This window comes from Aeromicrobium flavum, from assembly GCF_007992115.1.
Classification (GTDB): Bacteria; Actinomycetota; Actinomycetes; order Propionibacteriales; family Nocardioidaceae; genus Aeromicrobium; species Aeromicrobium flavum.
Window position 1 is genome coordinate 56,905 of sequence record NZ_BJZQ01000006.1, and the last position, 53,512, is coordinate 110,416.

Consider the following 53,512-nt stretch of genomic DNA (forward strand, 5'->3'; position numbering starts at 1 on the left):
TCCGACAGTCTCAGAAGTCCGGCGCCAGCGCGTCCTTCACGATGACGCGACCGTTGCGGACGGGGGTGCCTTCGTCGCGCCAGTGCTGCTGCGCGTCGACGACGAGGTGGGGCGGGAGCGACCCGTCGGCACGCACCACGCGCCACCACGGCACGCTGTGTCCCTCGAGGGACATGACACGGCCGACCTGACGGGCGCCGCCGCGGCCCAGCCGCTCGGCGATCAGCCCGTAAGTGGCCACGCACCCGGGCGGCAGCTGCTCGACGACCTCGAGCACCGCCTCGGTGAAGTCGTCGTCCATACCCCGACCTTCACCGCTGAGTTGCACGTTCGGCCCACGACACGCCGTCTCAGTTGGGCGGAACGTGCAACTCAGGGCGTCAGTAGTTCGGCTGGCTCGGGTCGATCTGGTTGACCCACGCCACGACGCCGCCACCGACGTGCACGGCGTCGGAGTAGCCCGCACCCTTCAGCACGGCGAGCGCCTCGGCCGAGCGGACGCCCGACTTGCAGTGCAGGACGACCTGCGTGTCCTGCGGGAGCCGGTCGAACGCCTTGCCCGCGAGGATCTCGCCCTTGGGGATCAGGACCGAGCCGGGGATCTGGTTGATCTCGTACTCGTTCGGCTCGCGCACGTCGACGAGCACGAAGTCGCGCCCGCCGTCGTGACGCTCCTTGAGCCATCCGTCGAGCGTGGCGACCGAGATCGTCGAGTCGGCGGCGGCATCCGCGGCCTCGTCGCTGATCGCACCGCAGAACGCCTCGTAGTCGCCCATGAGCTCGGTCGGCAGCACGCCGTTGGGGTCGCGACGGACCTTGAGCGTCGTGTACCGCATCTCGAGCGCGTCGTAGACCATGAGGCGGCCGATGAGCGGATCGCCGATGCCGGTGATCAGCTTGATCGCCTCGGTGACCATGATCGAGCCGATCGAGGCGCACAGGACGCCCAGCACGCCGCCCTCGGCGCACGACGGCACCATGCCAGGCGGCGGCGGCTCGGGGTAGAGGTCGCGGTACTGCGGACCCTCCTGCGCCCAGAAGACCGACACCTGGCCCTCGAAGCGGTAGATCGAGCCCCAGACGTACGGCTTGTTCAGGATGACGGCCGCGTCGTTGACGAGGTAGCGCGTCGCAAAGTTGTCGGTGCCGTCGAGGATCAGGTCGTACTGGCTGAAGATGTCCAGCACGTTGTCGTTGTCCAGGCGCACGTTGTGCGTGATGACGTTGACGTACGGGTTGGCCTCGGCGACCGACTCGGCGGCGCTGATGACCTTCGGCTTGTCGATGTCGGACTGGCCGTGGATGATCTGGCGCTGCAGGTTGGACTCGTCGACGACGTCATCGTCGATGATGCCCAGCGTGCCCACACCGGCCGCGGCCAGGTAGAGCAGGGCGGGGCTGCCGAGGCCGCCGGCGCCGATCACCAGCACCTTGGCGTTCTTGAGCCGCTTCTGACCCGTCATCCCGACGTCGGGGATGATCAGGTGGCGGCTGTACCGACGAACCTCGTCGATGGTCAGTTCGTCTGCGGGCTCGACCAGGGGCGCGACCACGGGCTTCTCCATTCGGTTGCTTGGCTCACCGGTGCTCAACCCGGGACCGTCGTCCATTGTTCCCCGCGCGTCCCAGCATGCGGCGCGCCGTCCGACTCGTGGACACCCCGCGAGACCGCCCCGGAACGACGTCCTGAGGGGCGGCTCTGGAAGCGACCCGTGAGTAACCGACCGCTAGGGTGGCCCTGTGACCCAGACCCCAGAGGCTCGTCCCCGCGCGGGACGGCTCCCCCGTACCGCTCGGAGGGCCCAGCTGCTGGACGTCGCGCTCGACGTCTTCGTCGAGCAGGGGTACCACGCCGCCTCGATGGACGAGATCGCCGAGCGCGCCGGGGTCTCCAAGCCCGTGCTCTACCAGCACTTCCCGGGCAAGCTCGACCTCTACACCGCGCTGGTCTCGACCGCCGTCGACACCGTCATCGAGGGCGTCCGCGACGCGCTGGCGTCCACGCAGGACAACTCCGAGCGCGTCCAGGCCACGATGCGCCTCTGGTACGACTGCGTCGCCGACCAGGAGAAGGCATTCCGCCTCGTGTTCGAGTCGGACCTCACCAGCGATCCCGAGGTCAGCGAGCTGGTCGACCGGGTCACCGCCGAGTCCGCCGCCGCGATCGCCGAGGTCATCGTCGGCGACACCGGCCTCTCGCGCGGGGCCGCCGAGCTGCTGGCCGCCGGCCTCGTCGGCATGGGCCACGTCGGCGCCCGCGCCTGGCTCTCCGGCGCCTCCGGCCTCACGCGCGACGACGCCGTCACCCTCGCCTCGACGCTCGCGTGGCGCGGCATCGGCGGCTTCCCCAAGCCCACCAACGAAGGAGATGAGTGACCGTGGAGGTCAAGATCGGCGTGCAGAACGCCGCCCGTGAACTGTCCGTCGACACCGACGCGGAGCCCGACACCGTGCTCGCGACGCTGAACCAGGCGCTCAAGGACGACTCGCTGTTCACGGTCACCGACAGCAAGGGCCACACCGTGGCCGTCCCCGCCGACAAGGTGGCCTACCTGTACTTCAACGCCGACAGCGGCCGCAAGGTCGGCTTCGGGCTCACCAGCGCCTGACCCGCCCGCCCCGCTGAGTTGCACGTTCCGCCCGCGACACGCCGCCACGAAGTGGCCGAACGTGCAACTCAGCGGTACCGGCGGCCGGGTTCCCAGGTGGACCACCACGCCGGCGCCTCCAAGGTCCACCGACGAGGAGCCACGGACCTCGCGGCTCGCTGACGGGCCCGCTCGATGCGCCCCACCAGGCCCCACCGATCCACATGATCCGCGGCGGTGAAGCGTGCCACGGTGAGGCCGGCGTGCTCGAACTCCTCCTCGCGCTCGTTGTCCTCGCGGTGCTGCCCGATCAGTCGGTGCTGGGCGCCGTCCGACTCCAGGACCAGGCCGGTCGAGGGGTCCAGCAGGTCGGCGATGCCGAGCAGATGATCGAACCGATCGAAGACCGGAACGTTCACCAGCAGCTCGCGCAGGCCCACGTCACGCACCGCGCGAAGCCGTAGCCTCGTCTCCCACGGACTCGCCGATCGCTCGTGCGCCAGCACCAGCGCCTCGGTCGCTCGGACGATTCCCCGGACCTTGTGATGGGACCTGACGACCCGCTCGATCGCCGCGAGGCTCGTCCTGCCTCCCGGGGTGAGCTTGCTGGAGGTCATGTCGGCGACGACGACGGCGTCCTCCAGCCCTCGTGCCATCCTCATCTCGTCGAATCCGGCTCGGGCAATCGTCGCGAACCTCACTCCACCGACCTCGACGAGCTCGTCGTCGTGCACCAATCCCTGGAACGGCTTGATCGTCGGCCGGGGGCGCAGCCGCGATCCCGGCAGGCAGTGGACGAGCGCCCGCGGTCCGTACGTCTTCCCGTCGAAGAACGGGACACCGTGACAGAGCAGGGCCGCCCAACCGCCGAGAGCGCCCTGGTCGCCCATCGCGGCGATGGCGGTGGCCACGGTCGGGAGGTCGGGCTCGTCCAGGAGGTACGCCGGGACGTGGATCCCGCGTGCGGTCGTCACCCAGTCAGCACGGTTCAGCTGACGCTTGCGGTCGAGTCCGATCTCCCGGAGGTGACGGGTGCGCAGGCCGGCGCGGGTGGGATCCATCCCCGCAGTCTCGGCGCGGAAGCGGTGACGAGGCCCGCTCGTCCACAGCCACCCCGCTGAGTTGCACGTTCGGCCACTCCAACACGGCGTGTCGCTGGCCGAACGTGCAACTCAGCGGGTCCTAGGCGTCGAGGCCGAGGCGGGCCATTCGCTGGGCGTGCGCCTCGGTGATCCGGGCGAACATCCGCCCGATCGACGCGAGGTCGAAGCCGCCCGGCCGGTCGGCGGCCCCGACGACCACGGCCGTCAGCACGTCGCGCTCGGCGACGACCATCTGCGCCTGGCTGAGCGCCTCGCCCATCAGCCGCCGGCCCCACAGGGCGAGGCGGCCGCCCACGCGCGGGTCGGCGGCGATCGCCTCGCGGACCTGGTCGACCACGAACTCGCTGTTGCCGGTCTGGCTCATCGTCTCGAGCACCAGCTGGCGGGTGTCGGCGTCGAGGAACGCCGCGATCTCGCGGTAGAAGTCGGCCGCCAGGCCGTCGCCCACGTAGGCCTTCAGCAGCCCCTCGAGCCAGTTCGACGGCTCGGTCTTGCCGTGGAACCGCGCGAACGTCGACCGGAACGACTCCATGACGACGTAGGGGTCCTCCCCCAGCTCGACCAGGCGGTCGCGCAGCTGCACGAAGTGGCTCCACTCGGCCGCCGCCATCGTCAGCAGCGACACCTTCGTGGAGAGGTCGGGAGCGTCCTGCGAATCCTGGTTGAGCTGCTCGACGGCGCTCAGCTCGCCGTAGCTCAGCAGCCCCAGCAACTCGACCACGCCCGCCCGGTAGTCGGGATCGTCCAGGGGTCCGCCGGTGGTCGAGTCGGTGGTCATGGACGGGACTGTAGCGCGGCGATCCCCCGGGGCGAGGCCCGGAGCGATAGACTGAGGGGGTATTCGCCGATCCTGTCCCACAGGATCCCAGCCATTTCCGAGATCCGCTGACAGTAGATCGCACACAGAAACCAGAGCAGACCCCTGACTACCTTCACCGAACTGGGCGTCATGCCCGAGATCGCCGACGCCCTCGCCGACAAGGGCATCCTCGAGGCCTTCCCCATCCAGGAGATGACCCTCTCGGTCGCCCTGATGGGCACCGACCTCATCGGCCAGGCGCGCACCGGCACCGGCAAGACGCTGGCGTTCTCCATCCCGGTCATCCAGCGCACGGTCGCCCCGCACGACCCCGACTACGACCAGCTGGCCGCGCCCGGCAAGCCGCAGGCGCTCATCGTGGCCCCCACGCGTGAGCTGGCGATCCAGGTCGCCGGCGACGTCGCCACCGCCTCCAAGAACCGCGGCACGCGCAACCTGACGATCTACGGCGGCGTGCCCTACGAGCCGCAGCTCGAGGCGCTGGAGTCGGGTGTCGACATCGTCGTCGGCACGCCCGGCCGCATCCTCGACCTCGTCAACCGCGGCGCCCTCGACATCAGCCACGTCAAGTCGCTCGTCCTGGACGAGGCCGACGAGATGCTCGACCTGGGCTTCCTGCCCGACGTCGAGTCGATCCTCGCCCGCACGCCTGAGACGCGCCAGACGATGCTGTTCAGCGCCACCATGCCGTCGTCGATCGTGACGCTGGCGCGCAAGCACATGCACCACCCGATGAACATCCGGGCGGAGTCGGCCGAGTCCGGCCAGATGGTGCCGGCCACGAGCCAGTTCGTCTGGCAGGCGCACGACATGGACAAGCCCGAGGTCGTCGCCCGCATCCTGCAGGCCGACGACGTCGAGCGCGTCGTCATCTTCACCCGCACCAAGCGCCAGGCGCAGCGGGTGGCCGACGACCTGGCCGACCGTGGCTTCCCGGCCTCGCCGCTGCACGGCGACATGGCCCAGAAGGCCCGTGAGAAGGCGCTCGACGGCTTCCGCGAGGGCAAGGTCAGCATCCTGGTCGCCACCGACGTGGCCGCCCGCGGCATCGACGTGGCCAACATCAGCCACGTCATCAACTACACGTGCCCCGAGGACGACAAGACCTACGTGCACCGCATCGGCCGCACGGGCCGCGCCGGCGCGTCGGGCATCGCCGTCACGTTCGTCGACTGGGCCGACCTGCAGCGCTGGAAGCTGATCAACAAGGCGCTCGACCTGCCCTACGACGAGCCGCGCGAGACGTACTCGACGTCCGACCACCTGTTCCAGGACATGGGCATCGACCGCAACGTCAAGGGTCGCCTCAAGCCGCCCGCCCCGAAGGAGCCGCGCTCCGAGGGTGGTCGCGACGGGGGCCGCCGCGACGGCCAGCGTCGTGACGGCCAGGGCGGCGGACGCAACCGCACCCGCTCCGGCGGCTCGACGGGGTCCTCGGCCCCGAGCGAGAAGCAGACCGAGCGCCGCTCGGAGTCCGCGTCGGCCGACCAGCCGCAGGGTGAGGGCCAGGCCCGTCGCCGGCGTCGCCGCCGCACCCGTGGCGGCCAGCCCGCCGAGGGCGCTTCGCAGCCCGCCGCCGACTGAGTCGGCTCACCGATCGAAGGATCCCCGGCGTCGTACCCAGGTACGTCGCCGGGGATCTTTCGTCTCAGGCCGTGACGACCACGGTCGTGCCGTCGGGCGCCCAGTCCCACAGGTACTTCGCGTCCGACTTCTTCTGCCGGACGCACCCCGCTGACAGCGCCGTGCCGAGCTGATCGACCGTCTGCTCGGGCTTGCCGTTGGTGTAGACCGGGATCGAGTGGAACCCGATCGGCGCGCTGAAGCCGGTCGCGAAGCGCACGAAGTACTCCATCGAGCCGGTGTAGTCGAAGCTCGTGGCGTGCCGCTGGCGCGACTGCACGGCGTACGTGCCCGGCTGGAGGTTGTCGAAGCGGCTGCCCGACACGAGGTAGGTGCGATCGACGGTGCCGTCGGCCTCGATGAGCCACACCCGCTGGTCGGACTGGTCGAACACGATCCGCCGGCCCGTTCCGGAGCTCTTCGGCGGTGCGGGTGCGGCGGCCTTCGCCGTGGCAGCCGCCTTCCGCTTCGGCGCGGTCTCGACCGGTGGCGCCGGGGTGGGTGCCGTGGCCGCGGCGGTCACCGTGGGCAGCACGGCCGCGGCGACGGCCGCACCGGTACCGGCCTGCGCGGCCGAGGCGTCGCGCTCGGGCCACACGAACGAGGCCACGGCCACCGAGGCGGTCAGCACGACGGCACCGACCAGGGCGACGACCCGGGCCGGGCGCAGCCGGGGCGCGCTCGCAGGAGGGTTCGGGGGCGGGGAAGCCATGTCCTCCACGGTAGGCGCCGTCCGGCGGCGATGGCCGACTCCTCGGCCCGTGCGCGCGGCGGATCCGGTCTCGCGCGGGTCGTCCGGGCTCATCGGCCTTCGGCCAGCACCCGGGCCACCGCGCGGTACGCCTCGGCGCCCTTGTGCGAGCCGGCCGTGCTGAGGATCGAGCGCCCGATCGCCGGCGCCTCGGCGAAGCGGATCGTCTTGGGGATGGGCGGGTCGACGACCTGGAGGTCGTAGGTCTCGCTGATCGCGGCGAGCACGTTGCGCGCATGGGCCGTGCGGCCGTCGTACATCGTGGCCAGGACGCCGCGGATGACGAGATCGGGGTTGATGAACTGCCGCACGTCATGGATCGTGTCGAGCAGCTGGCCGACCCCGCGGTGCGACAGTGTCTCGGCCTGCAGCGGGATGAGCACCTCGTCGGCGGCCGACAGCGCGCCGATCGTCAGCACCCCCAGCGCGGGCGGGCAGTCGAGCACGATCCAGTCGTAGTCGTCGGCGACCTTGGCCAGGGCGACCCGCAGGCGCTGCTCGCGCCCCGTGCGCGAGACGAGGTTCTCCTCCGCCTCGGCCAGCGCCACGTTGGCGGGCAGCAGGTCGAGTCCCTCGTCGGTGGTGACGATGGCGTCCTGCGCGGCCGCCTTGCCCAACAGCACCTCGGCCACGGTGACGTCGAGCTCCTCGGGATCGATCCCGAGCGAGAACGTCAGGCTGCCCTGCGGGTCGAGGTCGACCAGCAGCACCCGCTGCCCCGCCTCGGCCAGCGCGGCCCCGATCGACGCGACGCTGGTGGTCTTGGCGACGCCACCCTTCTGGTTGGCCAGGGCGAGGGTGGTGGTCACGCCGACATCATGCCACCCGAGGCGCGGGTGATGCCCGCTCACGCGTGGCTGGCATGCTGGATCCATGACCCGAACGGCCCTGATCACCGGCGCGACGGCCGGCATCGGCAACGCCTTCGCCCGGCAGCTGGCGCGCCGCGGAACGAACCTCGTCATCGTCGCCCGCGACACCGCGCGCCTCGAGCAGATCGCGGCCGACCTGTCGTCCAGCCACCATGTCGACGTCGAGGTCATCACCGCCGACCTCGCGACGACCGAGGGCGTGGACCGGGTCGCCGACCGGCTCTCGGAGTCGGGCCGCCCGATCGACCTGCTGGTCAACAACGCCGGCGCTTCGCTGGCCGGGTGGTTCGGCACCACCGCCGTCGAGGACGAGGACCGACAGCTCGACCTGCTCGTCCGCGCCCCCATGCACCTCATGGACGCGGCGATCAAGTCCATGTCGGGCCGCGGCCGCGGCGAGATCATCAACGTCGCCAGCGTCGCCGCGTTCACCCCGCGCGGCGCGTACTCCGCGCACAAGGCGTGGCTCGTGAACATCTCACAGTGGGCCAACTGGCACTACGCCGACGTGGGCATCACCGTGCAGGCCCTCTGCCCGGGCTTCACGCGCACCGAGTTCCACCAGCGCATGGGCGCCGAGATCGCGGACGTGCCCCGCTGGATGTGGCTCAAGGCCGACCCGCTGGTGAAGGCGTCGCTGCGCGACCTCGAGCGCGGCAAGGCCATCTCGGTGCCGTCGGTGCGCTACAAGGTCCTGACCTTCGTCGCGCGGCACGCGCCGGCCCCCCTCGTCGCCAAGATCGCGCAGCGCGGACGGTGAGCGTTCCCAAGACCCTCGAGATCCCCGAGGGTGTCGAGGTCAGCCGCGTCCGGACGGTCCGCGCCGAGCACGCCGTCCACCGGATCCGCGCGGTCGGCGACCGCATCGGCTCGATCCTGCTGGTGCCCGGCTGGACGGGCAGCAAGGAGGACTTCACGCCCGTGCTGCCCCTGCTGGCGGCCCTGGGGTTCGACGTCGTCACCTACGACCAGCGCGGCCAGTACGAGTCGCCGGGCGACGCCGCGGACGACTACTCGCTGGAGGCGCTGGCGGACGACGCCCTGGCCCTCGCGGACGCCGCGCTCGAGGACGAGCGCTTCCACCTGCTGGGCCACTCGTTCGGTGGCCTGGTGTCGCAGACGCTGACGATCGAGCACCCTGAGCGCATCAGGACGCTGAGCCTGCTGTGCACCGGCCCCGGAGCGCTCGGCGACACCCCCACCCGGCCGCTGCAGCGTCTCGTCACGGCCATAGGCAAGGTGCCGCTGCTGCAGATCCACGAGCTGCGCGAGCAGGGCATCAAGCGGCCCGCCCAGGTCACGGCCTTCCTCGCGAAGCGGTTCACCGCCAACGCCCCGGCGTCGCTGAAGGCGATGACCCAGCACCTCCTCGACGCCGAGGACCGGGTGGACGAGGTCGCAGCCACCGGCGTCCCGTGCTGGGTCGCCCGCGGCGAGACCGACGACGCCTGGCCGCACGACGCCCAGGCCGACATGGCCAAACGACTCGGCACCGAGATCGTGATCCTGCCGTCGGCGGCCCACTCCCCCGCCGTCGAGGCCCCCGACGAGCTCGTCGACGACTGGCGCGACTTCCTGCTCGCCCACTGACCCGCCGCCGCCCTCCACCGCGGGTTTGCGCCACTCAGCGACGGCGGCGCAGGGTGGCGGCGACGGCCCGCCGGGCGACGGGCCCGAGGCCGTCGAGCGCGGTCGCCATGCTCGCCACCGCGTCGTACGCCCGGTCGGAGTCCGCCTCGGTGCGCACCGGATCGGTCAGCTCGAAACCGATGAACGCGGCCATCAGCAGGTCGGTGAACGCCTCGGCGTCGATCGCTCCCCCGAACGGCGATCCCTTGGCCAGCAGACGCGACGCCACGCCACCGAGCGGCTCCCGCCACAACAGCAGCGCCTCCCGAGCTGCCCGGCCGATACCCGGATCGCCCTGCGCCATCACCAGCGCCTGGCCGAGCACCGAGACGTGGCCGGCTCCGCGCTCCGATTCCTGGACGTCGCGGGCGAGCTGGACGAGCTCGCCGAACGAGCCGGCCTGCTCGAAGCGCTCGCGGTGGAGCTCGACCCGCTCACGGGTCGCGGTGACGCAGGCTTGGGCGACGAGGTCCGTCACGGAGCCGAAGTGGTAGAACACGAGGCCCTGCGCCAGCCCCGCGCGCTGCGAGACCGAGCGCGCCGACATCGCGTTGATTCCTTCCGTCGTCATCACGGCGATGGCGGCCTCGACGAGGCGGCGCTTGGACTCCTCGGCTGACTTCGGCGGCACGAGGTTCAGTATGGCCGGGTCGCCCGCAGGGCCCGGCGCATCGGCCAGCGCAGGGTCAGCGCCGACACGACCGCGGCACCGAGGGCCCAACCCACCGCGACGAGCACGCCGACGTCGAACGCCCACGCGACGAACAGCGTCTCGAGGAAGCCGATCCCACCCACCATCAGCACGACGACCTCGATTCCCCGGGCGGTGCCGAACCTCTGCTCGAGCGCAGGCCAGGCCGCGACGCTGACGACCACCGGCAGCACGCCCAGGGCCACGCCGGCCACGATCCCGATCGGGGCGCCGGCGACCAGCCAGATGACGACTAGTCCGAGCCACCCGACGGGCTCGGACGACGGATCCGCGGTCGCCGCGCCGACGCCGGAGAGGACCAGCAGGAACCCGAGGGAGCACAGGGCTCCGGCGACCGGGGCGGCGACGATCGCCCGGACGGCGACCTGGCGCCGAGTCATGCTGCCTCCCCGCGATTGACGGCGGCGTGCAGGCGACGCCGCGCGATGCGGCGCGCGCCCTGCAGGTGGAGCCACGCGATCCCCGTGCAGACCGCGACAGCGAGGAACACCCACGGCGTCGCCGCGAGCGGGTCTGCCGAGGAGCCGATCGTCGCGACCGCGAGCTCGGCCAGCACGATCGCCGCCACCACCCCCGTCAGGCGGCGGACGGCACAAGCCTCACCGACCGAGCGCACGAGATCGGGCCAGGCGCCGGCGGCGACGCCGGCCGGGACGATCCCGAGCGCGAGTCCCGCGCCCAGTCCGAACCAGAGCCCGAAACCCAGCCAAGCGACCAGCACGTGCGCTCCGGTCTCGTCGAGGAAGAGGAGGAAGCCGAGGGCACAGACGGCACCCGCGACGGCCGACGCGAGCAGTCCCGCCACCCACACGTCCACCGGCCTCATGGCGGTCCCTTCGTTCTTGAGCAAGTGCTCAAGAACGAGGATAGCACTATCCGACGATGGCTCGCAGGGCGGCGACGTGATCGCGGTAGGCCGTCCGGCCGGCCTTCGTGAACGCCGCCCACGAGCGCACCCGCCCGTCGCGCGTGGCCTTGGAGACCTTGACGTAACCGGCATCCTCCAGCGCCTTGACCTGCTTGCTGAGCACCGACTCGCTCACGTCCAGCCGGTCGCGCAGGAACGCGAACTCGACCTTGTCGACGGTGTCGAGGGTGGCGCAGATTTGCAGGCGGTGCGGCGCGTGGATCAACGGGTTGAACGCACCGACGGTCACGGCTGCTCCTCGATGCTGCGCACCCAGTCGGCGTCCCAGCGGGGCCCGAGGACGGCCCACGTGAGCGCCGTGACGGCACCGGCCCCAGCGGCGACCCAAGGGCCGGCCGACGCCACCGCCAGTCCCACGAGGGAGACGGCGATCATCAGCCACGCCCGCCAGGCCCCGGGCTCCCTCAGGTTCGCCCACGTCACGACGCCGGTGTGCTTCGTGTACCAGGTCATCGCCCCGAACACGACCGCCAGGCCCGCAGCGTAGAGCACCCAGCGGACCGGTCCGTCCAACCCGAGTCCCAGGATCACCAGGCCCATCCCGGTGCCCGCCACCGCGTAGTAGCCCTTCGGGCTGGCGGACCGGCGGGCCGTCTCCCGGCGCGTCGCCGCGATCTGCTCGAGCGCCTCGCGCGCCTCGTCCCGCTCGTCCATGTCGTCTCCTCGGCTCGACTTTCCGTCACGGAAAGTCTAACCGGCGACTTTCCATGACGGCAAGCCATGACGGAAAGTGGACGTCAGGCCAGCAGGCGCTCCAGCTCGGCCGGGTCGGTCAGGTTGGCCCCGAGGTGGAACGCCGGGCCCTTGCCCGTGCCGTGGTGGTCGCTCGAGCCGGTCTTCGCCAGGCCCAGGTCGTCGGCGATCGCGGCCAGGGCGGCCCGGTCGCGGGCGTCGTGGTCGGGGTGGTCGATCTCGAGGCCGGCCAGGCCCGCCTCGGTCAGCTCGGCGAGGAGCTCGGGCGTGATCTTCGTGCCGCTGTCGCGCGCCCACGCGTGGGCGATGACGGGCTTGCCGCCGGCCTGGCACACGAGCCGGACGGCCTCGAACAGGTCGGCCGAGTAGCGCCCCACGTACGCCGGCTTGCCCGGGACGAGCCAGTCGCGGAACGCCTCGTCGCGGTCCTTGATGTACCCCTTCGCGATCATCGCGTCCGCCACGTGAGGACGACCCCAGGCGGCGGCGTCACGCGCGCCCGCCAGCACGTCCTGCTCGGTGAGCGGCATGCCCAGCCCGGCGAGCTTGTCCAACAGCCTCGGCAGCCGGTCGTTCCGGCCGCCCAGCACGCGGCCGAGCTCCTGGACGAGGGGCTCGTGGGTCGGGTCGAACTCGTACCCCAGCAGGTGGACGCTCAGGCCCTCGAACTGCGTCGAGATCTCGATGCCGCGGATCAGCCGCAGGCCCACCTCGTCGGCAGCGGCCTGCGCCTCGTCCCAGCCCTCGGTGGCGTCGTGGTCGGTCAGCGCGATGGCGTCGAGCCCCTCGAGCTTCGCCTTGCGGACGAGGTCGCCGGGGGCGTCGGTGCCGTCGGACCGGGTCGAGTGGGTGTGGAGGTCGATGCGCACCTTCCGAAGCCTAGGCCCTGTCCTCCTCGGCCTCCTGGCGGACGTTCCACCGGATCACCACCGGCTGGCCGCGGTCGTCACCGAGGACGGAGTAGGTCCCGGTGTCGAGCAGGAACACCCGCCCGTCGGCGACGTCGAGGCCCAGCCACCGGGCCGCCAGGACGCGCAGCGAGTGCCCGTGCGCGAACACGAGCGTGCGCCCGCCCGCGTCGCGCGCCCGCTGCGCCACGCGGTCGAGGCGCTGACCGACCTGCGCCGAGGTCTCGCCGCCGGGCGAGGGATGGGACCACACCGTCCAGCCCGGCACCGTCTCGCGGATCGTGGCGGTCGTGATGCCCTCGTACTCGCCGTAGTCCCACTCGACGAGGTCCTCGTCGACCTGCGGGGTGAAGCCCGCGAGCTCGGCCGTGTCGAGGGCCCGCTTCCGGGGGCTGCTCCACACGTGGTCGAACCCGACACCGGACAGCAGCGGTCGCAGCGACCTGGCCTGGGCACGCCCGGTGTCGGTGAGGTCGAGGTCGGTGACGGACGTGTGGCGCCACGACCGGCTCCACTCCGTCTCGCCGTGGCGGACGAGCCACAGCTCGGTGTCGGGCTCGGAGTCGTTCATGGCCTCAGCGTGGCACGAGCGCCCAGTAGTCGAGGTCGAGCAGCACGCCGGGTGCGTACTTGCCGTCCTCGCCCTTGAGCGTCATCGACTCGTCGCGACCCTTCGTGGCCACGAGGCGCAGCCGCAGTGCGCCGACCCCCGGAGCCGCGGTCTCGGCCTTGTCGAGCACCTCGCTCCAGGCGTAGACCGTGTCGCCGCCGAACGCGGGCGACGTGTGGGCGCCGGCGTTGATCGCGGCGATCAGCTGGGCGTTGGCCAGTCCGTTGAACGACAGGGCGCGCGCCATCGAGATGACGTGGCCACCGTAGATCAGCCGGTTGCCGTCGGGGCGTGCGTCGACGTTGAAGTGGACCTTGGCGGTGTTCTGCCACAGCCGCGTGGCCTGCTGGTGCTCGGAGTCGGTGAGGGTCACGCCGTCGACGTGGTCGATCTTCTCGCCGACCTCGTAGTCGTCGAAGCGGTGCGGCTCCCCCGCCGCGGCGACGTCGTAGTCCGTGAAGTCGAGGCCCTCGGGAATCACCAGGTCGCCGGCGGCGACGAAGGGCGCCAGCTCGGGCACGACCGTCTCGGGCGCGGGCGCCTCGGGGTCGCGCTTGTGCACCATGACCCACCGCGCCCAGTCGATGACGACCTCACCGCGCTGGTTCGTGGCGGTGGAGCGCACGTGGACCACGCCCGTCTTCCCGTTGGAGTTCTGCTTCAGCCCGATGACCTCCGACGACGTGGAGATCGTGTCACCTGGCACGATCGGCCGGTGGAAGCGGCACTCGGCGTAGCCCAGGTTCGCGACCGCGTTGAGCGAGACGTCCGGGACGGTCTTGCCGAAGGCGACGTGGAACCCGATGAGCTCCTCGACCGGGTGCGGGTCGAGGCCCACCGAGGCCGCGAACGCCGCCGAGGACGGCACCGCGAACCGCGTGGGGTAGAGCGAGCCGTAGACGGCCCGGTCGCCCTCGGTGATCGTACGGGGTGTCGCGTGCTCGATCACCTGCCCGAGAGTGAAGTCCTCGAAGAAGTTGCCCGGGTTCGTCTTGCTCATGTCGTCCTCACGGTTCGCCGATGGTGCGGGCACCATCATGGCGGATCGTCAGAACGCGAGAGTCGTCGCGATCATGTTGTGGTCCGACGGGGGCGTCCGGCTGTACTTCGCCTTGCGCAGGTTCGCGTCCACGACAGTCTCCCAGCCGCGGCTGAAGAACCCGGACGCGAGGACGTAGTCGATCCGCGTCCCCTGGTGGCGGTAGTACGCCGCCGGCGTCGAGCCGCGCGGGCGCTTGAACTTCTTGTCGCGGTACATGCACGTGTTCTTCGCCGTGCCCGGTCCCTTGTCGCCGGCGTTGGACGAGTGGTACGCGACGTTGATCCGGCGCTGGACGTGCAGGGGCACCCGCACGGTGCGGCCGGACGCGAGCGACTTGGTGACGCCCACCGACTTGCACGAGCCGCGCCACTTGGCGCTCTTCGACCGGTAGACGCGGCGGTCCGTGCCGAGCACGTCGACCAGCCCGGCGCGCGTGAAGTCGTCGACGGCGGTGGTGCTGCGGACCCGGCCGGTGCTGTTCAGGTCACCGGTCAGCACGGCGGGGAGTTTGCCGCCGCGCATCGCGCGAACCTGGGCCATCGTCGAGAGGATCTGCGAGGCCTGCTTGCGGCGGAACGTGTTGGAGACCGACGTGGTGATCGACTGGTTGCGGTAGCGGGCGTCGAGGTGCGTGTTGCCGAAGACGAACTCGCGTCCGCTCGACTTGACGCGGAAGACGGTCCAGTCGAGCGTGCGGGCCGTCCCCGTCGCGCTCGAGAGCTTGCGGACGCCCTGGCGCACCACGGTCAGCACGCGGGAGTCGTAGATGGTGCGGTTGTCCGACGAGGACGCCGACGTCGAGGTCCGGCAGGTGCGCCACGGCGCGCGCTCGCCCTTCCACGTGCCGTTCCACACCGCGGGGTTCGAGCCCGTCGTGGGGCAGCTCTTCCGGTTCGTGTTCGTCAGGCGGTACGGCGCTCCGGGGGTGCGCGCGTTCATCAGGTCGAGCACGTGCTCGTACTGGGCGTGGTTCCGCGAGCCGGCGGGACGACGCTGCATCCACGCCTCGGAGGCCTCCTGCAGGCCGATGACGTCCGGCGCGCAGCGCATGATCATGCCGACGAGGCGGTCCGCGCGCGACTCCCACCGCGGCACGCTGCCCTTGGACGCGTTGTAGCCGACGATGTTGTACGACGCGACGAGCAGCGGCGTCCGGCCGGCCAGGACTCCCCCGGCCGACGTCTCGCGCACCACGTCGCCGTGTGCGGCGCAGCGCGCCGGAGCGGCCGACGCCGGGGCAGCGGTCAGCGGGACGGTCAGCAGGGCGGCCGCGACAGCGAGCGCCAGTGACACGGCAGCGAGACGAGAACGCACGGGGACCTCCACCAGGACGCGACCGAGGTGGTCGCACGATCTCCGATTCTACGTTCACATCAGTCACACGAGCAAAAAATCGTCACATCCGACCCACTGGTGCCTCGCTCGGGGTCCGTCCCCGGCTAGGGTCGGGCGCAGTCTTTTTTCGACACCGAGGGAGTAGCGATGGAGACGCAGGAGCCGATCCCGTTGCCCGGCGGGCGGCAGTTCGCAGCCACGCACAGCGTCTCGCGCACCTTCGGCGGCATGACCTCCGCGCTGCTGCGCCGCAGCAGGGCCTTCGACCGGCTCGCCGACACCCCCGTCGACGTCGTCACCTTCACGTGGCAGCCCGATCAGCCGGAGGTCGAGGAGCACCTGCGTGCCCAGGGCCTGCTCTCCGACCGGGTCCGGCTCCGCAACGCCTGGAACGAGATGGCCGGCCTGGAGGACGTCCCGACCGGCCTGACCCACACCCGCGAGGCCGCGCTCGGCGGCTTCGAGCCGCTCGGCGTCGAGTTCGAGCTGCATCCGGGACTGCGGCGGCGGCTGAACGAGGAGGGCCGCGTCCTGCAGACCGACGTCCTCCGCCCCGACGGCTCGCTCGCGCTCAGCGACCGACGCGACCCACGCACCCGAGGCACCCTGGGAGGCCGCTCCATCGTGCTGTGCGACGCCGACGGCGAGCCCTCCGCAGGCTGGACCGGCGCGTACGGGTTCTACCGCGCCTGGCTCGACCACGTGGTGGCCGGCGAGGAGGCCACCTTCATCGTCGACGGCAAGCGCGTCGTCCCGATCTTCACCGGATGGGACACCCCGCACGCCAACCTCGTGCACCTCGTGCACGCGTCGCACCTGGTCGCCGGCGCGCGCCGTCCCTTCGACAAGGTGATGAGCACCCGTTCGAGCGCCCTCACCACCGTCACCGCGTGGGACGGGTTCGTCGTGCTCTCGAGCCGCCAGCGCGACGACATGGACGCCCTCCTGGACGTCGGCGACCGCGTGGACGTCGTCCCCAACGCCACGCAGCTCCCCGCCGACGACGTGGACGACCTGGCCCGCGACGATCGCGTCCCCACCGAGGGGGTCGCGGTCGGCGGCCTGCACCCGCGCAAGCGTCACCGCGATGCGATCGCCGCCGTCGGGACCCTCCGCGACGCCGGCCGGGTGGTCACCCTCGACATCTTCGGCAAGGGCGAGCTGGAGGAGCCCCTGGCCGAGCAGATCGCCGGTGCGGGCCTCAGCGAGCAGGTGCGCCTGCTCGGCTTCGACCGCGCCGCCGTCGATCGCTTCGCCACGGCGTCGTTCTTCACCCTGACGAGCACCGCCGAGGGATTCCCGCTGGTGATGGCCGAGGGGATGTCGCGCGGCTGCATCCCGGTGGCGTACGACATCCCCTACGGTCCCGCCGACATCGTCGAGGACGGGGTCTCCGGGTTCCTGGTGCCGGACGGCGACGTCGCCGCGCTCGCCGCGGCGATCGAGAAGGTCGTGACGATGCCGAGCGACGAGCGCGCCGCGATGCGCCGGGCGGCGGTCACGTCCTCGCAGCGGTTCGCCGACGTCCCGGTGACGGCCCAGTGGGCCGCCGTCTTCGAGACCGCGCGCTCCCGCCGGCTGGCCCGTGGGCCGAAGATCGACGTGACGGTGCTCGACCACGTGCTCACCCGCGGGGCCGACCGGATCCGCGCCGAGGTGTCGTTCACCGTCTCCGGAGCCCGTCGCGGTGCCGACGTGCGCGCCGCCGTGCAGGTCAGGGGGACGAACCGCTCGGTCCTGCTGCGCGCCGGCGGTCCGGTCCAGCGCCGGCGCCTATCGCGGACCCGGCGCACGACCGTCGAGCTGACCGGTCCGGCCGTCGCGTGGGTCCCCGGCGGCTGGCCCCTGGAGGCGGTGCTCGAGGTCGAGGCCGACGGGCGCATCACGCACGTCCCGCTCGGCGCCGTCACCGCAGACTGATCGCCTACCCGGCGGTGGCGGCGGGCCAGAGCTCCTGGCGCGCCACGTAGGTGCCCGACCACGGCTTGGTGCGGTCGGCCCAGTGCACCAGCTGCGGCTCCTCGTCGAGGTGCTCACGCGTGGGCACGTGAGCCCAGCGCGGCGGCACCGTCGCACGATCCGGGCCCGCGTAGAGGTGCAGCGCCTCACGCGTGCGCAGGCCGAACGCGCGCACGTGCGCCAGCATCTCGTCGGTGAAGCCGTCGGCACGCATCCGGTCGAGGTCCAGCACCAGCACGTCGGTGTCGTAGGCGTCGAAGTCGAACACGTGCCGGGCGTGCATCCGGCGGTAGAAGTCGTGCGCCGCACGCGGGGCGTCGTCGAGTCGCTTGGCGGCGTTGTAGAACACCTGGAAGCCGCTCGAGTGCGGCAACGTCGTGTCGCGGGCCGCCAGCGCGTGATCCCCGAGGTCGAGATCGGCGAGCTCGGCGAGGTCGCCGAGGACGACGGCGTCCAGCGGCAGCAGCACGGCACGACGCACGTCGGCGAGCAGCTCGGGGACCAGCAGCTCGACCGCGGTGCGCTCCGGCGCCGGGACCGACGTCGTGTCGATCCAGCGCACCCGGTGCCCCGCGGGCGCCGTCACGCCCGGATCGGCCAGCGGCGCCAGCACGTGGAAGCACAGCGGCCGCGAGCTCCCGCCGGCGGCGGCCGCCAGGAAGGTGGGCAGCCGCACGAGGTCGCGCTCCGCGGCGACCAGCACCACGTCGACGGACTCGTCCTGCTGCGGCGCGTCGCCGACGGCCAGGGGGGCGACGAGCTCGGCGGCGCTCGGGCCGGGGGCGTCGAGTGCGACGACCGCCTCGTGCCGGGCGCGCGCGACGGCGACCTCGTCGGCGACGGTCTCGCGCCACAGCGCGTACACGTCGTCCTCGGCGGCGCCGGACATGATCGCGGTGAGCACCGGCTGGAGCCGCTCGATCATCCGGACGCGGATCGCGTCGAACTCCTCGGGATCGAGGCCGTACAGCCCGTTGAAGCGGATGTCGGCGTTGAACTTCGGCTGGAAGTCGACCGCGAGGCCCAGCGAGCGGGTCGGCAGGTAGCAGTGCAGTCGCATCGTGACGACGTCGGTGAAGTTGGTCCGGTACCACTCCAGCAGGTCGATCGCCTCGCGCATGTTCTCGATGAACGAGCGGCGCTTGACGACGCTGCGGCTCTGCTTGATGTTCTTCTTGCCCTTCGGCACCGGCCCCCGCAGGTGGTCGACGTACACGGTGGCCGGCTCGGGACGCGCGCTCAGCTCGGGGAACACGGTGCTGACGCTCGTGGTGATGCACCCGGAGAAGAACGCCGGGACGTCCAGCGAGAGCAGCAGGTCGACCGTCGTCCAGTCGCGGCAGCCGACCGGGCCGTACCGGCGCAGGTAGTCCAGCGACTCCTCGGTGAGCAGCGCGCGCTTGTTGCAGTGGAACGACACGAAGATCGGCCGCAGGCTCGGGTTCAGCGGGAAGTCCCAGACGCCCGACGCCATCAGGTCGTGCATGTGCCAGCCGAACTCCAGCAGCCAGGTGCCCTCGGGGAAGGCCTGGAAGGTGGAGGCGTCGCGCTCCATCCGGTACAGCTCGACGTCGTTCGCGGCGGTGTCGAGCCGCAGCTCGGGGCGGACGCGCTGCTGGAGGTCGCCGAGCAGCTCGGGGAGGCCCTCGCCGCCGTGCCAGCGCAGGTTCTGGTGCCGGGCGACGTGGCCGAGGCTCGCGAGGGTCTGGATGTGGTCGCCGATGTTCTGGGACGTCTTCGTGCGGCCCGGCTGCACGTAGTCGATGACGGCGAACGGCACGCGTCCGGTCGGTGCCGGGAGGCTGCGCCCGCGGGTCGCGCCACGCCAGCGATCGATCCAGGCGAGGTGGAGGTCGGCCTCGGCCCAGTCCGGCGATCCGGTGGCGGCGTGGGTCGCGTCGACCTGCGCGTGCAGGCGCGCGGTCAGGTCGGCGTCCCCGGAGGGCCACACGTGCCGCAGGGCGTCGAACCAGGTCTGCGTCCCGAGGTCGAGGTCCTCCTCGAGCCAGCGCTCGACGACGGCACGCGCGCGGTCGCGGTCGCCGGCGAAGAGCGTGCCGACCAGCTCCAGCGGCGCGGCGGCCAGGGCCTCGGCCTCGGTGACCTGCGCGAAGTGATGCTCTGCCAGGGCGGTGAGGTCACGGTGGAACGCCACGGTCGCGGCCGCGAGATGACCCGGTGCCCCGCCGTGCCGGGCGGCCACGGCGTCGGCGAACGCCTGTGCCGGGAAGACACCCTGCGCGTGCACCAGCTCGCGGGCGGCGCGCGTGTAGGCGACGCCCGGCTCGGTGCCGGCGAGCAGCCACTCGGCCAGCGGCGGGTCCGAGCGCCGGGTGACCCCGGCGGTCGGGTCGGCCGGCAGCTCACGAGGAGGCTTGCCCGGACGACGGCCCTGCGAGGCGGCGAGCAGCTGCTCGTACGCCTGCGCCCATCGGCGCGACTCGGCGCGCGCGGCGCGCACCTGGGCGGCCGAGGGTGCGGGCTGGCCCGCGGGGCGGAGACGGCGGGAGACGGCCGAACGAAGGCGCGACAGGCGAGGCACGGGACTCCTGGGAGTGGAGGAACAGGGACCCTTGCGGAGTCTACGGGCACCGACACCCGGTCAACGTCTGGCGGTGGCCGAGCAGATGGTGTTTTGATGTGCCCCATGGTCTCGCTGACGGAGTTCACCCGCACCCTCGTGCCCGGCTCGACGCGCCTGAAGGAAGCCGAGGCCGAGGTGGCCCGGCTGCGCCAGCGGGTGAAGGCCGAGCGGCAGCAGTCGAACGACCTGAAGCGCGAGCTCAAGCGCGCGAAGCGGGGCGTCCAGAAGCTGCGCGCCCAGGTGGCCGCCCTCGAGGACGAGGTGCTCGACACCCGCCTGCCCGAGGACGTCGCCGCCACGGTGCGCGGGGTCCGCGCGGAGCACCTGACGTACCTGCCGATCACCCACCTGTCGACGCTGGCCAGCACGGTCCTCGACATCGAGGCCGACGGCATCCCCGGCGCGCTCGTGGAGGCCGGCACCGCCCGGGGCGGCTCGGCCATCGTGATGGCCGCGGCCAAGGCCCCGACGCGCCCGATGTACGTGTACGACGTGTTCGCCCAGATCCCGCCCCCGTCCGACCGCGACGGCGCCGATGTCCACGAGCGCTACGAGACCATCGCGGCCGGCAAGGCTCGCGGGGTCGGCGGCGAGCTCTACTACGGCTACCGCGACGACCTGTACCGCGAGGTGAGCGAGAGCTTCGCGCGCCACGGCGTCGCGCCCGAGACGTCGAACGTCCAGCTCGTGAAGGGCCTGTTCCAGGACACGATCGACCTCGACGAGCCGATCGCGCTGGCTCACCTGGACGGCGACTGGTACGAGTCGACCATGACGTGCCTGGAGCGGATCGCGCCCCTGATCTCACCCGGCGGCCGGATCGTGCTGGACGACTACTACGCGTGGTCGGGCTGCCGCGGGGCGGTCGACGACTACCTCGCCGAGCACCCGGGCTTCCGGCGCGAGGCGCGCGGGCGCCTCCACCTGGTGCGCGAGGGCTGACCCCGGCGATCAGAACGCGGAGGACGGACCCGGCATCCCGGCGAGCAGCTCCTGCCCGCGGGCCAGGTGCTTGTGCTCGACGAGCAGCTCGTACTTGCTCGGCAGGATCGTCTTGACGCTGGAGAAGTCGCGCTGGCCGCGGCTCATCGCGTAGCCGACCGCGGCGATGATGGCGCCCCACACGACGCCCAGCAGGACGCCGGTGAGCACGGCGGCCAGCCACTGGCCCTCGGCCGCGAACAGGCCCAGCAGCAGGCCGATGAGCAGGCCGAACCAGGCGCCGCCGAGCACGCCGCTGAGGATGACGCGACCCCAGGTGAGCCGGCCGGTCACCCGCTCGAGCTGCTTGAGGTCGGTGCCGACGATGAGCACGTTCTCGACCGGGAACTCATGGTCGGACAGGTGGTCGACGGCCTGCTGCGCCGCGTCGTAGTCGTCGTAGACGCCGAGGGACTGCGGGTACTCCAACGAGAAGATCTGGGCCATGACCCCAGCGTAGTCATGCGGACGGACGACGGCCCCGCCTCCGATTCGGGGGCGGGGCCGTCGCGGCGGTCAACGAGCGGGACTCAGAGCTTGTAGTCCTTGAGCAGGTTGCGGCCGATGATCATCTTCTGGATGTCGGACGTGCCCTCGCCGATGAGCATGAACGCGGCCTCGCGGTAGAGGCGCTCGATCTCGTACTCCTTGGAGTAGCCGTAGCCGCCGTGGATGCGGAACGACGCCTCGACGACCTCGTTGCAGTACTCGCTGGCGAGCATCTTGGCCATGCCGGCCTCGACGTCCATCCGCTTGCCGGAGTCCTTCAGGCGGGCGGCGCGGACGACCATCGTGTGGGCGGCCTCGACCTTGGTGGCCATCTCGGCCAGGCGGAACAGGATCGCCTGGTGCTGGGCGATCGGCTTGCCGAACGTCTCGCGCTGCTGGGCGTAGGCGATGCCGAGCTCGAAGGCGCGGTTGGCGATGCCGACGGCGCGGGCGCCGACGTTGACGCGGCCGACCTCGACGCCGTCCATCATCTGGTAGAAGCCCTTGCCGGGCGTGCCGCCGAGGATCTGGTCGGCACTGATCTTGTGCTTCTCCAGGATCATCTCGGTCGTGTCGATGCCCTTGTAGCCCATCTTCTCGATCTTGCCGGGCACCGTGACGCCCTGGGCCGTCTCGCCGAAGCCGGGCTCCTTCTCGACCAGGAAGGTGGTCATGTTCTTGTAGACGCTGTCGTCGCCCTCGTCGGTCTTGACCAGCACCGCCACGAGCGTCGAGCTGCCGCCGTTCGTCAGCCACATCTTCTGGCCGCTGATCTCGTACGACCCGTCGTCGAGCTTGGTGGCCTTGGTGCTGATCGCCGAGACGTCCGAGCCCAGCGACGGCTCCGACATCGAGAACGCGCCGCGCACCTCGCCGGTGGCCATCTTGGGCAGGTACTTCTGCTTCTGCTCCTCGGTGCCGTGCTGGATCAGCATGTAGGCCACGATGAAGTGCGTGTTGATGACGCCCGAGACGCTCATCCAGCCGCGCGCGATCTCCTCGACCACGAGGGCGTAGGTCAGCAGCGACTCACCGAGTCCGCCGTACTCCTCGGGGATCATCAGACCGAAGATGCCGAGCTCCTTGAGCCCCTCGACGATCTCGGTCGGGTACTCGTCCTTGTGCTCGAGGTCCGTGGCGACCGGGATGATCTCCTTCTCCACGAACTGACGCACGAGCTTGAGGATCTCGACCTGCTCTTCGGTCAAGCCCTCGGTACTGACCAGACGCCCCATGACGGTGCTCCTCGAATCTCGGTGGGAATCGGGGTGAGCCTACAATGTGGGCCCGCGCACACCGGTGCGGGGACCGGACCGTTCAGTCCGCCACGAGCGTCTCGGGCTGACGCGCCCGTCCGCTCGCGGCGGTGACGACGGCCAGGCCGGCCAGGATCAGCACGATGCCGCCGTACGTGGCCCACGGCAGCGACTCCCCCAGGAACGCGGCGGCCAGCAGGGCGGCTCCGGGCACCTCCAGCAGCAGCATCAGCGAGACGACCACGGGCGACATCACCGCCAGCAGGTGGTTGATGACCGAGTGGCCGAGCAGCTGCGCGCACACCATGACGGCGACGATCATCAGCCAGGCCCGTGCCGACCAGCCGCCGAGCGAGACGCCCGTCGCGAGGCACGCGACCAGCAGGATCGCCGAGCAGATGCCGTAGCAGGTGAAGGTGTAGGCGGTCGTCGACAGCGTCTCGCGCACGCGCGCCCCGGCGATGACGTAGATCGCCGCGAACAGGCCGCCCACCAGCGCCAGGCCGTCGCCGATGATCGCCTCGCGCGAGAGGGACAGGTCGACGCCGGAGATCGCGACGACCCCCAGGACCGCCAGGAGTGCTCCCCCGACCACGGCAGGGGCGGCGCGCCGGCCGCGGAGGGCGTCGATCGCGATGACGAAGAGGACCTGCATCGAGACCAGCGCGGTGGCCGCGGCGACGGAGGTCAGCTTGAGCGAGCCGACCCAGCAGGCGAAGTGAGCCGCCAGCGCAGCGCCCGCCACGCCGGCGAGGAGCCACCCGTGCCGGCTCTGGCCCGTGATCGCCGAGCGGTGCCGCGTGAGGGCGAACGGCGCGAGCAGCCCGGTCGCCATGGCGTTGCGCCAGAACGCGATCGCCAGCGCCGGCGCGGCCGTCGCGGCCATCAGCGGGCCCGACAGCGAGACGCCGACCACCGCGATGGCCGCCAGCACGAGATTCACCGCGCCAGTCTCCCCCGCCCCACCCACCTCGCGCGCGCTGGGGAGGCGGTGAGCCTGGTCCCACCGGGGTCGGCCGGCGGTGAGCCCGGTCCCACCCCGCTCGTCTGCGTAGGACCGAGCTCACCGCTCGTGGGGGCCGGGTGGGACCACACGCACCGCTTCGCCGGTCCTCGGCGCTGAGCGGCCGGGGGCCGGTAACCTCGGAGCCGTGACCAGCCAGCCGACCCGGATCTTCGTGTCCCGCCTCGTCGGCCAGGCCGTGTTCGATCCCGTCGGCGACCAGGTCGGCAAGCTGCGCGACATCGTCGTCGCCGTCCGCAGCACCACCCAGCGCCCGCGCGTGCTGGGGCTCGTCATCGAGGTCCTCGGCCGGCGCCGCGTATTCCTGCCGATCACCCGCGTCACCTCGATGGACTCGGGCCAGATCATCACCACCGGCGTGCTGAACCTGCGCCGCTTCCAGCAGCGCTCCACCGAGACCCTGGCCGTGCACGAGCTCTTCGACCGGCAGGTCACGCTCGCCGACGGCACTGCGGCGACGCTGTACGACATCGCGATCGAGCAGGACCCCCGCCGCGACTGGTACGTCTCTACCGTCGCCGTGGCCGAGCACCACAAGCGGTTCGGCCGGCGCGGCACGAGCCACGTCCTGGAGTGGGACGAGGTGCACGGCCTGGCCAGCGAGAGCGCGGCCCAGGGCGCCACCAACCTGCTCGCGATGATGGACGAGATGCGGCCCGCCGACATCGCCAACGCCCTGCGCGACCTGCCGCCGAAGCGCCGCATGGAGATCGTGCGCGAGTTCGGCGACGAGCGCCTCGCCGACGTGCTGGAGGAGATGCCCGAGGCGCTGCAGGTCGAGGTGCTCGGCATCCTCGACCCCACCCGCGGCGCCGACGTCCTGGGCGAGATGGACCCCGACGACGCCGCCGACCTCCTCGGCGAGCTGCCGGCCCAGACGGCCGAGGAGCTGCTCGACCTGATGGAGCCCGAGGACGCCGAGGACGTGCGCCGCCTCCTGTCCTACGAGGAGCGCACGGCCGGCGGCATGATGACCACCGAGCCCATCGTCATCGACCCCGGCGCCACGATCGCCGACGCGCTCGCCCTGATCCGCGAGCCCGAGCTGAGCCCGGCGCTCGCCTCGATGGTCTACGTGTGCCGGCCGCCGCTGGAGACCCCCACCGGGCGCTTCCTCGGCGGCGCCCACTTCCAGGCCCTGCTGCGTGAGCCGCCCTCCACCCTGGTCAGCCAGGTCATCGACAACGACATCGACTGGCCGCGTCCCGACGCCTCCCTGGCCGAGGTCGCGGGCATGCTGGCCGCGTACAACCTCGTCGCGCTCCCGGTCGTCGACGAGAACCAGCACCTGCTCGGCGTCGTGACGATCGACGACGTGCTCGACCACCTGTTGCCGAAGGGGTGGCGTGAGAATGGCTGACCGCGAGCGCCTCGACCAGCCCCGCGACCTGCGCCGCGGCCTGGCCCGCAACCTCGCCGCCCGCCGCGAGGCCGCCGACCCCGAGCGGTTCGGCAAGTTCGCCGAGTCCGCGGCGCGGTTCCTCGGCACGGCCCGCTTCATCGCGTGGATGACGCTGTTCATCCTGGTGTGGATCGCGTGGAACGTGCCGTACGGCCCGGACCGCCCGCGTTGGGACGAGTACCCGTTCATCTTCCTGACGCTGATCCTGTCGCTGCAGGCCTCGTACGCCGCGCCCCTGATCCTGCTGGCCCAGAACCGGCAGGAGGCGCGCGACCGGATCACCGCCGAGCAGGACCGCGAGGCGGCGAGCCGGTCGCACGCCGACATGGAGTTCCTGGCGCGCGAGGTCGCGAGCCTGCGCATCGGCCTCGGCGAGGTCGCCACGCGCGACTTCCTGCGCAGCGAACTGCGCGGCTTCCTGGCCGATCTCGACCGCGCGGACGAGTCCGGCGACCGAGACTGACCTCACGTCCGTCCGGCCCCGGACGCGGCGCGGGACGTTCGCACCGGCCCCGTAGACTCCTGCTCATGGCTGACGTCACCCAGGAACTGATCACCGAGGCGCTCTCGACCGTCAACGACCCTGAGATCAAGCGCCCGATCACCGAGCTGGGGATGGTCGACACCGTCACGATCGGTGAGACCGAGATCGTCGTCCGGCTGCTGCTGACCGTCGCCGGCTGCCCGCTCAAGGACACGCTGACGCGCGACGTCACCAACGCCGTGGCCAAGGTCGCGCCGGCCTTCACCGTCCGCGTCGACATGGGCGTCATGACCGACGAGCAGCGCAAGGCGATGCAGGAGCAGCTCCGCGGCGGCCGCGCCGAGCGCGAGATCCCCTTCGCCCAGCCCGGCTCGCTGACCAAGGTCTACGCGGTCGCCTCCGGCAAGGGCGGCGTCGGCAAGTCGTCGGTCACCGTCAACCTGGCCACCGCGATGGCCAAGCGCGGCCTGAAGGTCGGCGTCCTCGACGCCGACATCTACGGCCACTCGATCCCTGACATGCTCGGCGTGGGCGACCAGCGCCCCACCCAGGTCGAGGACATGATCATGCCCGTCCCCGCGCGGATCGGCGACGTCGAGATCAAGGTCATCAGCATCGGGATGCTGAAGCCCCGTCGCGACCAGGTCGTCGCCTGGCGCGGCCCGATGCTCGACCGCGCGCTCGTGCAGATGCTCGCCGACGTCTACTGGGGCGACCTCGACGCCCTCTTCCTCGACCTGCCGCCGGGCACCGGCGACATGGCGATCAGCATGGGCCAGCACCTGCCCGGCGCGGAGTTCATCGTCGTCACGACGCCGCAGCAGGCCGCCGCCCAGGTGGCCGAGCGTGCCGGCACGATGGCCTCGATGATGCACCAGCGCGTCGTGGGCGTCGTCGAGAACATGTCGTGGCTGCTGCTGCCCTCCGGCGAGAAGATGGAGGTCTTCGGCTCCGGCGGTGCCGCCCAGGTGGCCTCCACGCTGAGCGCCCGGCTGGGCTACGAGATCTCGGTGCTGGGTCAGGTCCCGCTCGAGGAGCGCCTCCGCGAGACCGGCGACTCGGGCGCCCCGATCGTGGCGTCCGATCCCGACGCCGAGAGCGCCAAGGTCCTGCAGCAGATCGCCGACCAGCTGAGCGGCCGCTCGCGCGGCCTCGCGGGCATGCAGCTGGGCCTGGCCCCCGCCGGCCGACTGTAGGATCGCGCCCGTGGGCTTGGGCTGGGCGGAGATGATGGCGATCGCCGTCGTGGCGATCCTGCTGTTCGGGCCCGACCGGCTCCCGGGCCTGGCCCGTCAGGCCGCGCAGTTCGTGCGCACCGTCCGCCAGATGGCCGACACCGCGAAGAGCGAGCTGAGCCGTGAGCTCGGCGACGACTTCAAGGACCTCAACCTGCGCGACCTCGACCCGCGCGCCGCGGTGCGGGACGTCATGTTCTCCGACCCCACCCCGCCCCCGGTGCCGAGCGTGCGCATCCTGCGGCCGGGCGAGGTGCCCCCGTTCGACTCCGAGGCGACCTGAGCCGTCTCCCCGCTCCGATCAAACGCCGAGGGCGCCGAGGACCCGGGTGCGGCCGGCGCGCGGCTCGCGGTGGGCCAGCTCGCGGCGCAGCGCCGCACGGCCGCGGTGCACGCGCGTGCGCACGGTGCCGACCTTGACGCCCAGGACCAGGGCGATCTCGGCGTGCTCGAGCTGCTCGACGTCCGCCAGCACCACGGCCACGCGCAGGTGGCTCGGCAAGGTGGCGAGCGCGGCCTCGATGTCGGAATCGAAGCCGGCGTCGTGGATGAGGTCGCCGGGCAGCGAGCCGCCGTCGGCGAGCCGCTCCTCGTGCGCCGGGGTCAGCGCCGAGGTGGGCTGCCGGCCGGCGCGACGTGCCTTGTCCAGGAAGAGGTTCGTCGTGATCCGGTGGATCCAGCCGGCCAGGTTGCGCGCCTCGTAGCGGTCGAGCGAGGTGAACACGCGCTCGAACACGTCCTGCGTGAGGTCCTCGGCGTCCTGGGGGTTGCCGGTCAGCCGCGTGGCGAGGCGCCGCACCTGGGGCGCGTGCTGGGCGTAGATGTCGACCTGGTCCTGCACAGTCGGCTTCCGGTCGGGCATGCGTCGAGTCTCGACGGCCAACCTGAGAGCAGCCGAAGAACCCGCTGACGGTTGGCGAAGTCCCGTGGGCCCGACCCCGCGAGTCCCGTCATCGCTCGGGGCTCCGCGTCGATAGGCTGGGCCCACCCGCCGAACGAATTGCGAGGGGACGATGACGACCGAAGCCAGCCTGGCCTACGCCGAGCAGTACCAGCCCGAGGACGACCACCTGCGTGCCGCGCGCCAGCACGCCGAGACCGTCGGCGTGGTTCCGGTCCTGCCCGGCGCCCGCGCGGCCCTGACGTTCCTCGCCGGCGCGGCGAACGCGAGGAACATCGCCGAGATCGGCACCGGTACCGGCGTCTCCGGCCTGGCCCTGCTGCGCGGCATGCTGCCCGACGGCGTGCTCACGTCGGTCGACCTCGAGGCCGAGAACCAGCGACTCGCGCGCGACGTGTTCCGCGCCGCCGGCATCCCCCCGACCCGCTTCCGGCTCATCACCGGCTCGGCGCTCGACGTGCTGCCGCGGCTCAACGACGGCGGCTACGACCTGGTGTTCTGCGACGGCGACAAGGTCGAGTACGGCGAGTACTTCGACGAGGCGCTGCGGCTGACGCGCGCCGGCGGCTTCGTGGTGTTCGACAACGCCCTGTGGCACGACCGCGTGGCCGACCCGTCGCGCCGCGACCCCGAGACCGTCGCGATCCGCGAGCTGGTCGAGCGGGTGGGCAACGACGAGGACCTCTCCGCGCTGCTCCTGCCCCTCGGTGACGGCCTGCTGGTGCTGCAGAAGCCGCACTAGGCCCGAGGGCTCAGGCCTCGAAGCGCGGGGCGGACCGGAAGCCCGCCGGGCCGCGGACGACCGCGACGACCTCGAACGGCTCGATCTCGGGGGTGACCCCGATCATCGCCGTGGCGGGGGCGTCGGCCGCCCGCGTCTCGAAGTCGGCCTGGAACGCGGCGCGCGCCTCGTCGCTGACGAAGACGTAGGTTCCTTCGAACCACTCGCCCTCACGCGCGCGCCACGTCTTGAACCGCAGGCCGGGCAGGCCCGCGAACTTCGCATGGGACTCGGCCTCGACGTACTCGTGGAGGCGTTCGAGAGTCCCATCGGGTGCGTCGGCCAGGGGCCAACGCACCGAGAGTCCGTACACCGCCGAGCTCAGACGGCCTTGAGCTGGTCGCCGAGCGTGGCGGCCTCTTCGTTGTTGAGCTCGACCACCAGACGTCCGCCGCCCTCGAGCGGGACGCGCATGACGATGCAGCGTCCCTCCTTGGTGACCTCCATCGGTCCGTCGCCGGTCCGAGGCTTCATGGCGGCCATCTGTACCCCTCTCGTTGGTCGCCCGAGATTTCGGGCCGTCATCCATTATCGCGCATCGCGGCGACGGATTCACGCCAAGGGTCGAGAAGGGTCAGGCGGAGCGCAGTTCGCCCGTGCCGTCCGAGCGATCGGCGGCACCGGCGTCGGCGGCCGGGCTGACGATGCGGGGATCGATCTCGGGGCGCACGCCGAGCATGGCGACGAGCTCCTGCTCGGTGGCGAGGCGCTCCTCGAGCTCGTCGATCTGCGAGCTGCCGGCCTCGAGGTCGGCGCGCAGGCGGGCGATCTCGGCCTCGCTCGCGCGCAGGCGCTCGCTGACGGCGCGACGGAAGGACGCGTCGACGTCGAGGTGCTCGCGCTCGCGCTCGGCGATGAGCCGGGCGTCGCGCACACGGTCGCGCGCGAACTTCTGGCGGAACTCACGGAGCTCCTCGGACATGAGGACGGTCGACGTGATGCCGGCCGAGAGGGCCACGCAAGAGGCCATGATGAGGGCCGGAATCGTCTGCATCGCCACAGCGGCGATGACGACGACGGCGGCCAGAGCAAGCACGATCGCGGCGGATGTCACGCGCAGCGAGCGGGGAAGTGTGCGGCTGGACATGCGGCCCAGATTAGGGGCGCGGTCGCGGCCTGCGCCGACGGCACGCCGAGGCGCGGCGACAAAGTTTCAGGTACGGCCTGAGGCTTGCGCATTTTCCTCGGAGAGCCGACCGCGTCGATCCTCATTACGGTGGTCCCCGTGCCCGTCGCCCCCTTCCCCGTCCGGGTCGCCGTCGCGGCGACCGCCCTGCTCGCCGTCGCCGGCGGCTGCTCCACCCCAGCCGACCCGTTCCAGGCGCCCAGCGGGCAGTACCTCGCGATCGGCGACTCCTACTCCGCCGGCTTCCGACCCTCGCTCGACGGCGAGCCGCCCGCCACCACGAACGACGGATTCGCCTGGCAGGTGGCCGACGCCACGGGCCTGGAGCTCGTCAACGTGAGCTGCTCGGGAATCACCACCACGGACTTCGTCTCGGGAAGGCCGTGCGCCGAGGACCTGCGCGGTGATGACGCCCCCGACCGTACGGACGGCTCCGAGGCGTCGACGGTGCTCGGCCACGTGGACCGGCACCCCGACGAGATCGAGCTCGTGACGGTCGTGCTCGGCACCAACGACCTGCGCCCGTGCACCTCGTTCGGCCCGCGGTGGCGGGAGTGCGTCGCCCGCGTGCTGCCCCGGGTGGAACGAGCGCTCGACCGGCTGCTCTCCGACCTGCGCGAGCGGCTCGGACCCTCGGTGCCGATCGTGGGCCTCACCTATCCGGACGTGTGGGCCGCCGAGCCCGTCCGCGAACCGGATGCGCCCCGGTCGCCGCTCGTCACCGAGGCGTCGGTCGAGCTGTTCCGCGACCACCTGAACCCGATGCTGCGCCGGACGTACGCCGGGCACGGTGCGCGCTTCGCCGACGTCACCGAGGAGTTCGGCGGCTACCTGCCCGTGGAGCGCCGGACGACGGCGGGCGAGGTGCCGGCCCGAGCGGCCCTGATCTGCACGGAGACCTACTACTGCGCCCGTGACGACGGCCACCCGAACCCGCGCGGGCACGAGCGCATCGCCGATCTCGTGCTGGAGACGCTCCGCCCCCGCTGACCGCGCCTCAGCCGGCCGACAGCCAGGCGCGCAGCCGGTCGAGCACGCGGTGCAGGTGCTCGACGGGAACCTGCTCGTCGGCCTTGTGCGCGTACCGCGGGTCGCCGGGCCCGTAGTTCACCGCGGGCACGCCCAGCAGGGTGAACTTCGCGACGTCGGTCCACCCGAACTTGGGTCCGACCTCGCCGCCGACGGCCTCGACGAACGCCGCCGCCGCAGGACGGTCGAGACCGGGCAGGGCACCCGGGGCGGAGTCGGTGACGGTGAGCTCGTGACCGGCGAAGACCTCGCGCAGGTGTGCCAGCGCCGCGTCCTCGTCGCGGTCGGGGGCGAAGCGGTAGTTCACGGTCAGGACGCCCTCGTCGGGGATGACGTTGCCGCTCACTCCCCCGCGGATGCCCACCGCGTTCAGGCCCTCGCGGTAGGTCAGGCCGTCGATGTCGACCGTACGCGGCGCGTACCCGGCCAGCGTCGAGAGCGCGGGCGCGAGGTCGTGGATCGCGTTGTGCCCCATCCACGCGCGGGCCGAGTGGGCCCGCTCGCCGACCGTGCGGATCTCGACGCGCATCGTGCCCTGGCAGCCGGCCTCGACGCCGGCGTTCGAGGGCTCCATGAGGATGGCGAAGTCGCCGGCGAGCCAGTCGGGGTGCTCACGGGCGATCCGGCCGAGGCCGTTGTGGACGGCCGCGATCTCCTCGGCCTCGTAGAACACCCACGTGACGTCGCGGACCGGCTCCGCGAGCTCGGCGGCGAGGCGCAGCGCGATCGCCGCGCCGCCCTTCATGTCGCACGTGCCCAGGCCCCAGAGGGTGTCGCCCTCGAGGCGGGACGGGAGGTTGCCGTTGATCGGGACCGTGTCGAGGTGCCCGGCGATGACGACGCGCTCGTCGCGGCCGAGCTCGGTGCGGGCGATGATCGTGTGCCCGTCCCGGACGACCTCGAGGTGGGCGCACGCGCGCAGCGCCGCCTCGACCGCGTCGGCCAGCTCGGCCTCCTGCAGGCTCTCGGACGGCACGTCCACGAGCGCACGGGTCAGGGTGACGATGTCGGCGGTGAGGTCGAGGGAGGCCATGCGTGGAACCCTAGCCCGATCCCTCCCCACTAGTGCGCATTGCGTGGTACCTTCCGGCGGTGACCTTCACCCGTACGTTCCGGCGGTTCGTCCTGCCGACCGCCTGGCTGCTCATCGGCGCCACCATCGCCGTGAGCCTCGCCGTCCTCGCCTTCGGGGGCGGCGCCACCGGCGCCGAGGGTACCGAATCGCCCACGGCGGTCAGCCTCTCGCCCACGATCACGGTCGAGCGCGCCACGCTCGAGAACTCGCTCGAGATCGACGGCACGATCGTGATCGACCCCGCAGTGCCGGTGAAGGCCTCCGTCGACGGGACGCTGACCCACGTCCACGTCCCCAACGGCGCCAAGGTGTCGAAGGGCGACCCGCTGTTCGAGGTGCGCACGGTCGTGGAACCCGAGGTCGCTGCCGAGGACGAGGACGACGAGCCGGCCCCGCCCGTCGTGCGGTTCGTCGCGGTCACCGCGCCGGCCACCGGCCGGTTGGCGGCCTTCACCGGGAAGGTCGGCGACGAGGTCACCGGCGACGCGGCCATGGCCCGGATCAAGCGCTCCACCTTCACCGCACGCGGCACCGTGCCCGTCGTCGACCGGTACCGCCTGATGGACGCCCCCGACGAGGCCCGGGTCACGATCGACGGCGGACCCGAGCCCTTCACCTGCACCGACCTGCAGATCGCCGACGAGGGAGTCGAGAGTGCCGGTGGTGCCGAGGCCCCGGTCGAGGAGGGCGAGGAGCCCGAGTCCTCGTCCGCCGCCGAGGTGGTGTGCGACGTCCCGGAGGACGTCACCGTGTTCGACGGCCTCGAGCTGAGCATGAGCATCGACGCCGGCTCGGCGCAGGACGCCCTCGTGGTCCCGGTCACCGCCGTGCGCGGTCTGCTGAAGCGGGGCACGGTCTGGGTGGTCGACGACTCCGGGAAGCAGACCGAGCGGCGCGTCCGGCTGGGGGTCAACGACGGCAAGAGCGTCGAGATCCTCAAGGGCCTGGAGGAGGGCGCCCAGATCCTGCAGTACGTACCCGGCTCCCCCACCGACGGCGACGTCGGCGGCGAGTCGGAAGCGGGCTACTGATGGAGGACGCGCCGGTCGAGCTCGTCCGCCTGTCCGGCGTGGGGCGCACCGTCGTCCTCCCCGACGACGAGGACCTGACGATCCTGTCCGGCGTCGACCTGGTGGTGCACGGCGGCGACCACATCGGCATCGTCGGCCGCTCGGGCACCGGCAAGACGACCCTGCTCAACATGCTCGGCCTCCTCGACCGGCCGACGCACGGCACCATGGAGTGGGCCGGGCGCGACGTCCGCCGGCTCTCCGGGCGCGCCACCGCCCACATCCGGGGCCGCGAGATCGGCTTCGTGTTCCAGCAGTTCAACCTGCTGCCCGGGCTCTCCGCGCTCGAGAACGTCATCGCGCCGCTGATGTACGCCTCCGGGCGCGAGTTCTGGTCGCGGCGGCGGATCGCGGCCGAGATGCTCGAGCGCGTGGGTCTGGCCGAGCGACTCGACAGCCGGCCGCAACACCTCTCCGGCGGCGAGCAGCAGCGGGTCGCCATCGCGCGCGCCCTCGTGCGATCGCCGCGGGTGGTGCTGGCCGACGAGCCCACCGGCGCGCTCGACGTCGAGACCGGCGCGCAGGTGATGACGCTGCTCGACGACGTCTCGCGCGACTCGGGCGCCGCGCTGATCACCATCACGCACGATCCCGGCGTCGCGGCGATCGCCCGTCGCCGCTACCGGCTCGAGCACGGCGCCCTGCACCCGCTCGAGGCCGCCGCGTGATCGGGCGGGTGCTGACCGGCTTCGCCGCCGCGGTCATCGAGGCCTGGCACGAACTGCGCATCCACAAGCTGCGGGTGCTGCTGTCCCTCGTGGGCGTCGGCGTCGCCGTGGCGGCGCTCAGCGGCACCGTGGCCGTCGCCGACATCGGCCAGCAGGCCCTGGTCGAGCAGTACGAGCGGGACGGCCGCCCGGCGATGCTCAACGTCTACGCGTACGACCCCCAGGACGACACGGGGTCGGGTGCCTCCGCCGCCATCGTCCGGCCCGCCGTCGCGAAGGTGACGGAGCAGTTCCAGATCAGCCACGCCTCGATGGCGGGCAACACCCAGCTGCGGGCGAGCCGCGCCGACTTCACGAGCGACGTCGACCTCCTCGTGGTCGACCCGCCGTACGCCGTGATGCACCGGGTCGTCACCCGTCAGGGACGCTGGCTCGTGGACTCCGACGCGGCCAACCTCTCCCCCGCGATCGTGGTCGACCCGCGGCTGTTGAAGGACATGGGACTGGCCGAGGCGAGCCTGCCGGCCACGATCGACCTGAAGGGCGCCTCCACCACCGTGAGCGCCACGATCGTCGGGGTCACGGCGACGTCCGATCGCTACATGGAGTTCGGCCGCGCCTACCTGCTGGCCGACGCCTACGAGCACTGGTTCGGCGCGACCCAGCCGATGGCCGACGCCTCCTGGAAGATCTGGGTGCCGACCGACGGATCGGAGGAGCTGACCGAGGCGATACGCCGGTCGATCAACGCCGAGCTGCCCGGATTCGAGACCCAGGTCGACCGCAGCGACTACCTCGCCTGGGGCGGCAACGACGACCTGGACTCGGTGAAGTGGGTCGTCGTCGCCGTCAGCTCGGTCATCCTGCTGCTCGGCGCCCTGAGCCTGCTGAACGTCTCGGTCATCACGATCCAGCAGCGGGTCCGTGAGATCGGCATCCGGCGCAGCTTCGGCGCCACGTCGGGCCGGGTGTTCTTCTCGGTCGTGATGGAGAGCATCGTCGCCACGTTCGTCGCCGGGCTCGTCGGCGTGATGATCGCGATCGCGCTGGTCAACGGCCCGTGGACCGCGAAGTACCTGCTCGAGGGCGTGGCCGACCCGCCGCCCTTCCCGATCTCGGCCGCGGTGCTCGGCATGGGCGTCTCGCTGCTCGTGGGCGCGCTGGCGGGCGTGCTGCCCGCGCTGGTCGCGGTGCGCGTGCGGATCGTCGACGCGATCCGCTTCTGAGTCCTCAGGCCTCGAAGACGCAGAACTCGTTGCCCTCGGGGTCGGCCATGACCGTCCAGCGACGGTCGTCGCCCTTCGGCAGCAGCACGGAGGCACCGCGGGCGACGAGGTCGTCGAGCGTCGCGTCACCGACGAGCGTCACGTCCCAGTGGACGCGGTTCTTGACCGTCTTGGGCTCGGGGACCCCGACGAAGTCGAACGACTCGGTCGGTGCGCCGGGGATGTCGTCGACCCACGTGTACTCGTCGTTCGTGCCGAGGGTGGCGCCGAAGACCTCGGCCCACCAGGTGCCGATCGCGAGGTGGTCGACCGCGTCGACGACGACGTCCTTCAGCCCTTCGGGTCGCCGGTCGCCCTCGAACACGCAGAACTCGTGGCCCTCGGGATCGAGGAACGTCGTCCAGCTGAACTGGCCGGGCTCGGTGAGTCGCGGGAGGTCCGAGAACGGCGCCAGGTCGCGGGCCATGAGGTCGAGGTGGACCCGGTTCTTGACGGCCTTGGGCGGCGCGGGGTTGAGCCAGATCGTGTCGCGGGGCGACGCGCCGCGCAGCACGGCGCCCTCGTCGTCGACCTCCCCCCGGAGGTGCAGCCAGCGACCCCATCGCTCGGCGGCGGCCGCCGGGTCCTCGACGTCGATCACCAGGTCCTTGAACGCCACGAGTGCCATGCGCCCACGGTAGGGCGGGCCCGGCCCGCCGTCACCCCGTCAGGCGCTGAGGACCGACGCGACGGTGGGCGCGATCGCCCGCAGAGCACGGCCCCGGTGGCTGATCGCGTCCTTGTCCTCGCGCGACAGCTCGGCGGTCGAGACGTCGTACCCGTCGGCGGCGAACAGCGGGTCGTACCCGAAGCCACCCTCGCCGCGCTCGGCGCGCAGGACCCGTCCCGGCATCTCGCCGACCTCGACGACCTCGGTGCCGTCGGGCAGCACGAACGCCATCGCGCACCGGAACACGGCGCCGCGGCGCTCGTCCGGCACGTCGGCCAGCTGGGCCAGCAGCAGCCGGTTGTTGGCGGCGTCACCACCTTGGTCCTTCGGCACGCCCGACCACCGTGCCGAGAGCACGCCCGGCATGCCGTTGAGCGCGTCGACGCAGATGCCGGAGTCGTCGGCCAGGGCCGGCAGGCCCGTGACCCGGGCGGCCGAGCGGGCCTTGATCAGGGCGTTGCCCTCGAAAGTCGGCTCGGTCTCGGCGGGCTCGTCGTAGGGCTCGACGTCGGCCAGGCCCAGCACCTCGACCCCGGGCACGAGCGGCTCGAGGATGCGGCGCAGCTCGTCGAGCTTCTTGGCGTTGCCGGACGCCAGGACGACGCGGCTCACCCGGCCAGGGCCTCACGCTGCAGCCGGGTCAGGTCGGCGCAGCCCTTCTCGGCCAGCCCGAGCAGGGCGTCGAGCTCGGCACGGTCGAACGGGGCGCCCTCGGCGGTGCCCTGCACCTCGATGAACGTCCCCGAGCCGGTCATCACGACGTTCATGTCGGTCTCGGCGCGCACGTCCTCGACGTACGGCAGGTCGAGCATCGGGACGCCGTCGATGATGCCGACGCTGACGGCGGCGATCGAGTCGACGAGCGGGTCGCCCTTCACGGCACCCTGTTGCTTGAGGTGGGCGATCGCGTCGACGAGTGCCACGTAGGCGCCGGTGATCGCGGCGGTGCGGGTGCCGCCGTCGGCCTGCAGGACGTCGCAGTCGATGGCGATCGTGTTCTCGCCCAGCTTCGACAGGTCGACCGCGGCGCGCAGCGACCGGCCGATGAGGCGGCTGATCTCGTGCGTGCGGCCGCCGACCTTGCCCTTCACGGACTCGCGGGCGGAGCGGTCGTGGGTGGCCTGCGGCAGCATCGCGTACTCGGCGGTGAGCCAGCCCTGGCCCGAGCCCTTGCGCCACCGCGGCACGCCCTCGGTGGCCGCCACGGCGCACAGCACCCGGGTCTTGCCGAACTCGATCAGGCACGACCCGGCGGCGTGGTCGAGCCAGCCTCGGGTGATGGTGATCGGTCGGAGCTCGTCGGGGGTCCTGCCGTCCTCGCGCGTCATGGCCCCACCGTATCCGCGGGAGGACCCGCGGCCACGGTGGGGCCGATGACGCTGACGGAGAGGCTCAGCGACCGCCGGGCTGGACGGCGCCGTTGACGGTCAGCGTGTACGGCGCGTACTGCTGCACCATCTCGGTCGACTCGTCGTAGGCGACGATCGCGACGACCTGCTTGGCCGGGCGCAGCTTGATCAGCGACCACTTGTCGACCGTGAACGAGCTCTTGCCGTCCCACGCCACCTGGGCGACGTAGGGCTTCTTGCCCGGTCGGAGGCCGACCAGCTTGACGTGCCAGTTCTCGACGGGCGTCGGACGGATCTGCGTCGGCGACTTGAAGTCACCGAGGTCGGAGCCGTCGCTGATCGTCGTGCCGCCGATGGCGACGTTGTCGATCTTGAGGCCGCCCTCGTTCACGCCACCGTCGGAGATGTACCGGAACGACAGCAGGATCTGCTGACCGGCGTACGCCGACAGGTCGAACGTGTGCTGCTCGAAGCCGTCGGTGGCGCCGTTGAGGGACGGGCCCTGCGGTCCCGCGACCGTCTTGTCACCGGCGATCGACGTGTACGTCGCGCCGCCGTCGGTCGAGACCTGGACGTAGCCGTAGTCGTAGCCCTCCTCGGCGCCGTACTTGGCGTCGAGGGTGAGCGTGGCGTTCGTGGCCGGCACGGTCACCGGGGTGACCGCTGAGACGTCGAGGCTGTTGGCGTCGCCCGAGAACAGCACGGCATCGCCGGGCCGGTCGGGATCGTTCGTGACGGTCGACCACTTCAGCGGCTGCTCGGGCAGCGTGGTGGCGCCCTTGAACGTGACCTTGCGCAGCTTCGCCCCCGTGACGGCCTTGCCACCGACCTTCAGCGGCACGTAGTCGGCACCGTTGGGCGCGGCGCCCGGCGTCTCGTACGCGGCCGGGTTGGCCAGGTTCACCGTCGAGCGCAGGCTCGGCGAGGTCACCGCGGCCTTCTTGGCGCCGACCAGCGTCGCCTTCTTCGCATCGCCGAGGATCTTGTCCAGCAGGGTCATCGACTGGAAGTCGTGGAAGACCGTGCGCCAGCTCTTGCCCTCGGCGGCCAGCTGCTTCTTGATCGCCGCAATGCCCTGGGCCTCGCCGTCACGGTGCAGTGCCGAGATGAAGTCCTGGCCGAACTTGTCGTACAGGTACAGCATCAGCTGGTACGCGTGGCCGTAGTCGGCCAGCACGCCCGAGGAGGTCTTGCCCTCGTCCCACAGGTTGAAGGAGTTCTCGGGGCCGCCGCAGTCGCGCGGGGTGGTGTTGTAGTCCGTCCGCACCGTGCCGAAGCCCTGGAAGCAGTACAGGTGGCTGTCGGCCTCGGGCTGGTCGACGGTCTTGGTGCCGTCGACGTAGCCCACGAGCGTCTGCGCGAAGTCCGACAGGCCCTCGTTGACGCCGATGGTCTCGTTCGGGTCGGTGTAGTACTGCAGCAGGTGCTGGTACTCGTGCGCGAACGTGCCCTCGTAGAGGCGGGGGCGCGCCGGGCGGCTCGTGCAGAGGTCGTCGGTCGCCTCGTCGACCGGGTTGGCACCGGTGCGGTGCGCCCAGTCGTACGCGTCGATCGTCATGACGTTGCGGTCCATGTACTCGTTGAACGCCGACGAGAAGAACCCGGCGATGTACGTCGGGGCCGCCGGGAAGTCGTAGAAGTTGTCGTCGCGGACGTTGTCGACCAGCGTCACGATCTTGTCGCCGCCACCGGTGAAGTCACCCTCGATGAGGGCCTTGGAGCCGTCCCGTGCGGGCGCCGTGCTGAAGGCCGCGGCCTCCTTGGGGTAGATGTTCGTGTCGAACTCCTGCACCAGGCCGTTGACCTGGGCGTCGGTGACGACGGTGGCCGCGGCGCCGCGGCAGTCGTCCGCGGGGAACGCGGTGTCGTTGGCCACCCACACCTCGATGTGGTCGCCGACGCCGCGCAGCGTGAACTCCTTGTAGTAGGCGCCGCCCTCGATGTCGTCGAGCGCGAGCCACTCGCGCACGGTGCCGACGGCGGGCGTGACCGCGGCCGGCGCGACGCTGCGGCTCTGGGAGCGCTTCTGGGCCTTGAACTGCTGCGGGGCCTGGACCTTCTTGCCCTCGACCGTGAGGTCCTTCAGCTCGAGGTCGGGATGGAACGGCCGCGGGTCGGCGGCCTTCGTGGTCGACGGCGCGGCCGACGCCGTGGTGCCGGCGATGGCGGGTGCCGTCAGCGCCGAGGCCGCGAGTGCCGCGGCCACGGCGAGTGGCTTCCAAGAGATCGTCACGATCTACCTCTCCTGGCACCCCGTCCCCCCGGACATTCGCCGCCGCACCTGGTGCGCGGGGCGCTGGGCACCGAGAGTCATACAACCGCGCGTGGACCCCGGGGGCAATGGGACGGGTGTTACAACTCGACTACGTCGCCCGCCCGCACGAGCCGGTAGTCGCCGTCGTAGACGGTCGTGAGGTCGGCCTCGACCTCGTCGCGGTCGGTCCACGGCGGGATGTGCGTGAGCAGCAGCCGGCCCACGCGGGCGGCAGCGGCGATGTGCCCGGCCTCGGCCCCCGTGAGGTGCAGGTCGGGCGGGTTGTCGGCCGACTCGACGAACGACGCCTCACACAGGAAGACGTCGGCGCCCTCGGCGAACCGCTCCAGCCGTGGGTCGGGTCCCGTGTCGCCGGAGTACACCAGCGAGCGGCCGTCGGCCTCGACCCGGATGGCGTAGGCCTCGACCGGGTGGGGCGTGCGCATCGCACGCAGCGTGAACGGCCCGACCGTGGCCGCGAACCCGTCGGTGACGTCGCGGAACTCGAACGGCAGCGTCATCCCGTTGGGCGCCGTCGTGCCGTAGGCGTTGGAGAGCTGCCAGTCGCTGCCGGCCGGGGCGTAGACCGGCAGCCGGGGCGGCGGGCCCGCGGGGTGGTACTTGCGCACGACGTAGAGGCCGCTCATGTCGAAGCAGTGGTCGGGGTGCAGGTGCGACAGGCTGATCGCGTCGATGTCGCGCAGGTCGATGTGGTCCTGCAGCGGACCGAGCGAGCCGGAGCCGAGGTCGAGCAGCAGCCGGAACGTGCGTCCCTCGAACGGCGCCTCGACCAGGTAGCAGCTGGCGGCGGAGTCGGGCCCCGGGAACGATCCGGAGCACCCCACGATCGTGAGCCTCACACCGTCACCCACGCGAACTGGTCGACCGACTCGACCTCGGGCCCCAGGAACCGGCGGCCCAGGTCGGCGAACTCGGCCGGGTGGCCGGTGGTGAGGAAGCGGTGGGACGGAGCGGGCAGCGCCGGGTCGCGCTCGAGCTCGTGCGACGCGAGCAGGCGGTACACGTCCTTGGCGGTCTCCTCCGCGCTCGACACGAGCGTCACGGTATCGCCCATGACGTACGACAGCACGCCGGTCAGCAGCGGGTAGTGGGTGCACCCCAGGACCAGCGTGTCGACGCCGGCGTCCTGCAGCGGCGCGAGGTACTCCTCGGCCACCGCGAGCAGCTCGGGGCCACCGGTGATCCCGGCCTCGACGAACTCGACGAAGCGCGGGCACGTGCCGGTGTGCAGCTCGATCCCCGGGTTGGCGGCGAACGCGTCGTCGTAGGCGCCCGAGGTGGCGGTGGCGACGGTGGAGATCACGCCGACCTTGCCGTTGCGGGTGGCGTTCACGGCCCGCCGGGTGGCCGGCAGGATCACCTCGACGACCGGCACGTCATACCGCTCGCGCGCGTCGCGCAGGACGGCGGCGCTGGCCGAGTTGCAGGCGATGACCAGGGCCTTGACCCCGAGGTCGACGAGGTGGTCCAGGCACTCGAGCGCGTACTCGCGGACCGCGGAGATCGGCTTGGGCCCGTACGGCTGGCGCGCCGTGTCGCCCAGGTAGACGATCGGCTCGTGCGGCAGCTGGTCGAGCACCGCTCGGGCGACGGTGAGTCCGCCGAAGCCGGAGTCGAAGATGCCGATGGGTGCGTCGCTCACACCCCAGAGGGTAGACACCTCCGGGGGCCGAGGGGGAATCCACGCGGCGTGAGGTCGGTCATCCCGCGGGGACGGGCAGTCGCCCGGTGGCCATCAGCAGGAGGTCGCCCGCGGGCGCGACGAGGTCCACTCCCCTGCCGCGGGTCCAGTCGGCGTCGGTGGCGACGAGGCGGCGTCCGCGGAAGCGGCGGCCCGGCCAGAACGGGAATCCGCGGCGCCACGTCCACTCCAGGGCCTCGAGGGCCGGGTCCGCGGGCGCGGTGACCTCGCGCCCCAACGGCCGGGCGATGTCCTGCGTGTGCACGAGCACGTCGAGCAGCGGATCGCGCACGAACGTCGAGGGGGCGAGGCGCCGCGCGCCCGTCGTGTCGCGCAGGTCGGCCAGGATCTGCGCGTCGGTGCGCGCGGCAGCCCGCTCGATCGCCGTCACCCGGATCATGCGGTCGAAGTCGCCGCGGGCGCGCACCGCCTCACGCACGGTCCGACGCAGCGAGATGGTCGGCGCGATGGCCAGGTGGGCCGCCACGTCCCGCACGGTCCACGCCTCGCACAGCGAGGGCGTGCGCCACTGCTCCGGCGTGAGCTCGTCCAGGAGCGCGGCCAGCCTGGTCTTGCCGTGGTCGATCTCGGCCCAGATCTCGTCATGGTCCATGACGTTCCCCATTCGTCAGCCTTCCTGACCATTATCGTCAGTTAGACTGACGACATGTCAAGGGCTCAGCCGTCCACCGGTGTCTGGTTCTTCGTGGCCCACCGCGCGATGGAGCAGCGCATCCTCGACGGGCTGCACGCCGCCGGGTTCGACGACGTCACCGTGGCGCAGGCGCGCGTCTTCGCCCGGGTCGACCCCGCAGGGACCCGCCTCACCGACCTCGCCGAGCGCGCCCTCGTCACCAAGCAGACCGCCCAGGTGCTGGTGAACCACCTGGAGGAGGCCGGGTACGTCGAGCGAGTGGCCGACCCCACCGACGCACGGGCGCGGCTGATCCGCCCGGCCGCGCGTGGCCGGCGCGCGCTGCGCCACGCCCGCCGGCTCGAGCAGCACATCGAGACCGAGTGGGAGCGGCACCTGGGCGCCGCGGACATGGCCCACCTGCGTCGCACCATGGCGCGCCTGCGCGAGATCACCGACCCGTTCGCCTGACGCAGAACGCCTCGGACGGGGCAGGATGAGCCCATGAGTGATCTGCCTCACTTCGGGTCCAACTTCCTCTGGGGCGTCTCGACCGCCGCGTACCAGATCGAGGGGGCGGTGGACGAGGACGGCCGCGGCCGCTCGATCTGGGACGAGTTCAGCCACTCCCCCGGTCGCACGAAGGACGGCGACACCGGCGACGTGGCCTGCGACCACTACCACCGGTACCGCGACGACGTGGCACTCCTGGCCGACCTCGGCGTCGACGCGTACCGCTTCTCGATCTCCTGGCCGCGGATCCAGCCCGACGGCGTGACGGTCGAGCCGCGCGGACTCGACTTCTACGACCGCCTCGTCGACGCGCTGCTCGAGCGCGGCATCGAGCCGAGTGCGACCCTCTTCCACTGGGACTCGCCGCAGGCCCTGGAGGCGAGCGGCGGATGGGAGAACCGCGACATCGCCGAGCGGTTCGCCCAGTACGCGCACGTCGTCGGCGAGCGGCTGGCCGACCGCGTCACCCGCTGGTTCACGCTCAACGAGACCGTCGTCTTCACGCTGCTCGGCCACGGCAACGGCATCCACGCCCCCGGCAAGGAGCTCGGCTTCGGGGCGCTGCAGGTGGCCTGGCACCAGCTGCTGGCGCACGGCCGTGCCGTGCAGGCGCTGCGCGCGGCCGGCGCGTCGCAGGTCGGCCCGGCCAACAACCACACGCAGGTGCGGCCCGTCGACGACTCGGACGAGACCCGCGACGCCGCGCACCTGTTCGACCTCGTCTACAACCGGGCGTTCCTCGACCCGATCCTGCTCGGGACGTGGCCGCTGGCCGGGATCGTGGATCCGGTGGCCCACGACGGCGACCTCGGCGTGATCGCCCAGCCGATCGACTTCCTGGGCGTGAACTCCTACAACCCGCAGTACATCGCGGCAGCCGCCCCGGGTGGCGAGGTGCCGTTCGACCAGGTGGTGCCCGACGGGTTCGAGCTCAACGACTTCGGCTGGCCGATCATCCCCGAGGGATTCACGCAGATGCTCGTCGGCCTGAAGGAGACGTACGGCGACGCGCTCCCGCCGATCCTGATCACCGAGAACGGCGGCGCCTTCAACGAGGCACCGGGCCCGGACGGGCGCGTGCGCGACCAGCGCCGCATCGACTACACGGCCGCCCACCTGGCGGCCCTGCGCGGCGCGATGGACGCCGGGGTCGACGTGCGTGGGTACTTCCACTGGTCGCTGATGGACAACTTCGAGTGGGCGGAGGGCTACTCGCAACGGTTCGGGATGACCTACGTCGACTACGCGACCCAGCAGCGGATCCCCAAGGACTCGTTCGCCTGGTACCGCTCGCTCATCGCGGCGCAGCACGGCCGATGACGGCCCCGGTCGAGCCGCTGGCCCCGGTCCGGCTGCCGTGGCTGGCGTCGGTCGCGCTGGTCAACCTCGGGACGTACGTCGCGTTCTTCGGCCCGCTCGCCGTCCTGCTGCCCCAACAGACCGAGGCCGTGGTGGGCGACGGGAAGGAGACGGCGCTCGCCGTGGTGACGGGCGTCGGCGCGGCGATCTCGATGGTCGCCAACCCGCTGTTCGGGGCCCTGTCGGACCGCACGCGCGCCCGGGCTGGCCGTCGCGTCCCGTGGATCACCGCAGGGTCGCTCGTCGGCGCCCTGGGCCTGACGATCCTGTCCGGCGCCTCGGAGTTCTGGCAGGTCGTCGTGGGCTGGTGCCTGGTGCAGGCCTCGGTCAACGCCTCCCTGGCGGCGATCACGGCGACCCTGCCCGATCGGGTGCCCGTGGCTCAACGGGCGTGGGCGGGCGGGTTGGTCGGGCTCGGTCAGACCCTGGGCATCCTCGTCGGCGCCGGCCTCGCCATCGCGTTCGGCGGCACCCGGGGCGGCTACCTGGCCTGTGCGGCCTTCCTGCTGCTGAGTGCGCTGCCGTACCTCGCCCGCAGCGACGACCGCCCGCACGTCGACCGCGTGCCCTTCTCGGCACGGCAGTTCACGCGCTCCTTCTGGGTCTCGCCCACGGAGCACCCCGACTTCGCCTGGGCGTGGCTGACCCGGTTCGTCGTCAACCTCGGCAACGCGATCGCGACGCTCTACCTGCTGTACTTCCTCACCGACGCGGTCGGCCTGGCCGATCCCGACGGCGGCGTGTTCATCGTGATCGCGGTCAACTCGGTGGTCGTGGCGATCTCGGCGGTCGTGGCGGGGCGGTGGTCGGACCGCGTGGGGCGCCGCAAGGTGTTCGTCGTCTGGGCCGGGATCGTCATGGCCCTCGCGGCGCTGCTGCTGGCGTTCTGGCAGACCTGGCCGGGGGTGCTCGTCGCCGCGGTGGTGCTCGGCGTCGGGTTCGGCGCGTTCCTCGCGGTCGACCTGGCGATCGTCACCGAGGTGCTGCCCGACGAGGCCGGCTTCGCCAAGGACCTCGGCGTCATCAACATCGCCAACGCCCTGCCCCAGGTGATCGCCCCGGTCATCGCCGCGCCGATCGTGACGCTGCTCGGCGGCTACACGACGCTGTACGTCACCGCGGCCGTCGTGGGCCTCGTCGGCGCCCTCTCGGTCGTCCGCATCCGCGGCGTCAGCTGACCGCGCGCCCGCCGCCACGCCCCCACTTTTGGAACTGGATCCACGCCGAACGGTCGATTCGAGGTGGATCCAGTTCCAAAAGTGGAGAGGGGCGCGCGGTGGCGCGGTGGTGCGTCAGGCGACGGTGAGCTCGACGTCGATGTTGCCGCGGGTGGCGTTGGAGTAGGGGCACACCTGGTGGGCGGCCTCGACGAGCTTCTGGGCGTCCTCACGCGACACGTTCGGCAGCGTCACCTCGAGCTGGACGGCCAGGCCGAAGGAGCCGTTGCCGTTGTCGCCGATGGAGACGTCGGCGACGACCTCCGACTCGGAGACGTCCGCGCCGGCCTTCTTGCCGACGATGCGCAGCGCGGAGTGGAAGCACGCGGCGTAGCCGGCGGCGAAGAGCTGCTCGGGGTTCGTCGCGCCGCCGGGACCGCCCATCTCGGGAGGCATGCGGACGTCGGTGGACAGGATGCCGTCGGTGGACTCGACGTGGCCGTCACGGCCGTCTCCAGTGGCGACGGCGCTGGCGGTGTAGATCGGGGTGATGGAGGTCATGCCCTGAACTCTATTGCGCACAATCAAATCGGGCAACAGGTAGCCTTGCCCTCGTGGAGGACTCCTACCCGCAGCTCGCGCTCGACCAGCAGATCTGCCTGCCGCTCTACGCGGCCTCGCGCGCCGTCACCCGGCGCTACGCCGATCTCCTCGGCGAGGTGAGCCTGACGTACCCGCAGTACCTGTGCCTGCTCGCCCTCTGGGAGGCCGACGGTCCGCTGGGCGTCGGCGACCTGGGAACGCTGCTGCACCTGGACTCGGGCACGCTCACTCCCCTGCTGAAGCGGATGGAGTCGGCGGGCCTCGTCACCCGCGCCCGCGACACCGTCGACGAGCGCCGGGTCCTGATCTCCCTGACCGATGGCGGATGGCGGCTGCGCGACCGCGTGGCCGACGTCCCCGCCCGTCTCGTCGAAGGAATGGGCATGAGCGAGCGGGACGGTCGCGCCCTGCGCGACCTGCTCGACCGCCTCATCGCCGAGCTGGAGCGCTGAGATTCACGTTCGGCCAGCGACACGCCGTGCTTGAGTGGCCGAACGTGCAACTCAGCGGGTAGGGCGGCTCAGAGCGGCAGCTTGGGCTGCGGCGGGGCATGGGCCGGGTCGACGCCGTCGAACAGGCTCGAGACCGACTCGCCGGCGTGGATGCGGGCGATCGCCTCCGCGAACAGCGGCGCGACCGAGCGCACCTTGAGCTCGGGCCAGTCGGCGGGCGCCGGCACCGTGTCGGTGGTGACGACCTCGCTGATGGCCGGGTGCGAGCGGAGGCGCTCGACGGCCTTGCCCGCGAAGAGGCCGTGCGTGCAGGCCACCGAGGCCTCGGTGACGCCGAACTCCTCCAGCTTGTCCATCAGCTCGATGATCGAGCCGCCCGTGGCGATCTCGTCGTCGAGGACGATCGCGCGCTTGCCCGCCACGTCGCCGACGATCGTGTCGATGACGACCTTGTCGTCGGCCTTGCGCTGCTTGCTGCCGGCCGCGACGGGCAGGCCGAGCAGCCGCGCGAACTGCGAGGCGGTCTTGGCGTTGCCGAAGTCGGGCGAGACCACGATCGCGTTCGTGAGGTCCTGGCCGCGGTAGTGCTCGGCGAGCTCGCCCAGGGCGGTCAGGTGATCGACCGGCATCGAGAAGAAGCCGTGCACCTGCGGGGCGTGCAGGGTCATCGTGACGACCCGGCCCACCCCGGCAGTGGCCATCATGTCGGCGACGAGCTTGCCCCCGATCGAGATGCGGGACGCGTCCTTCTTGTCCGAGCGCGCGTAGGCGTAGTGCGGCATCACGACGGTGACGGAGGCCGCGGACGCGCCGCGCGCGGCGTCCACCATGAGCAGCAGCTCCATGAGGTGGTCCTGCGTCGGCGGTACCAGCGGCTGGACGATGTAGACGTCGCGCTGGCGGCAGTTGGCGAGGAGCTGCACCTGGAGGCAGTCGTTGCTGAAGCGGGTCGTCTCCGACCGGCTCAGCGTGACGCCGAGGTGACTGCAGATCTCCTCGGCCAACGTCCGGTGCGCACTACCCGAGAACACGACGATGTCGCTCACGGCTCGAAGGCTATCCCGACGCCCCACCCACTGAACAGGTCAGGCCCAGAGCTGGCCCTCGAGGCGGTCCTCAGCCTCGTCGATCGTGCCCTCGTACGCGCCCGTGGACAGGTACTTCCAGCCGGCGTCGGCCACCACGAACGCGATGTCGGCGCGCTCGCCCGCCTTGACCGCCTTGGCCGCCTGGGCCAGCGCGGCGTGCAGGATCGCACCGGTCGAGATGCCCGCGAAGACGCCCTCGCGGTCGATCAGCTCGCGCACGCGGCGGACCGCGTCGCGCGGGCCGACGGAGAAGCGCGAGTCGATCAGCGACGCGTCGTAGAGCTCGGGCACGAACCCCTCGTCGATGTTGCGCAGGCCGTAGACGAGCTCGCCGTAGCGCGGCTCGGCGGCGACGATGCGCACGTCGGGCTTGCGCTCGCGGAAGAACCGGCCGATGCCCATCAGGGTGCCCGTGGTGCCCAGACCGCCGACGAAGTGCGTGATCGTGGGCAGGTCCTCGAAGAGCTCGGGCGCGGTGCCGCGGTAGTGCGCCTCGGCGTTGGCGGGGTTGCCGTACTGGTAGAGCATCACCCAGTCCGGGTGCTCGGCGGCGAGGCCCTTGGCCACCCGCACGGCCTCGTTGGAGCCGCCTGCCGCGGGCGAGCTGATGATCTCGGCGCCGAACATCGTCAGCAGCTGGCGCCGCTCGATCGAGGTGTTCTCGGGCATGACGCAGATCAGCCGGTAGCCGCGCTGCCGCGCCACCATCGCCAGCGAGATGCCGGTGTTGCCGCTCGTGGGCTCGAGGATCGTGCACCCCGGCGTCAGCGACCCGTCGGCCTCGGCGGCCAGGATCATCGACAGGGCCGCACGGTCCTTGATCGAGCCGGTGGGGTTGCGGTCCTCGAGCTTGGCCCACAGCCGCACGTCGTCGCTCGGCGAGAGGTTCGGCAGGCCGACCAGCGGGGTGTGACCGACCGAGTCGACGAGCGAGTCGTAGCGCATGCTCAGGCCGCGCCGCCCGCGACGGCGGGCAGGATGACGACCGTGTCGCCATCGGAGAGCGCGGTCTCGAGACCACCGGTGAAGCGGACGTCCTCGTCGTTGACGTAGACGTTGACGAAGCGGCGCAGCTCGCCGCCGTCGAGGAGGCGCTCCTTGAGGCCCTCGTGGTTCGCCTCGAGATCGTCGATCAGGGCGGAGAGGGTGGTGCCGTCGGCGTCGACGGCGCGCTCACCCCCGGTGTAGGGGCGCAGGATCGTGGGGATGCGGACCTCGACGGCCATCAGTTGTCACCTTCGGTTTCGGGGACTGCCGGGTCGGCAGTCGTGCTCTCTTCGGTGTAACGGTCCACGACGCGAACTTCTTCCTCGCTGATCTCGCCGTCGGTGATGCGGTACGAACGGAAGTCGACCGGACCGGACTCGTGGGCGCCGTCGCGCGTGGAGACCAGCACGTAGTGGGCGCCGGGCTCGGAGGCGAGGTTGAGGTCGGTGCGCGACGGGTAGGCCTCGGTGGCGGTGTGCGAGTGGTAGATGACCACGGGCTCCTCGTCGCGGTCGTCCATGTCGCGGTAGAGCCGCAGCAGGTCGCCGGAGTCGAACTCGTAGAACGTGGGCGACATGGCGGCGTTGAGCATCGGGATGAGCCGCTCGGGCCGGTCAGAGCCGATCGGACCCGCGATGACGCCGCAGGCCTCGTCGGGGTGGTCGCGGCGGGCGTGGGCGACGATCGCCTCGACGTGCTCGCGCAGGATGGTCAACACAGTCCCCGAGTCTATCGAGGGGTGCCCGTCACCCCGGCGGGCATCCGAGGGGCGGACCCACCGTCGCGCGTCACACGTCGTCGTTGATCACGTCGATGTCATGCTCGTCGAGGTTGGCGTTGGTGCCGCCGCTGCGCATGCACGAGTTGTCGTTGGAGTCGTTGTCGGAGCTGCGGTGACTGATGCCCGCCGTGTGCCCGAACTCGTGACAGCCGACGTGCAGCCAGGCGGAGGACCCGCTGATGTTCGTCTGGTTGAACTTGACCTCCCAGACGTCGCACTCCAGGCCCAGGGTCGTCTTGTTCACGCAGGTCGCCCGGCCGCGGACGTTGTGCCAGCTGCCCGAGTCGCCGTAGCTGCTGTCGTAGACCTCGACGTCGCCCGAGCCGTTGACCGTGGCGTTCATCTTGGTGCGGTTGAGCTCGGAGATCCCGCGCAGCGCGGCACTGTCGCCGCTGGACGTCAGGCTGTTCCGGTCGACGTGGTGATCGGCGTTGTCCGGGTCGATGAGGTCGTTGTTCGAGGCGCTCGCCACCGACATCGGCCACAGGACCAGCGACAGCAGCAACACCGCGGTCCAGGCGACGGGGGCGAACCAGGCGGGAGCGGGGAGGCGGTGCGGTCCGGTCATGTCGTCGGCCTCTCAGTCGTTCGGCTGCGCGGGGTTCGGAAGGGTCATCGGCTTGGCGACGCCGCGCCGCGCCAGGTCGGCAGCGGCGAGGACCCGCGATCGCAGGTCGGCCACCGAGGGAGCCCGATGGGCGTCGGCGCCGGCCTGGGCGCGGGAGTCCACGAGCTTCCCGCCCACGGTGCCGTCCCAGGGCCCGTCGCCGTGGTGGTCGCCGCTGACCTCGGCACCCTCGTCGGTGAGGAGCGCGCGGCCGGTCGTGCCGACGTAGGTGTAGCCGCCGCTCGGCCCGCTGTCCTTCGCGAGGAAGAAGTAGCCCTCCTGCCCGACCTCCGACCACGGCATGCCCTCGGTCTCGTACCCGATGCCCTCGGACCACCAGCCCTCGACGATCCGGATGGAGGTGCCGACGGCGGGGGCTCCGCGAGCGCCGTTCGCGACCACCTCGTCGACCCGGACCGTCAGCACCCGGTCGGTCTCGTCGGCGACGCTCTGCTCGGGGGTGTACTGGTGGGTCGCGCCGGGCGCGACCTCGGTGACGGTGCCGCGCACGACCACGTTCGCCGTGGCGGCCATCCGGCCGAGGTCGTCGTAGACCACGGCCTCGTCGACGAAGGCGACACCCTCGGCATGATCGGGATAGGGGTCCGACCCCGTGGCCGAGGACGTGTCGCCCCGGGTGAGGAACAGCACCAGCCAGACGACGAACAGCGCCGCGACGACGGCGACCACGAGATAGAGCAAGCGACGGACCGTCATGACCCATTCCCCCCGGTATCGGTGTCACCACTGTGACCCACCCCGGGGTGGCTGACAAGAGCCTGCCAGCGCTCAGGCGACCTGGACCAGCGTCTCCTGCACGAAGCCCAGCCAGTCGAAGACGTCGCCCATCGCGACCGTGGCCTCGTCGTCGGACTCCGCGAGCCGCTCGGCGTCCTCCTCGGTCTCGATGCCCAGCCGGACTGCCAGCGCGATGCGGATGTCGGTCAGCGCGCGCAGCCAGCCCATGACCTGGGTCGCGTCGAGCTCGACCTCGACGTTCTTGGCGCCGACGTCCAGGCCGCCGGCCTCGAGGCACTCGATGAGCACCCGGGCGTTGCCGACCTTCGTCGCGGTCAGCGACTGCTCGGTGAAGCGGCGGAACTCGGCGGCCTCGGTCGGGTCGTCGCGGTAGGCGTCGGGAAGCAGCCGCGCCAGCACCGGGTCCTCCGGCGGCAGCACCGGCCCGGTCATGCCGATCATCTGCGCGAGCGGATCGGGCTCGGACTCACTCGGCGCGTTGCGGTCCTGCAGCAACTCGACCACCTGGCTGGCGAGGTTGACCAACAGCTGCGCCTCGTTGAGTTCGAAGACGGCGGTGACGGTGCCGCGACGACGGCGACGGAACGGCTTCACACGTCACTCCGCTCGAGGGTGGCCCAGAGGCCGTACTCGTGCATCGCCTGGACGTGCCGCTCCTGCTCCTCGCGGCGGCCGCTGGAGACGACGGCGCGGCCCTCCTCGTGCACGGCGAGCATCAGCTGATTGGCCTTCTCCTCGGTGTAGCCGAAGTAGGTCCGGAAGACGAACGCCACGTACGACATCAGGTTGACCGGGTCGTTCCAGACGATGGTCACCCACGGGTCCTCGAGCTGGACGACGAGGTCGGACTCCGGCTTCTCGGTCTCGACGGGGGTGGGGGTGGTCACTCCCCCATTGTGCCTGCCGCGCTCCGGGGCACGCAGGCCGCCGGGGACCTACGCTGAGTCCATGGTGTCGACCGCGCTGCTGACCGATCACTACGAGCTGACGATGCTGCAGGCCACGCTCGCCGACGGCACCGCCGAGCGGCGCAGCGTGTTCGAGGTGTTCGGTCGTCGCCTCAACGCCGGACGGCGGTTCGGGGTCGTCGCCGGCACGGGGCGGGTCCTGGACGCGCTCGCCGACTTCCGCTTCGACCGCGACGAGATCGACTTCCTGCGCGCACGGAAGGTCGTCGACGACTCCACCTGCGACTGGCTGGCCGACTACCGCTTCACGGGCGACATCTGGGGCTACCCCGAGGGCGAGCTGTGGTTCCCCGGCTCGCCGATCCTGCGGGTCGACGCCTCGTTCGGCGAGGGGGTCATCCTCGAGACGCTGATCCTGTCGATCCTCAACCACGACTCGGCGATCGCCTCCGCGGCGACGCGCATGACGATGGCGGCGGGCGACCGTCCCTGCATCGAGATGGGCACCCGCCGCACCCACGAGGAGGCCGCGGTCGCCTCCGCCCGCGCGGCCTACATCTGCGGCTTCGCCGCGACGTCCAACCTGGAGGCCGGCCGGCGCTACGGCATCCCCACCGCAGGCACGGCCGCGCACGCGTTCACGCTCGTCCACGACACCGAGCGCGACGCGTTCACGTCGCAGGTGCGCTCGCTGGGCCATGACACCACGCTGCTCGTCGACACGTACGACACGACGCAGGGCGTCGCCACGGCCATCGAGGTCGGTGGCGCGAGCCTCGGCGGCGTGCGCCTGGACTCCGGCGACCTCGGCGACGTGGCCCGCGTGACGCGTGCCCAGCTCGACGCCGCCGGCAACACCGGCACCCGCATCACCGTCACGAGCGACCTCGACGAGTACGCCATCGCCGCGCTCGCGGTCGCGCCCGTCGACGGCTACGGCGTCGGCACGTCCCTGGTGACGGGCTCGGGATCCCCCACGAGCGGCTTCGTCTACAAGCTCGTCGCCCGCGCCGCCGACGACGGCACGATGATCGGCGTCGCGAAGAAGAGCAAGGACAAGGCCTCGGTCGGCGGTCGCAAGACGGCGCTGCGGCGGCTGAGCGCCTCCGGTGTCGCCGAGGCCGAGGTCATCGGCATCGACATCACGCCGCGCGACGACGGCGACGACCGAGAGCTGATGGTGCCGCTCGTGGAGGGCGGCAAGCGGGTCCACGACGCGACCCTCGACGACGCCCGCGAGCGGTTGCAGGCGTCCCTGGGCGAGCTGCCCGCCGCGGCACGTCGCCTGTCGAAGGGCGACCCCGCCATCCCCACGATCTTCGAGGAGGACTGACATGGCCGCACCGCGCACGCTGGTCGTCGTCGATGTCCAGAACGACTTCTGCGAAGGCGGCTCGCTGGCCGTCAGCGGGGGTGCCGCGGTGGCCGAGGCCGTCGCCGACCTCATCGCCGAGGGCGAGTACGACCTCGTCATCGCCACGCGCGACCACCACATCGACCCGGGCTCGCACTTCAGCGAGGAGCCGGACTACGTCGACTCCTGGCCCCCGCACTGCGTGGTGGGCACGCCCGGGGTCGAGCTGCATCCTCCGCTGACCGACGACCTGTTCGCCGCGATCTTCGACAAGGGCGAGTACGAGGCGGCGTACTCCGGGTTCGAGGGCACCGACCGCGAGGGCCGCGGACTGGCCGACTTCCTGCGCGAGCACGACGTCGAGCAGATCGACGTGTGCGGCATCGCCACCGACCACTGCGTCCGGGCCACCGCCCTCGACGGCGCCGGCGAGGGCTTCAAGGTCACCGTGCTGCAGGACCTGACCGCCGCCGTCACCCCCGAGAACATCAACCGCGTGCAGCAGGAGTGGGCCGCCGCCGGGATCTCGACCTCGGCGCCCCGGCTGGACCCGCCGCGCGACGCCTGATCCCGTCAGCCGGCGAGCAGCTCGAGCGTGCGGACACGACCCGGCGTGGTGCGCGGGTCGGCGCCGCGTCGCGCGGACGCGACCGGGTGCAGCATGACCTCGTCGACGTCGAACTCGGCCGCGAGCTCCTCGAGCTCCTTGCGGGCGGTGTCGGGATCGCCCACGACCATGCGGGCCAGGCCGGAGTCGACGAGCGACTCCATCCCCGGGTCGAGCTCGAGCGCCTCGGCGTCCTCGACGAGGTCGATGGGCGCGAGCGGCTTGCCCGTCATCAGCCGGGCCATGTTCTGCAGGTTGGGCAGCGCCAGCGCGGTGGCCTCGTCGGAGGTCTCCGCCACCACGATGTTCGCGGTCAGGAACGTCGTGGGCCGTTCGCACAGGTCGCTGGGCCGGAACTCGCTGCGGTAGACCGCCAGCGCCTCGGCCGTGCCCTTGCCGCTGAAGTGGTGGGCGAAGACGTACGGCAGGCCCTTGGCCGCGGCCAGGTGCGCCGAGTACATCGACGAGCCGAGCAGCCACATCTGCGGCGCGCTCACCGCGGCGGGGGTCGCCTTCAGCACGTACTGCTGGTTCGGGATCGGCACCCGGACGCCCCGGCCGTCCATCAGCGCGACGACGTCGTCGAGGTACTGCGGGAAGTTGCTGATGTCGGAGTCGTCACGTCCGGCAGCGCCACGCAGCGCCCACGAGGTGACGGGGTCCGAGCCGGGGGCCCGACCGATGCCCAGGTCGATGCGCCCGGGGAAAGCGGCCTCCAGCAGCGCGAACTGCTCGGCGACCGCGAGCGGAGCGTGGTTGGGCAGCATGACGCCGCCCGATCCCAC

General features: G+C 71.6%; 63 protein-coding genes (1 of these 63 cut by a window edge). 22 read left to right on the forward strand and 41 right to left on the reverse strand.

The features are described from left to right. Window positions 1-10: 10 nt before the first annotated feature. Together AFL01nite_RS07940 and moeZ are read right to left on the reverse strand one after the other, a co-directional pair. Window positions 11-301 carry an MGMT family protein gene (locus AFL01nite_RS07940; RefSeq protein ID WP_146827138.1) on the reverse strand — a complete coding sequence of 97 codons (291 nt, stop codon included), beginning with the start codon at window positions 299-301 and terminating at the stop codon, window positions 11-13. Between the two features lie 79 nt (window positions 302-380). Continuing rightward, window positions 381-1,565, reverse strand: a complete 1,185-nt coding sequence (moeZ, locus tag AFL01nite_RS07945; RefSeq protein ID WP_146827139.1) for an adenylyltransferase/sulfurtransferase MoeZ — start codon at window positions 1,563-1,565, stop codon at window positions 381-383. A gap of 175 nt (window positions 1,566-1,740) precedes the next feature. On the opposite strand from moeZ, the gene AFL01nite_RS07950 reads away from it, so the two are divergent. Both AFL01nite_RS07950 and AFL01nite_RS07955 read left to right on the forward strand, forming a co-directional pair. Then, on the forward strand, window positions 1,741-2,376 hold the full coding sequence (locus tag AFL01nite_RS07950) for a TetR/AcrR family transcriptional regulator (protein ID WP_146827140.1): 636 nt from the start codon (window positions 1,741-1,743) through the stop codon (window positions 2,374-2,376). Next, window positions 2,373-2,609 carry a DUF3107 domain-containing protein gene (locus AFL01nite_RS07955; RefSeq protein ID WP_246119643.1) on the forward strand — a complete coding sequence of 79 codons (237 nt, stop codon included), beginning with the start codon at window positions 2,373-2,375 and terminating at the stop codon, window positions 2,607-2,609. The genes AFL01nite_RS07950 and AFL01nite_RS07955 overlap by 4 nt, the downstream gene beginning before the upstream one ends. A 68-nt stretch (window positions 2,610-2,677) precedes the next feature. On the opposite strand, the gene AFL01nite_RS07960 is transcribed toward AFL01nite_RS07955, so the two are convergent. Beyond that, window positions 2,678-3,649: a DUF559 domain-containing protein gene (locus tag AFL01nite_RS07960; RefSeq protein ID WP_146827141.1), complete on the reverse strand. Its 972-nt coding sequence runs from the start codon at window positions 3,647-3,649 to the stop codon at window positions 2,678-2,680. A 121-nt stretch (window positions 3,650-3,770) separates the two neighbouring features. Beyond that, complete coding sequence (locus AFL01nite_RS07965) at window positions 3,771-4,469, reverse strand: ferritin-like fold-containing protein (protein WP_146827142.1); 699 nt, start codon at window positions 4,467-4,469, stop codon at window positions 3,771-3,773. A 171-nt stretch (window positions 4,470-4,640) separates the two neighbouring features. Here AFL01nite_RS07965 and AFL01nite_RS07970 point away from each other — a divergent pair, with 171 nt between their 5' ends. Further along, window positions 4,641-6,095: a DEAD/DEAH box helicase gene (locus tag AFL01nite_RS07970; protein ID WP_146827143.1), complete on the forward strand. Its 1,455-nt coding sequence runs from the start codon at window positions 4,641-4,643 to the stop codon at window positions 6,093-6,095. Between the two features lie 64 nt (window positions 6,096-6,159). Here the strand turns inward: AFL01nite_RS07970 and AFL01nite_RS07975 are convergent, their stop codons facing one another. Both AFL01nite_RS07975 and AFL01nite_RS07980 read right to left on the reverse strand, forming a co-directional pair. After that, window positions 6,160-6,846: a L,D-transpeptidase gene (locus AFL01nite_RS07975; protein ID WP_186813869.1), complete on the reverse strand. Its 687-nt coding sequence runs from the start codon at window positions 6,844-6,846 to the stop codon at window positions 6,160-6,162. A gap of 89 nt (window positions 6,847-6,935) precedes the next feature. Next, a complete protein-coding gene (locus AFL01nite_RS07980; RefSeq protein WP_146827145.1) occupies window positions 6,936-7,694 on the reverse strand; it encodes a ParA family protein in 759 nt (252 codons plus the stop codon). 64 nt (window positions 7,695-7,758) lie between these two features. On the opposite strand from AFL01nite_RS07980, the gene AFL01nite_RS07985 reads away from it, so the two are divergent. Together AFL01nite_RS07985 and AFL01nite_RS07990 are read left to right on the forward strand one after the other, a co-directional pair. Continuing rightward, window positions 7,759-8,517, forward strand: a complete 759-nt coding sequence (locus AFL01nite_RS07985) for an SDR family NAD(P)-dependent oxidoreductase (RefSeq protein ID WP_146827146.1) — start codon at window positions 7,759-7,761, stop codon at window positions 8,515-8,517. Continuing rightward, window positions 8,514-9,347: an alpha/beta fold hydrolase gene (locus AFL01nite_RS07990; protein ID WP_146827147.1), complete on the forward strand. Its 834-nt coding sequence runs from the start codon at window positions 8,514-8,516 to the stop codon at window positions 9,345-9,347. The genes AFL01nite_RS07985 and AFL01nite_RS07990 overlap by 4 nt, the downstream gene beginning before the upstream one ends. A gap of 34 nt (window positions 9,348-9,381) precedes the next feature. On the opposite strand, the gene AFL01nite_RS07995 is transcribed toward AFL01nite_RS07990, so the two are convergent. From AFL01nite_RS07995 to AFL01nite_RS08035, 9 genes are all read right to left on the reverse strand, one after another. Then, complete coding sequence (locus AFL01nite_RS07995; protein WP_146827148.1) at window positions 9,382-10,017, reverse strand: TetR/AcrR family transcriptional regulator; 636 nt, start codon at window positions 10,015-10,017, stop codon at window positions 9,382-9,384. Window positions 10,018-10,022: 5 nt separating this feature from the next. Continuing rightward, entirely contained in the window at window positions 10,023-10,478 is a 456-nt protein-coding gene (locus tag AFL01nite_RS08000; RefSeq protein WP_146827149.1) for a hypothetical protein, read from the reverse strand. Beyond that, window positions 10,475-10,924 (reverse strand): hypothetical protein, encoded by a 450-nt coding sequence (locus tag AFL01nite_RS08005; RefSeq protein WP_146827150.1) that lies wholly within the window; start codon window positions 10,922-10,924, stop codon window positions 10,475-10,477. The genes AFL01nite_RS08000 and AFL01nite_RS08005 overlap by 4 nt, the downstream gene beginning before the upstream one ends. 46 nt (window positions 10,925-10,970) lie before the next feature. Beyond that, a complete protein-coding gene (locus AFL01nite_RS08010; protein ID WP_146827151.1) occupies window positions 10,971-11,255 on the reverse strand; it encodes a transcriptional regulator in 285 nt (94 codons plus the stop codon). Then, window positions 11,252-11,680: a hypothetical protein gene (locus tag AFL01nite_RS08015; RefSeq protein WP_146827152.1), complete on the reverse strand. Its 429-nt coding sequence runs from the start codon at window positions 11,678-11,680 to the stop codon at window positions 11,252-11,254. Before AFL01nite_RS08015 ends, AFL01nite_RS08010 begins: the two co-directional genes overlap by 4 nt. Before the next feature lie 83 nt (window positions 11,681-11,763). Further along, a complete protein-coding gene (locus tag AFL01nite_RS08020) occupies window positions 11,764-12,588 on the reverse strand; it encodes a PHP domain-containing protein (RefSeq protein WP_146827153.1) in 825 nt (274 codons plus the stop codon). A 10-nt stretch (window positions 12,589-12,598) separates the two neighbouring features. Further along, window positions 12,599-13,198: a histidine phosphatase family protein gene (locus AFL01nite_RS08025; protein WP_146827154.1), complete on the reverse strand. Its 600-nt coding sequence runs from the start codon at window positions 13,196-13,198 to the stop codon at window positions 12,599-12,601. 4 nt (window positions 13,199-13,202) lie between these two features. Next, window positions 13,203-14,237 carry a MaoC family dehydratase gene (locus tag AFL01nite_RS08030; protein WP_146827155.1) on the reverse strand — a complete coding sequence of 345 codons (1,035 nt, stop codon included), beginning with the start codon at window positions 14,235-14,237 and terminating at the stop codon, window positions 13,203-13,205. Window positions 14,238-14,285: 48 nt separating this feature from the next. Further along, a complete protein-coding gene (locus AFL01nite_RS08035; protein WP_186813870.1) occupies window positions 14,286-15,593 on the reverse strand; it encodes an endonuclease/exonuclease/phosphatase family protein in 1,308 nt (435 codons plus the stop codon). A 168-nt stretch (window positions 15,594-15,761) separates the two neighbouring features. Between AFL01nite_RS08035 and AFL01nite_RS08040 the strand changes: the two genes are divergently transcribed. Then, window positions 15,762-17,534, forward strand: a complete 1,773-nt coding sequence (locus AFL01nite_RS08040) for a glycosyltransferase (RefSeq protein WP_146827157.1) — start codon at window positions 15,762-15,764, stop codon at window positions 17,532-17,534. A gap of 4 nt (window positions 17,535-17,538) precedes the next feature. On the opposite strand, the gene AFL01nite_RS08045 is transcribed toward AFL01nite_RS08040, so the two are convergent. Further along, window positions 17,539-20,115, reverse strand: a complete 2,577-nt coding sequence (locus AFL01nite_RS08045) for a glycosyltransferase (RefSeq protein WP_186813871.1) — start codon at window positions 20,113-20,115, stop codon at window positions 17,539-17,541. 96 nt (window positions 20,116-20,211) lie between these two features. Between AFL01nite_RS08045 and AFL01nite_RS15315 the strand changes: the two genes are divergently transcribed. Further along, window positions 20,212-21,099, forward strand: a complete 888-nt coding sequence (locus AFL01nite_RS15315; RefSeq protein WP_186813872.1) for a TylF/MycF/NovP-related O-methyltransferase — start codon at window positions 20,212-20,214, stop codon at window positions 21,097-21,099. A 9-nt stretch (window positions 21,100-21,108) separates the two neighbouring features. On the opposite strand, the gene AFL01nite_RS08055 is transcribed toward AFL01nite_RS15315, so the two are convergent. The 3 genes from AFL01nite_RS08055 to AFL01nite_RS08065 form a co-directional block, all read right to left on the reverse strand. After that, entirely contained in the window at window positions 21,109-21,585 is a 477-nt protein-coding gene (locus AFL01nite_RS08055; RefSeq protein WP_146827160.1) for a YflT domain-containing protein, read from the reverse strand. Window positions 21,586-21,668: 83 nt separating this feature from the next. Then, window positions 21,669-22,862: an acyl-CoA dehydrogenase family protein gene (locus tag AFL01nite_RS08060; protein ID WP_146827161.1), complete on the reverse strand. Its 1,194-nt coding sequence runs from the start codon at window positions 22,860-22,862 to the stop codon at window positions 21,669-21,671. Between the two features lie 82 nt (window positions 22,863-22,944). Next, the gene (locus AFL01nite_RS08065; RefSeq protein WP_222593448.1) at window positions 22,945-23,826 is read right to left on the reverse strand and encodes a DMT family transporter; all 882 of its coding nucleotides are present in this window, start codon (window positions 23,824-23,826) and stop codon (window positions 22,945-22,947) included. 208 nt (window positions 23,827-24,034) lie between these two features. Here AFL01nite_RS08065 and AFL01nite_RS08070 point away from each other — a divergent pair, with 208 nt between their 5' ends. The 4 genes from AFL01nite_RS08070 to AFL01nite_RS08085 all read left to right on the forward strand — a co-directional run bounded on the left by AFL01nite_RS08070 (window position 24,035) and on the right by AFL01nite_RS08085 (window position 27,311). After that, window positions 24,035-25,267 (forward strand): magnesium transporter MgtE N-terminal domain-containing protein, encoded by a 1,233-nt coding sequence (locus AFL01nite_RS08070; RefSeq protein ID WP_186813873.1) that lies wholly within the window; start codon window positions 24,035-24,037, stop codon window positions 25,265-25,267. Next, the gene (locus tag AFL01nite_RS08075) at window positions 25,260-25,772 is read left to right on the forward strand and encodes a DUF1003 domain-containing protein (protein ID WP_146827265.1); all 513 of its coding nucleotides are present in this window, start codon (window positions 25,260-25,262) and stop codon (window positions 25,770-25,772) included. The genes AFL01nite_RS08070 and AFL01nite_RS08075 overlap by 8 nt, the downstream gene beginning before the upstream one ends. A gap of 65 nt (window positions 25,773-25,837) precedes the next feature. Then, a complete protein-coding gene (locus tag AFL01nite_RS08080) occupies window positions 25,838-26,989 on the forward strand; it encodes an Mrp/NBP35 family ATP-binding protein (RefSeq protein WP_146827162.1) in 1,152 nt (383 codons plus the stop codon). A gap of 10 nt (window positions 26,990-26,999) precedes the next feature. Further along, window positions 27,000-27,311, forward strand: a complete 312-nt coding sequence (locus AFL01nite_RS08085; protein WP_246119644.1) for a sec-independent translocase — start codon at window positions 27,000-27,002, stop codon at window positions 27,309-27,311. An 18-nt stretch (window positions 27,312-27,329) separates the two neighbouring features. On the opposite strand, the gene AFL01nite_RS08090 is transcribed toward AFL01nite_RS08085, so the two are convergent. After that, entirely contained in the window at window positions 27,330-27,890 is a 561-nt protein-coding gene (locus tag AFL01nite_RS08090; protein WP_146827163.1) for a sigma-70 family RNA polymerase sigma factor, read from the reverse strand. A 151-nt stretch (window positions 27,891-28,041) separates the two neighbouring features. Here AFL01nite_RS08090 and AFL01nite_RS08095 point away from each other — a divergent pair, with 151 nt between their 5' ends. Then, a complete protein-coding gene (locus AFL01nite_RS08095) occupies window positions 28,042-28,671 on the forward strand; it encodes an O-methyltransferase (RefSeq protein WP_146827164.1) in 630 nt (209 codons plus the stop codon). A 10-nt stretch (window positions 28,672-28,681) separates the two neighbouring features. Here AFL01nite_RS08095 and AFL01nite_RS08100 read toward each other — a convergent pair whose 3' ends face one another. The 3 genes from AFL01nite_RS08100 to AFL01nite_RS08110 all read right to left on the reverse strand — a co-directional run bounded on the left by AFL01nite_RS08100 (window position 28,682) and on the right by AFL01nite_RS08110 (window position 29,797). Then, window positions 28,682-29,008 (reverse strand): hypothetical protein, encoded by a 327-nt coding sequence (locus AFL01nite_RS08100; protein ID WP_246119645.1) that lies wholly within the window; start codon window positions 29,006-29,008, stop codon window positions 28,682-28,684. 23 nt (window positions 29,009-29,031) lie between these two features. Beyond that, a complete protein-coding gene (locus AFL01nite_RS08105; protein ID WP_082530405.1) occupies window positions 29,032-29,193 on the reverse strand; it encodes a DUF3117 domain-containing protein in 162 nt (53 codons plus the stop codon). A gap of 91 nt (window positions 29,194-29,284) precedes the next feature. After that, window positions 29,285-29,797 (reverse strand): hypothetical protein, encoded by a 513-nt coding sequence (locus AFL01nite_RS08110; protein WP_146827167.1) that lies wholly within the window; start codon window positions 29,795-29,797, stop codon window positions 29,285-29,287. A 138-nt stretch (window positions 29,798-29,935) separates the two neighbouring features. On the opposite strand from AFL01nite_RS08110, the gene AFL01nite_RS08115 reads away from it, so the two are divergent. Continuing rightward, on the forward strand, window positions 29,936-30,826 hold the full coding sequence (locus tag AFL01nite_RS08115) for an SGNH/GDSL hydrolase family protein (protein WP_186813874.1): 891 nt from the start codon (window positions 29,936-29,938) through the stop codon (window positions 30,824-30,826). Between the two features lie 7 nt (window positions 30,827-30,833). Here AFL01nite_RS08115 and dapE read toward each other — a convergent pair whose 3' ends face one another. Beyond that, window positions 30,834-31,898, reverse strand: a complete 1,065-nt coding sequence (gene dapE, locus AFL01nite_RS08120) for a succinyl-diaminopimelate desuccinylase (protein WP_146827169.1) — start codon at window positions 31,896-31,898, stop codon at window positions 30,834-30,836. Window positions 31,899-31,957: 59 nt separating this feature from the next. Here dapE and AFL01nite_RS08125 point away from each other — a divergent pair, with 59 nt between their 5' ends. From AFL01nite_RS08125 to AFL01nite_RS08135, 3 genes are read left to right on the forward strand one after another with little or no spacing between them, the layout of a single operon-like run. Then, window positions 31,958-32,971 carry an efflux RND transporter periplasmic adaptor subunit gene (locus AFL01nite_RS08125; RefSeq protein WP_186813875.1) on the forward strand — a complete coding sequence of 338 codons (1,014 nt, stop codon included), beginning with the start codon at window positions 31,958-31,960 and terminating at the stop codon, window positions 32,969-32,971. Then, on the forward strand, window positions 32,971-33,678 hold the full coding sequence (locus AFL01nite_RS08130; RefSeq protein ID WP_146827171.1) for an ABC transporter ATP-binding protein: 708 nt from the start codon (window positions 32,971-32,973) through the stop codon (window positions 33,676-33,678). Before AFL01nite_RS08125 ends, AFL01nite_RS08130 begins: the two co-directional genes overlap by 1 nt. Next, window positions 33,675-34,904 (forward strand): ABC transporter permease, encoded by a 1,230-nt coding sequence (locus AFL01nite_RS08135; RefSeq protein ID WP_146827172.1) that lies wholly within the window; start codon window positions 33,675-33,677, stop codon window positions 34,902-34,904. The genes AFL01nite_RS08130 and AFL01nite_RS08135 overlap by 4 nt, the downstream gene beginning before the upstream one ends. 4 nt (window positions 34,905-34,908) lie before the next feature. Here AFL01nite_RS08135 and AFL01nite_RS08140 read toward each other — a convergent pair whose 3' ends face one another. The 7 genes from AFL01nite_RS08140 to AFL01nite_RS08170 all read right to left on the reverse strand — a co-directional run bounded on the left by AFL01nite_RS08140 (window position 34,909) and on the right by AFL01nite_RS08170 (window position 41,543). After that, a complete protein-coding gene (locus tag AFL01nite_RS08140) occupies window positions 34,909-35,571 on the reverse strand; it encodes a VOC family protein (RefSeq protein WP_146827173.1) in 663 nt (220 codons plus the stop codon). 39 nt (window positions 35,572-35,610) lie between these two features. Continuing rightward, a complete protein-coding gene (rdgB, locus tag AFL01nite_RS08145) occupies window positions 35,611-36,225 on the reverse strand; it encodes an RdgB/HAM1 family non-canonical purine NTP pyrophosphatase (protein ID WP_146827174.1) in 615 nt (204 codons plus the stop codon). Next, window positions 36,222-36,941, reverse strand: a complete 720-nt coding sequence (gene rph, locus AFL01nite_RS08150) for a ribonuclease PH (protein WP_146827175.1) — start codon at window positions 36,939-36,941, stop codon at window positions 36,222-36,224. The genes rdgB and rph overlap by 4 nt, the downstream gene beginning before the upstream one ends. Before the next feature lie 64 nt (window positions 36,942-37,005). Then, window positions 37,006-39,195, reverse strand: coding sequence for a choice-of-anchor J domain-containing protein (locus AFL01nite_RS08155; protein ID WP_222593449.1), 2,190 nt, complete (start codon window positions 39,193-39,195; stop codon window positions 37,006-37,008). Between the two features lie 119 nt (window positions 39,196-39,314). Further along, window positions 39,315-40,076 carry an MBL fold metallo-hydrolase gene (locus AFL01nite_RS08160; RefSeq protein ID WP_146827176.1) on the reverse strand — a complete coding sequence of 254 codons (762 nt, stop codon included), beginning with the start codon at window positions 40,074-40,076 and terminating at the stop codon, window positions 39,315-39,317. Further along, window positions 40,073-40,879, reverse strand: coding sequence for a glutamate racemase (gene murI, locus AFL01nite_RS08165; protein ID WP_146827177.1), 807 nt, complete (start codon window positions 40,877-40,879; stop codon window positions 40,073-40,075). The genes AFL01nite_RS08160 and murI overlap by 4 nt, the downstream gene beginning before the upstream one ends. Window positions 40,880-40,937: 58 nt before the next feature. Next, complete coding sequence (locus AFL01nite_RS08170) at window positions 40,938-41,543, reverse strand: maleylpyruvate isomerase family mycothiol-dependent enzyme (RefSeq protein WP_222593450.1); 606 nt, start codon at window positions 41,541-41,543, stop codon at window positions 40,938-40,940. A gap of 42 nt (window positions 41,544-41,585) precedes the next feature. Between AFL01nite_RS08170 and AFL01nite_RS08175 the strand changes: the two genes are divergently transcribed. Genes AFL01nite_RS08175 through AFL01nite_RS08185 form a run of 3 tightly spaced genes read left to right on the forward strand, consistent with a single transcriptional unit; the run spans window position 41,586 to window position 44,602 of the window. Continuing rightward, on the forward strand, window positions 41,586-42,023 hold the full coding sequence (locus tag AFL01nite_RS08175) for a MarR family winged helix-turn-helix transcriptional regulator (RefSeq protein WP_146827178.1): 438 nt from the start codon (window positions 41,586-41,588) through the stop codon (window positions 42,021-42,023). Window positions 42,024-42,056: 33 nt separating this feature from the next. After that, window positions 42,057-43,385, forward strand: a complete 1,329-nt coding sequence (locus AFL01nite_RS08180; protein ID WP_146827179.1) for a GH1 family beta-glucosidase — start codon at window positions 42,057-42,059, stop codon at window positions 43,383-43,385. Next, the gene (locus AFL01nite_RS08185; RefSeq protein ID WP_146827180.1) at window positions 43,382-44,602 is read left to right on the forward strand and encodes an MFS transporter; all 1,221 of its coding nucleotides are present in this window, start codon (window positions 43,382-43,384) and stop codon (window positions 44,600-44,602) included. Before AFL01nite_RS08180 ends, AFL01nite_RS08185 begins: the two co-directional genes overlap by 4 nt. A gap of 114 nt (window positions 44,603-44,716) precedes the next feature. On the opposite strand, the gene AFL01nite_RS08190 is transcribed toward AFL01nite_RS08185, so the two are convergent. Continuing rightward, complete coding sequence (locus AFL01nite_RS08190; protein ID WP_146827181.1) at window positions 44,717-45,142, reverse strand: organic hydroperoxide resistance protein; 426 nt, start codon at window positions 45,140-45,142, stop codon at window positions 44,717-44,719. Window positions 45,143-45,195: 53 nt separating this feature from the next. On the opposite strand from AFL01nite_RS08190, the gene AFL01nite_RS08195 reads away from it, so the two are divergent. After that, window positions 45,196-45,636 carry a MarR family winged helix-turn-helix transcriptional regulator gene (locus tag AFL01nite_RS08195; RefSeq protein ID WP_146827182.1) on the forward strand — a complete coding sequence of 147 codons (441 nt, stop codon included), beginning with the start codon at window positions 45,196-45,198 and terminating at the stop codon, window positions 45,634-45,636. Between the two features lie 68 nt (window positions 45,637-45,704). Here AFL01nite_RS08195 and AFL01nite_RS08200 read toward each other — a convergent pair whose 3' ends face one another. From AFL01nite_RS08200 to clpS, 8 genes are all read right to left on the reverse strand, one after another. Then, the gene (locus AFL01nite_RS08200; protein WP_146827183.1) at window positions 45,705-46,682 is read right to left on the reverse strand and encodes a ribose-phosphate diphosphokinase; all 978 of its coding nucleotides are present in this window, start codon (window positions 46,680-46,682) and stop codon (window positions 45,705-45,707) included. Window positions 46,683-46,721: 39 nt separating this feature from the next. Next, on the reverse strand, window positions 46,722-47,669 hold the full coding sequence (locus tag AFL01nite_RS08205) for a PLP-dependent cysteine synthase family protein (protein WP_146827184.1): 948 nt from the start codon (window positions 47,667-47,669) through the stop codon (window positions 46,722-46,724). Window positions 47,670-47,671: 2 nt separating this feature from the next. Beyond that, window positions 47,672-47,950, reverse strand: coding sequence for a MoaD family protein (locus tag AFL01nite_RS08210; protein ID WP_146827185.1), 279 nt, complete (start codon window positions 47,948-47,950; stop codon window positions 47,672-47,674). Further along, window positions 47,950-48,429 carry a M67 family metallopeptidase gene (locus AFL01nite_RS08215; protein ID WP_146827186.1) on the reverse strand — a complete coding sequence of 160 codons (480 nt, stop codon included), beginning with the start codon at window positions 48,427-48,429 and terminating at the stop codon, window positions 47,950-47,952. The genes AFL01nite_RS08210 and AFL01nite_RS08215 overlap by 1 nt, the downstream gene beginning before the upstream one ends. 70 nt (window positions 48,430-48,499) lie before the next feature. Beyond that, window positions 48,500-49,060: a hypothetical protein gene (locus AFL01nite_RS08220; RefSeq protein WP_146827187.1), complete on the reverse strand. Its 561-nt coding sequence runs from the start codon at window positions 49,058-49,060 to the stop codon at window positions 48,500-48,502. Between the two features lie 12 nt (window positions 49,061-49,072). Beyond that, window positions 49,073-49,816, reverse strand: coding sequence for a hypothetical protein (locus AFL01nite_RS08225; protein WP_146827188.1), 744 nt, complete (start codon window positions 49,814-49,816; stop codon window positions 49,073-49,075). A 72-nt stretch (window positions 49,817-49,888) separates the two neighbouring features. Beyond that, complete coding sequence (locus AFL01nite_RS08230; RefSeq protein ID WP_146827189.1) at window positions 49,889-50,452, reverse strand: DUF2017 domain-containing protein; 564 nt, start codon at window positions 50,450-50,452, stop codon at window positions 49,889-49,891. Then, a complete protein-coding gene (gene clpS, locus AFL01nite_RS08235; RefSeq protein WP_146827190.1) occupies window positions 50,449-50,745 on the reverse strand; it encodes an ATP-dependent Clp protease adapter ClpS in 297 nt (98 codons plus the stop codon). The genes AFL01nite_RS08230 and clpS overlap by 4 nt, the downstream gene beginning before the upstream one ends. A 61-nt stretch (window positions 50,746-50,806) precedes the next feature. Between clpS and AFL01nite_RS08240 the strand changes: the two genes are divergently transcribed. Continuing rightward, a complete protein-coding gene (locus AFL01nite_RS08240; protein ID WP_146827191.1) occupies window positions 50,807-52,099 on the forward strand; it encodes a nicotinate phosphoribosyltransferase in 1,293 nt (430 codons plus the stop codon). A gap of 1 nt (window position 52,100) precedes the next feature. Continuing rightward, complete coding sequence (locus AFL01nite_RS08245) at window positions 52,101-52,688, forward strand: isochorismatase family protein (RefSeq protein ID WP_146827192.1); 588 nt, start codon at window positions 52,101-52,103, stop codon at window positions 52,686-52,688. A gap of 5 nt (window positions 52,689-52,693) precedes the next feature. Here the strand turns inward: AFL01nite_RS08245 and AFL01nite_RS08250 are convergent, their stop codons facing one another. Further along, window positions 52,694-53,512, reverse strand: the 3' portion of a protein-coding gene (locus AFL01nite_RS08250; RefSeq protein WP_146827193.1) for an LLM class flavin-dependent oxidoreductase. Its footprint extends 210 nt past the window's final position; the window shows 819 of its 1,029 coding nt (coding positions 211-1,029); its start codon lies beyond the right edge, outside the window; its stop codon occupies window positions 52,694-52,696.

Bases quoted from the DNA above. Each gene is read 5' to 3' on its own strand.
- AFL01nite_RS07940 (WP_146827138.1), bottom strand. From the start codon at position 301: ATGGACGACGACTTCACCGAGGCGGTGCTCGAGGTCGTCGAGCAGCTG.
- moeZ (WP_146827139.1), bottom strand. From the start codon at position 1,565: ATGGAGAAGCCCGTGGTCGCGCCCCTGGTCGAGCCCGCAGACGAACTG.
- AFL01nite_RS07960 (WP_146827141.1), bottom strand. From the start codon at position 3,649: ATGGATCCCACCCGCGCCGGCCTGCGCACCCGTCACCTCCGGGAGATC.
- AFL01nite_RS07965 (WP_146827142.1), bottom strand. From the start codon at position 4,469: ATGACCACCGACTCGACCACCGGCGGACCCCTGGACGATCCCGACTAC.
- AFL01nite_RS07970 (WP_146827143.1), top strand. From the start codon at position 4,641: ATGCCCGAGATCGCCGACGCCCTCGCCGACAAGGGCATCCTCGAGGCC.
- AFL01nite_RS07975 (WP_186813869.1), bottom strand. From the start codon at position 6,846: ATGGCTTCCCCGCCCCCGAACCCTCCTGCGAGCGCGCCCCGGCTGCGC.
- AFL01nite_RS07985 (WP_146827146.1), top strand. From the start codon at position 7,759: ATGACCCGAACGGCCCTGATCACCGGCGCGACGGCCGGCATCGGCAAC.
- AFL01nite_RS08000 (WP_146827149.1), bottom strand. From the start codon at position 10,478: ATGACTCGGCGCCAGGTCGCCGTCCGGGCGATCGTCGCCGCCCCGGTC.
- AFL01nite_RS08005 (WP_146827150.1), bottom strand. From the start codon at position 10,924: ATGAGGCCGGTGGACGTGTGGGTGGCGGGACTGCTCGCGTCGGCCGTC.
- AFL01nite_RS08015 (WP_146827152.1), bottom strand. From the start codon at position 11,680: ATGGACGAGCGGGACGAGGCGCGCGAGGCGCTCGAGCAGATCGCGGCG.
- AFL01nite_RS08025 (WP_146827154.1), bottom strand. From the start codon at position 13,198: ATGAACGACTCCGAGCCCGACACCGAGCTGTGGCTCGTCCGCCACGGC.
- AFL01nite_RS08030 (WP_146827155.1), bottom strand. From the start codon at position 14,237: ATGAGCAAGACGAACCCGGGCAACTTCTTCGAGGACTTCACTCTCGGG.
- AFL01nite_RS08040 (WP_146827157.1), top strand. From the start codon at position 15,762: ATGGAGACGCAGGAGCCGATCCCGTTGCCCGGCGGGCGGCAGTTCGCA.
- AFL01nite_RS15315 (WP_186813872.1), top strand. From the start codon at position 20,212: ATGTGCCCCATGGTCTCGCTGACGGAGTTCACCCGCACCCTCGTGCCC.
- AFL01nite_RS08055 (WP_146827160.1), bottom strand. From the start codon at position 21,585: ATGGCCCAGATCTTCTCGTTGGAGTACCCGCAGTCCCTCGGCGTCTAC.
- AFL01nite_RS08060 (WP_146827161.1), bottom strand. From the start codon at position 22,862: ATGGGGCGTCTGGTCAGTACCGAGGGCTTGACCGAAGAGCAGGTCGAG.
- AFL01nite_RS08075 (WP_146827265.1), top strand. From the start codon at position 25,260: ATGGCTGACCGCGAGCGCCTCGACCAGCCCCGCGACCTGCGCCGCGGC.
- AFL01nite_RS08080 (WP_146827162.1), top strand. From the start codon at position 25,838: ATGGCTGACGTCACCCAGGAACTGATCACCGAGGCGCTCTCGACCGTC.
- AFL01nite_RS08090 (WP_146827163.1), bottom strand. From the start codon at position 27,890: ATGCCCGACCGGAAGCCGACTGTGCAGGACCAGGTCGACATCTACGCC.
- AFL01nite_RS08095 (WP_146827164.1), top strand. From the start codon at position 28,042: ATGACGACCGAAGCCAGCCTGGCCTACGCCGAGCAGTACCAGCCCGAG.
- AFL01nite_RS08105 (WP_082530405.1), bottom strand. From the start codon at position 29,193: ATGGCCGCCATGAAGCCTCGGACCGGCGACGGACCGATGGAGGTCACC.
- AFL01nite_RS08110 (WP_146827167.1), bottom strand. From the start codon at position 29,797: ATGTCCAGCCGCACACTTCCCCGCTCGCTGCGCGTGACATCCGCCGCG.
- dapE (WP_146827169.1), bottom strand. From the start codon at position 31,898: ATGGCCTCCCTCGACCTCACCGCCGACATCGTCACCCTGACCCGTGCG.
- AFL01nite_RS08130 (WP_146827171.1), top strand. From the start codon at position 32,971: ATGGAGGACGCGCCGGTCGAGCTCGTCCGCCTGTCCGGCGTGGGGCGC.
- AFL01nite_RS08140 (WP_146827173.1), bottom strand. From the start codon at position 35,571: ATGGCACTCGTGGCGTTCAAGGACCTGGTGATCGACGTCGAGGACCCG.
- rph (WP_146827175.1), bottom strand. From the start codon at position 36,941: ATGACGCGCGAGGACGGCAGGACCCCCGACGAGCTCCGACCGATCACC.
- AFL01nite_RS08170 (WP_222593450.1), bottom strand. From the start codon at position 41,543: ATGGGGAACGTCATGGACCATGACGAGATCTGGGCCGAGATCGACCAC.
- AFL01nite_RS08175 (WP_146827178.1), top strand. From the start codon at position 41,586: ATGTCAAGGGCTCAGCCGTCCACCGGTGTCTGGTTCTTCGTGGCCCAC.
- AFL01nite_RS08180 (WP_146827179.1), top strand. From the start codon at position 42,057: ATGAGTGATCTGCCTCACTTCGGGTCCAACTTCCTCTGGGGCGTCTCG.
- AFL01nite_RS08185 (WP_146827180.1), top strand. From the start codon at position 43,382: ATGACGGCCCCGGTCGAGCCGCTGGCCCCGGTCCGGCTGCCGTGGCTG.
- AFL01nite_RS08190 (WP_146827181.1), bottom strand. From the start codon at position 45,142: ATGACCTCCATCACCCCGATCTACACCGCCAGCGCCGTCGCCACTGGA.
- AFL01nite_RS08205 (WP_146827184.1), bottom strand. From the start codon at position 47,669: ATGCGCTACGACTCGCTCGTCGACTCGGTCGGTCACACCCCGCTGGTC.
- AFL01nite_RS08210 (WP_146827185.1), bottom strand. From the start codon at position 47,950: ATGGCCGTCGAGGTCCGCATCCCCACGATCCTGCGCCCCTACACCGGG.
- AFL01nite_RS08220 (WP_146827187.1), bottom strand. From the start codon at position 49,060: ATGACCGGACCGCACCGCCTCCCCGCTCCCGCCTGGTTCGCCCCCGTC.
- AFL01nite_RS08225 (WP_146827188.1), bottom strand. From the start codon at position 49,816: ATGACGGTCCGTCGCTTGCTCTATCTCGTGGTCGCCGTCGTCGCGGCG.
- AFL01nite_RS08240 (WP_146827191.1), top strand. From the start codon at position 50,807: ATGGTGTCGACCGCGCTGCTGACCGATCACTACGAGCTGACGATGCTG.
- AFL01nite_RS08245 (WP_146827192.1), top strand. From the start codon at position 52,101: ATGGCCGCACCGCGCACGCTGGTCGTCGTCGATGTCCAGAACGACTTC.